The following is a 55,525-nucleotide window of genomic DNA, read 5'->3' as shown; positions in this document are numbered from 1 at the left end:
AACGGCTGCCATCATCGGGCCGGCGCGGAACGCGAATTGGCCGAAGGGCAGGGTTGGGTCGTTGTGCAGGCCGAAGACGGCATCGCAAGGGAAACGGTCAAAAAGGCCGTCGTCCATCATCAATCTGGCGCCACCGAAATTTTCTTCCGCTGGCTGGAAGATCAGGTGCACCGTTCCGTCGAACTGTTTGCGGTCCGCCAGGATTTTTGCAGCGCCAAGCAGCATGGCCGTATGGCCGTCGTGACCGCAGGCATGCATGACGCCCGGATGCGTGCTGGCATAGTCCGCCCCGGTTTCCTCCAGGATCGGCAGCGCATCGAAATCGGCACGGATACCGATACTTTTCGTGGAGGTGCCATTGCGCAGCGTTGCGACAATGCCTGTTTTGGCCAGGCCGCGAGTCACCTCGTAGCCCATCGCAGTCAGTTCGCCGGCGACATAGTCCGACGTCTTGAATTCCGACAGGCCGATCTCCGGGATCGTGTGCAGATGGCGCCGCGAAGCGACGATTTCGGGAAGAAAGTTGGACGACTGTATTGTCATTTACGCACCACGGCTGGGGATACGGTTTTCAAGGAAGCGGAACAGCAATACCAGAATCCCGGTAAGACACATATAGATCAGCGCGAGCAGCAGCAGAGGCTCGTAGGTGAGATACGTGTCCTGCCGCACTCTCGAAATGATGGCGTAGACATCGACCACCGTGATGGTTGCGACAAGCGGTGTCGATTTAAGCTGCAGCACCGTTTCTCCGCTCAAGGTGGGCAGCGCACGATAGAACGCCCGGGGCAGCCAGATGCGCCGGAACATCGTGAACCGGCCCATGCCAAAGGCGCGTGCGGCTTCCAGCTCGCCTCGCGGCACACCGGCGAAAGCGCCGCGCATGACCTCGCCCTCGTAGGCGGCGAAGGAAAGCATGAGGGCCGTAAATCCATACGGCCAGGCCTGGCGCAGATAGGGCCAGAACATCGACTGCCGGATTTCCGGATATTGCGCGAAGACAGAGCCGAGACCGTAGTACAGCAGCCAGAGCTGCAGCAGCAGCGGTGTGCCACGGATCAACGTGCAAAAGCCGCGTGCAAGCATGGCCAGAGGCCTTGGGCCGGTGACCTGGACGAGCCCCAGGAGGACGGCAAGGACGAAACCGGCGGCGGCCGTTGAAAACAGGAGAAACAGCGTTTCCCAGATGCCGTGGATCAGTTTCCATTGATATTTCTCCAGCCAGTCCCAGCGCAGGAACCAGACGGCGCAGAAGACGATGGCACCAAAAAGAGCAATCAGGAAGATCCTGTGAGGTTCCAGCAACCGGCGCGGCGGCGGCGGAACATAGGCGGGCATTGTGACTTTGGTATCGCTCATCTTACATCGGCCCCGCAATTCCGCGCCTTGCGCGTCGTTCGATATGGCCAATGACGCGGTTCGATACCAGCGTCAGGGTGAGATAGAGCACGCCGGCAGCGCAATAGAAAAGCATGTAGGCCTTGGTGGCTCCGGCAGCCTGGCGGGTCACCAGTGTCAGTTCCGAGAAACCGACGACCGCCAGAAGGGCGGTATCCTTGGTTGCGATCAGCCAGAGATTGGAAAGGCCGGGAATGGCGTAGGGCAGCATGGCGGGCAGGGTGATACGGCGCAACGTCTTGAAAGGCGACATGCCGTAGGCCCGGGCCGCTTCGATCTGACCGGGCGGGATGGCCTTGATCGCACCGCGCAAAACCTCGGTCGAGTAGGCACCCTGCACAACTCCGATGACAAAGATACCGGCAGCCAGGCCACTGATATCGACCCTTGGCAGGCCCGCAAGCATCAGGAGGGAATTTACTGCGTCAGTTCCGGCGTAATAGAGCAGCAGGATAAGGACGAGCTCGGGAACGGCGCGGATGACAGTGGTATAGACCTCAAGCAGGTCCCGCAGGATCGGCCCGCCGTAGAGTTTGCCGAAGGCGCCGCCGATGCCGATCAGCAGGCCCAGGCCAAAGCCGCCGACCGCGAGTTGCAGCGAGGCTGCAAACCCGGTGAGAAGAACACCGCCCCAGCCCGGCGGCGACAGGGCGAGCAGATCGAGATTGAGAAAAACGGGAGAAGCAGCCATCGGCAGCGGTCAACCTTGCTTTGAAAAAGTGTTCGCCCGCGCCAGAAGGCGCGGGACGCTTTTTTAAGGGTGATCCGGCCGCTTAGCTGCCGTAGATATCGAAGTCGAAATACTTCTCCGAGAAGGATTCATAGGTGCCATTGTCGCGGATCGCCTTGATCGCGGCATTGAGCTTGTCCTTCAGTTCCGTATCGTCCTTGCGCAGACCAACGCCGACGCCGGCACCCAGGATAGCCTGGTCGTCCTCGACATTGCCCTTCAGTTCGCAGCAGTCTCCACCTTCGGATTTCAGGAAGGCATCCAGAGCGATGGCATCAGCCTGAACGGCGTCGACACGACCGGCGGCGAGGTCCTGATTGGCTTCGTCCTGCGTCTGGTACTGTTTGATCTCGGCTGCGACGTCACCGAAATGCTTTTCGGCATAGTCGGCATGAATGGTTGACACCTGAACGCCGATGATCTTGCCGGACAGGCCTTCCGGAGTTGCCTCGAAGTCGTCGCCCTTGGCGCCGATGATGCCCGTCGGAGTGTTGTAGTACTTGTCGGAAAAGTCGATGGTTTTCAGGCGTTCTTCCGTGATGGACATGGAGCCGATGATCATGTCGATCTTGCCGGAGGTCAGCGCCGGGATGATGCCGTCCCAGGCAACCGGAGTGACGACACAATCAAGCTTGGCTTCCGCGCAGATCGCGTCCATGAACTCGATTTCCCAGCCAACCCACTTGCCGCTGGAATCGGGCGAGGTGAACGGCGGATATGGTTCGGCTGCGATGCCGACCTTCACTTCTTCGGCCAGAGCGCCGGTGAAGGCCGTGGTGGCCAGTGCAGCGGCTGCGAGCGTTGTTTTCAGAATATGCTTCATAGTGTTCCCCTGTTTTTTCGAGTTTTCATGCCGGAAATTCCGGCTGGACCTCCCCGCAAAAAGATCGCGGGACGGTCTAGTTGATCGAGCTGATGAATTTCTTCAGCCGCTCTGATTTCGGGTCATCGAACACCTGGTCCGGTGGGCCCTGTTCCTCAATAATTCCGTCGTGCAGAAAGATGACGTGACTGGCGACTTCCCGTGCGAATTTCATTTCATGGGTGACCAGGATCATGGTGCGCTGTTCGCGGGCCAGATCGCCGATGACACCGAGAACCTCTCCGACCAGTTCCGGGTCGAGAGCGGATGTCGGTTCGTCGAACAGCATGGCAAGCGGCTGAACGGCAAGCGCGCGGGCAATGGCGGCGCGCTGCTGTTGGCCACCGGACAGGAATGCCGGATAGGCGTCCCGCTTTTCGTGCAGTCCGACACGGCGCAGCAATGTTTCTGCAATGTCGACGGCTTCGGCACGTTTCATACCCAGAACATGGATCGGAACTTCAATCACGTTCTGGAGCACGGTCATGTGCTGCCACAGATTGAAGCTCTGGAAGACCATTGCAAGCTGGCTGCGAATGCGCTCGATCTGCTTGCGGTTGGCAGGGCGCAGGCCATGGTGGCCGTCGTTCTTGAGGTCGATAGTTTCACCATGGATGGTGACCGACCCGGCGCTTGGCATCTCGAGCATGTTGATGCAGCGCAGAAAAGTGGATTTACCGGAGCCCGATCCGCCAATGATCGCGATTACGTCGCCCTGCCGGGCCGTCAGCGATACACCCTTGAGCACCTCAAGAGCTCCGAAACGTTTGAAGAGGTCACGTACCTCGATGGCTGGCGCCGCTGATTCCATCCTACCGCCATTGCCCGGATCAAACCGGTGCAGTTGGTGTTTCTGTTTCCTGCTGACCTCGTCGGTTTTGCCGGTGCAGCGTCAGCTCTCTGCTGCGGCAACAGTTGTAAGCTTTGCACTTGTCTCGTAATTATTCAACCGTATAATAACGAAAAAATCGATACCGGCGCGTCATATGGCCGGAGACAAAGGTGAAGGACACAAGGATGATGCGGCAGGCAAATGAGGCGTTGGCAGCACGGTGCCAAACCATGCCTGCGCCCCTTGCCACGCAAGACTATCCGCTGCATTGGAGCCGGGGATGAGCCGTCGTCCGTTTCATCGCGCCAGCGAGGCCGTCCGGCGTCAGGATCTGATCCGGGCGACGCTGGACTGCATCTCCGAACTCGGATTGCGCGGTGCGACCGTGCGCGAAATCGCAGCCCGGGCCGGTGTCACACCAGGTCTCATTCGCCACTATTTTTCCAGCAAGGACCAGATGCTGCAGGACGCCTATCGGGAGGTCATGACCGGCATGACATCTGCCGTCTCTGCGGCCGCTGATGCCGATCAGTCCAACCCCAGGGCGAAGTTGCACGACTTCATCGTGGCCAACCTGACGCCGCCGGTCGCCGACGGGCGGACGCTGTCACTCTGGGCCGCGTTCATCAGTCATGTGCGCGTCGATCCGGCCTTTGCGGAAATTCACCTTGAGAGCTATCTGGCCTTCCGCTCTGTGTTGGAAGCGCTTGTTGCCGATGTCCTGATTGAAGCCGGAGAAAGCCCGGATGCGAAGCGATGCCGGGAACTGGCAATTGCGATCAACGGCGTGATCGACGGTCTTTGGATCGAAGGCACGCTTGTAGGCCACCTGTTTTCGGAAACGCCCCTGCCGGGCGTTGCCATCAAATCCGTCGAGGCTTTGCTCGGCGGAATAAGCCTTGCCGCCAAACCCCAAACGAATTGAGAGACCGACTATGCGTTATGCGTCGATCACCGACCGCCTTGCCCATCTGGGCTCGGGAAAATGGACCGTCCACATAAAGGCGCGCGAAATGGCTGCGGCGGGCATTCCCGTTATCGAACTGACCATCGGTGAGCCGGACATCCTGCCCGACGAAGCCCTGTTCGAAGAAGCGACCCGGGCGATGAGGTCGGGCCGCATCCGCTATTCCAACGGACGCGGCGAACCGGGCATCGTCGCAGCGTTGACGGAAAAATACCGCCAGCGCCGCCCTGATGTGAGCGAGCAGAACGTTCTGTGTTTCCCCGGCACCCAGACGGCCCTGTTTGCGGTCATGCTGGGTCTTGTGGAAACGGGCGATGCGGTTCTGGCAGGCGATCCGCTTTACGCCACCTATGAAGGCGTTATCGCCGCGACCGGTGCGCGTATGGTTCCGGTGCCGCTGCGCGCGGAAAAGGGATTTCACCTTCAAGCGGAAGATCTTGAAAGGGCGATCACGCCGGACAGCTGCGTGCTCCTGCTCAACACGCCGCACAATCCGACGGGGGCAACGCTGACAGCGGACGAAATCGCCGCCATCGGCGAGGTCTGCATCAAGCACGACCTCTGGATCGTCTGCGACGAGGTGTATGAAAAACTGATTTTCGACGGGACTTTCGCTTCACCCTTCGACCAGCCGGCGCTTGCGGATCGAACAATCGTCGTGTCCTCGATCTCCAAGTCTCATGCCGCTCCCGGGTTCCGGTCCGGATGGGCAATCGGTCCGGAAGAGTTCTGCACGCGGTTGCTGGCGGTTTCCGAAACCATGCTGTTCGGTGGTCAGCCGTTCATTGCGGACATGACGGCCATGGCGATTTCCGGGGATTTCGACACCGCGGAGCGTATGCGGGAGAACTATCTGAGACGGGCAAAGCTGATCCTCGACCACCTGTCCGGTCATGGCGTCCTGAAGCCCATGATGCCGGAAGCGGGCATGTTCCTTCTGGTGGATGTCAGTGCCACGGGGCTGGATGGTGCCAGTTTCGCGGAGCAACTGCTGGCGGAAAAGCATGTCGCGGTCATGCCGGGGGCGTCTTTCGGCGATCAGGCCACGAACTTCATCCGGTTGTCGCTGACGGTCGCCGATGAAACGCTTTGCGAAGCAACCGACCGGATCGCCGCGTTTGCGGACAGCCTCGGTAAGGGCGAGGGGAACCGCAAATGGGCGTAGTCACCAAAACGGTCGGTGAAGCACTGATAGATATTCTTGAAGCCAATGGCGTCGAGGCGGTTTTCGGAATTCCGGGCGTGCACACTGTCGAACTCTACCGGGGACTTGCCACATCCGACATCCGCCACATCACCCCGCGCCACGAACAGGGCGCCGGGTTCATGGCCGACGGATATGCCCGGGTTACGGGAAAACCCGGCGTGGCCCTGGTGATTACCGGGCCCGGCCTGACCAATACGATCACCGCCATGGCGCAGGCGTATCAGGATTCCGTGCCGATGCTGGTGATCTCCGGCGTCAATGCCCGGGCCAGCCTCGGCCATGGCCGGGGCAAGCTGCATGAACTGCCGGACCAGCGGGCCATGATGGCGCCACTTGCCCTGATGACGCACACGCTTCTGGAACCTGCAGACCTGCCGGCAGTCATGGAGCGGGCTTTTGCCATTCTCCAATCAAAGCGACCGGGCCCTGTCCATATCGAGATCCCGACCGATGTGATGGTTGAAAAGATTTCGATTGGGGACATTCATCCGTCAAAAGCCTGCGCTCCGCGGGCGGCGCACGCGCAGGTGGCCGAGCTGGCGGAAAAATGCCGCCAGGCTCGCCGACCGGTTATCCTGTGCGGAGGCGGATCCGTCGCCGCCGCCGACAAGATCCGGCTGCTGGCCGAGCAGATCGATGCGCCGCTGGTCACAACGGTCAATGCGCGGGGCATGTTTGCGGATCATCCGCTGTCCATTCCGGCCAGTCCGAGCCTTGCCGCCGTGCGGGACGTGATCGGGGCCTCCGATCTGGTGATTGCCCTTGGCACGCAGATGGGAGAGACCGACTACGACATGTATGCCGACGACGGCTTTCCGGAGCTTGCCAACCTGGTGCGCGTCGATATCGATGCGGACCAGCTTGCGCGCGGTCCCGAGGCTGCATTGCCGATGTTGTCGAGTATCAGTCAGTTGATGGACGATCTTCTGCCGCTGCTTGAAGGTCACAAGACGGATGCGGACGGCGCTGCGCGGGCGAAGGCTTGCCGCGAGGCGGTTACATCCTGGCTGAGCCCCAAGATGCAGGCGGAAGTCGGCGTTCTGGAGACGATCCGCGAGACGCTGCCCGGCTGCATCATCGTTGGCGATAGCACGCAGGCCATCTACTCCGGCAACCTGTATTATGAAGCGGGACGGCCACACGGCTGGTTCAACGCGGCAACCGGGTTCGGAGCACTTGGATATGGTCCCCCGGCGGCGATTGGCGCCAGCATTGGTGAACCTGGAACGCCGGTGATTTGCCTGGTGGGCGATGGCGGGCTTCAGTTCTCGCTTGCCGAAATAGGGTCGGCGGTGGATTGCGGGGCGCGCGTGATCTTCCTGGTCTGGAACAACGACGGCTACGGCGAGATACGTTCCTACATGGTGGACCGCGGCATTCAGCCGGAAGGCGTAACGCCGTCGGCACCCGATTTTGGCAAGATTGCTGAAGCCTATGGCCTGCCGTCCGTTCGTCTTGACGATGTGGCGGAGCTGTCAAACGCCTTGAAGCGGTTTGCGGACCTCTCCGGGCCGAGCCTGATCGAGATCCACGAGACGGGCACGCGCGGCGCAACTGCCTGACGTGAACATTTCCAGAGCTTCCGTCAGTTTGACGCAGGCAGTGTCAGCCTGAATTGCGTTCCCCTGCCTTTCACCGACTGGCAGGTGAACGCAAGGCCGTGTTCCCGGGCAAGGTCATGGCAAACAGACAGACCGAGGCCGTGCCCCCGGGACGAGCTGCCCTTCTCGTAGGCCTTGAGGAAACACTCCTGCTCAGCCCTGGTCAGGCCCGGACCTGTGTCGAGGACACAAAGGTCCACGGTCTGGCCGCGGTTGCGGACACCGATCAGCACCTTACCCGTCTCGGTGTATTTGACTGCGTTGGAAACCAGATTGCTGGCAATGCGCATCAGCACGATCGCCGGTACGGCGGTTTTGCGGGATGAGGCAACCCGGCGCAGCTTCAGGCCCTTTGAGATTGCCTCTTCACCAAACATCTGCTGGACCGTGTCGAGCACGAGCGAGAGCTCGTAGCTCTCGGTTTCCGCCGGGTCCGCACGGGCCATCCTGACACCGGTCCGGAGAGGTTCGTCTCCGGCTTTCTGATCCGGCAAGTTCTCGGTTTCTGCTTCAGCGCTCCGTGGTGTCGTTTCCTTCAGATAGGAATTCGACAGGGCTTCCATGTAGTCGAAGGCCTCTGCAAGGCGCTGGCGGACCGGTGGCTCAATATGGTCGGCAAGGTGGTCAAAGCTCAGCCGCAGCGACGTGATCGGCTGTTTCAGATCGTGGGAGGCAGTGGCCAACTGGCGCTGGCGCAGGCTGGCGAGGTCACGGGCGCGGGTATAATTGCGCTCGGCGACGAGCAGCTCCCGGCTGCGCTTGGTTTCCGCTTCAAGAGCCTTGATTTCGGCCTTAACGGCGTTTGCGTGCTTGTGGCGCAGGGCGACGATATGGGCGGTCAGTCCGGTCATGGTGGCAATCAGCAGGCAGGAGAAAATGCCTTTCACCGTGGTTGCCACGGGAAGAATTTCCGCCTCCAGACCAACCACCATCAAGGCAATCAGTCCGACGACCAAAAGCGTTCCGGCGGCCGATATCAGTTCGCCGCTGAGATGTGCTGCGCCTTCGGCGCGCCGCCAACGGCGGCCCGCCAGGAAAACCGAGACGAACATGAGCGCCAGAAGCACATAGCCGAAAAAGGCGACATAGGTGCCGGGCGAAAAGAAGGAAAGTGCGAAACCGGCGACCGAGAGGGAGGCCATGGATGTCAGAGCGATGGACAGCCGGGTTTCGCGCCGGTCCTGGACAAGCGAGCGCCCGGAAATGACGAAGCCGACGCCCGACAGGGCAAACAGCAGAAAGAACCCGATTGGCGACTGGAGTTCAGGATTGTCGGGAAAGAAGAACCGAAACCAGAGACCATCGATATAGCCGATGAAGGCCAGGCCGAGGCCGAACTGGAGGGCATACAGCATGCCGATCCAGTTTTTCATGGCGAGGTGAAAACCGAAGAAAAAGATCAGGCAGGAAATGGTGAAGGCGTAGAACGCCGTGTGCGTGATGCCGGACGCAAAGGCGGACGCTTCCAGTTCGACCGGCGTTTCCAGCGCCATCTTGAAGGACTGGAACGGCCCGAACTTGAAATTGACCAGCAGCGTGACCCGCTCCTGCGGCGCGATCTGGAACACGGGGGTGCGCAGGCGCGTCACGGAATGGTCTTCGGGGGCAAAGGGTTCGAAAATCGAATAGTTGATCAGGTTTTCCGTAAAGCCGCTTTCGCGGATGACATAGGCGTCCAGCTCGCTGACAAGCGGCAATTCCACGGTGAGGATGAAAGGGTCGGGGGCGCGGCCATCGTTCAGGGTGGCGTTGTAGATTTCGACCGCTGCCCAGGCTTCGGGAGCATAGTTGGTTCCCAGCAGGGAGGCCTTGAGGGTGGGCGAAAACGCGCCAGAGCGAAATCGATTGAGGATATCTGCGAGCGATGCTGACGGATCGCTTTCATAAACCAGGTGCGGCTTCAGATCGCCAATACCCTGGCCGGGTTCAAGGCGCACCGTTTCGGCGCGGGCAAGACCGGTCACGAGAAGACTGAAAAACAGGAAGACCCACAGGTGCAGAATTCTGGTCATTTCTCCAAAGGCATGTCAGATAGAAGGACTGCTGCTGCTGGATCGAGAGCCGTGAAAGATCAAAGATATAGTGCCATCATTGCAGACGATCACGCAATCGTTCGCTCCGGACTGCGCGATGCGCTGGAAAAACCGGGCCTGATCGAACCGGAGGGGATCAACGTGCTGGCGGAAGCCGGCGACGGCCTGAGCGCGATTGCCGAAGTGCGCAGGCACCGGCCCGATCTTCTGTTGCTGGACGTTTCCATGCCGCTGGCGGGCGGCGTGGAAGTGCTGATCGAGGCAAGGCGCTGGTCGAAGGAAACGAGGGTCGTCGTCCTGACCGGCATTTCCGCAGTCGGGCTAATTTCCGACCTTATTGAAACAGGGGTCGACGGGCTGTTTTCAAAAGCCTCGGACAATGCCGAGTTCTACCAGAAACTGCCGGGAATCCTGCGGGGTCAGCGGCATATTTCTGACGTGTTTCTGAAGATCCTGGAGGAAACGCCTGCACCGCCGGTGCTGACCGACCGGGAACGGCAGACGCTGAACCTGATCCTCGCCGGGCGCTCCAACAAGGAAATTGCCGAAGGCCTCGGCATCAGCATCAAGACCGTCGACAAGCACCGCACCAGCCTGATGCAGAAACTGAACGTGCATTCGGTGCCGCAGTTGATGGCCAAGGCCTTGAAGGAAGGCATGATCGATCCGTCGCGAGAACTTTGACCGGGAGGCTGCAGGCCCCGGCCGGAATGGGGGATTGGCCCCATGGCTGGCGGCGACCGGACGTGGGTTACTGCTTTGTGTGACCCACAAGAGGATTTTGCCATGCCCCGCTCTTTCAGATTTTCCGCCGTCTCGCTTGCCGCGGTACCCGTTGCCTGCCTGCTTTGGACGGGCTCGGTGCAGGCACAGGATGACGGTTTTCGCGAGATCCGCGTTGCCCCCGGCACGGCGGTCGCTGCCGATTTCATGGATGTGCTGATGCCGTTTCTGCAAGGCCATCCGGAGAGTGACGAAGGCAATGCCGCTCTGGACCTGAAGGTGCGCAAGGCGGGCAGCGGCTACAGTGTCGATATCGTCATGACGGGATATCTCGATGACAGCCTGTCCGGTGAGCACTATCGGGGCACGGTGATACGCACGGCCTCGGGCGAATGGGAGCTGCTGGAGATGAAGGTCAGTCCGCTTTGCGCGCGCGGCCAAAATGTCGGAGGGGTTTGTACCGCGTCGGTGGCGCCTCCGGCCATGTTCCTGACTTCCGGTGACGCGCCCGGCAATCGGCTCATGTGTGTTTCCATTGCGCGGGACGACGTGCTGAATGTGCGGAAGGGGCCCGGAACACGGCATGCGGTCACCGGCGCTCTTGCGGCAGGAACCTGTAATGTGGAACTTTCCGAGAGCTGTGAAGGAAGCTGGTGTGAAATCCGTTCGGATACAATTTCCGGATGGGTCAATACCCGTTACCTTGAGCCCGCAAATTGAAGGACATATCGACAAGCCACATGCCCGTCAGAAACCAGCACAAGCGCAGATCTGCCAAAAGCTTTCTCATCGGAGGCTTTCTGCTGTCTTGCGCCACTGTCGCGGTGCTGGCCAGCGGCTTGCCGGAGCCGACGTTCCTGGAAAGCGGCAGCAACGACCTGATCCGGTTTCAGAAAGGCGAGGTGCCCGCACTGGAGAGCGCTCCGGCGGTCGCCGCCGAACCGGCGCAACCTCTCGAATTGCGCGAGCCAGAGCGCCGGCTGATGGATGGTGAAGAGGCTGCCGCCGAGGCCTCCCCGCCGCCGGCCCCAGCACCTTCCAACAACGCCTTTGAGGAGTCAGCTGGCTTTGATGGTGTGTCCGAACCACCTATCGGACAGATAGTTCCCCATCGGCAACGCGTTGCGCCTGCCGCTGCGCCGAAACAAGAATCGCAAAAACAGGAAGCCACGGGCGCGGACACTCAAGGTTTGAGCTCGGCTGTCGAGAAGTCTGCAGCAGGGCGTGCGCCGGCCCCGGCACCGACTCCACTGGAAGAAACCGCCGATGCAGATGACGCGATTGCCGCGCGTCTGGTGACGGTCTGTCTGAACAATCCGGAAGATGCCAGTGGTGCCAAAGGCTTTGACATCCGGCGCGATGGCCCGCCGCGCTACGTTGCCGACGTCGGCGCGACGGCCTGTGCCCGCTTCGAGCCGACGCGTCATACGATCTATCTCTGGAAGACCAACGATCTGGGCGCTCTGTCGCTGATCCTCTCGAGCCGTCTCGATCTGGTTGAGGCGGATGGGACGCAAGTCTCTCTGGACTGGTTGCGGGACCGGTAACCGGCCCGGCAGCGCAAACGCACAGCCATCAGATTTATTCTCGAATTTGTCAGTCGTCTATAAAGCTCTGGGAATGAGTGGGGCCGGGGTCTCGCGTTGCTCGCCCGGGATGACCAAAGGAGGGATGAGCAACGGCGGGATGGCCGAAGGCGGGATGACCATTGGTGGGAGGCGAATGGAGCGACGGCCAACCTGGGGAGAGGCGCAAAAAGAAACCGGCAGGTGGGGCTGCCGGTTTCTGTGCGGGCGGTGGGGGTGTTTAGCGCTCGGCGACGTCGGCGAGGCGCACGAGGGTCAGGAATTCGGATCTGTAGCCGAACGGATCGGTGCCCTTGTTGTCACTGGCGAGCTTTTCGATTGCCTTGAAATCCCAGTCTCCCAGGTAATCGGTGCCTTTCAGCTTTTGACCGAAGGCGGCAACTGAAGCGGCGAAGAGGGTTTCCGACTTCGGAATGCCAACTGTGTCTTCCATGACCGGTGTCTCGACCAGGGTGCTTTCCTTGTCTCCGGGCAACTTGTAGCGCAGCTTCACAAAGGCGAGTTCGCCCGCATAGGACGTCCGAACGGCTTCGATTTTCTCCTTGGGGCCGTAGCGCAGGTCGGAGAACTTTTCCGCCGGTGAGCCGACAGGGGTGATTTCGTAAAGGGCCGTGACGTTGTGGCCCGCGCCGATGTCGCCTGCATCGACCTTGTCGTTCTTGAAATCCTCGGTTCTGAGGGCTCGGGTCTCATAACCGATCAGGCGGTATTCGGCGACGGTTTCCGGGTTGAACTCGACCTGGATCTTGACGTCCTGGGCGATCATCGAGATGGAGCTGACCACCTGATCCACCAGCACCTTGCGGGCTTCGGACAGCGTGTCGATGTAGGCGGCAACGCCTTGGCCGTTCTGAGCAAGGGTCTGCATCAGTTCATCGTTGTAGTTGCCGCGGCCGAAGCCGAGCACGGAGAGCGCCGTGCCGTTTTCCCGCTGTTCGGCGACATAACGCTTCAGGCTGTCCGGGTCGGACAGACCGACGTTGAAGTCGCCGTCGGTGGCCAGGATGATCCTGGTCTGCTCGCCGTCGCCGGTCATCGTTTCGGCCAGAGCGTAGGCTCCTTTCAGACCTTCATGGCCTGCCGTGGAGCCACCGGAGGTCAGCGCGTTGATCTTTTCCAGGATCCGGGTTTTGTCGGCGACCTTGGTCGGCTCCAGAAGCACACCGGAACTGCCCGCGTAGGTCACGATCGCGACTTCGTCCTCGTCGCGCAGTGAGGACAGCAGCAGGCGGAAGGATTGCTGCAACAGCGGCAGCTTGTTGGCATCGGCCATGGAGCCGGAGGTGTCGATCAGAAACACCAGGTTCTGCGAAGGAAGGTCATCGAGCGGGACCTTGTAGCCCTGAATGCCGACCTGCATCAGCTTGGTGTGTTCGTTCCACGGGGTGTCGACCACGGAAACATTGGTGGAGAAGGGATGGCCGCCCTTTTCGGGCACGGGGTAATTGTAATCGAAGTAGTTGACCATCTCCTCCACCCGCACCGCATCCGGATTCGGCAACCGGCCGCCGGACAGCGTGCTGCGGACATAGGAATAGGAAGCGGTATCGACATCGACGGAGAAGGTCGACACTGGGTCCGCGCTCGTGCGTCTCAGGGGATTGGCCTCGGCGGAGGCAAACCGTTCCCGATCTTCAAGCTGGACGGCAGGCATTGCCGGTGGTTCCAACTGAATACCGCTGTTCAGAACAGCTCCACCAGCGCCGGAGGAAAATGTCATCAGTCCACCGCCGGCTCCATCCGAACGACTTCTTTGTTTTTGAGGCAACGCCGGAGCCGGAGCAGGCTGAGGAGTTGCAACCGGACGCGCGATTTCGGCGACGACGGTGTGGGTCTCTTCCTGTTTCGGGAGCTCTGCTGTTGAAACCGACGCATCACCGTCGGGCTTGCCGGAGCTGGTCATTCTGCCGGCTGCTTCTGTCGTGTCTGTGAGTTTCTTCCCGAGATCCTGCCAATCGATGGTTTGCGAGGCGATGCCGGCAATGGCGATGGTCATCAGGGAGGCGGAGCTGATCAGCACGGCTCTGGGCATGTGTTTGCCAAACATGAGACAAATCCTTTTCATCACCCGGAAACGGTGTCTCCGGGCGTCAGGGGGGAGGGCTGGTTTGGGTTTCAGGCAAGAGCTGCGCCTGAGCGGCGCAGCTCGTTGGTCATCGGCAGCGTGTTACCGGAAGACGATGCGGTAGCTTCCACCCTTGCGGCAGACCGACGTGCTGGAGTCCGCGTACCAGGTCTTGAGCAGGTTCCAGCGACCGTTGGACTTCAGTTTGCGGAACTGGACCCGGACAAAGGTGCTGGCGTTGTTCACGCCTTCCAGGTTCCGGGTGACGCTATAGGTGCCGCCGTGGGCAATGACGCGGTTTGAAATGTTTTCCGAGCGCCAGCGGTTGGAGCCGAGGTCACGGTAGTCCAGATCGTAAAGCTGGATCGGCTGGCCGGTGTTGTTCTTCACCGTGATGTGGACCTTCTTGCAGATATCGAACATGGCGGCAGCCGGTGTGACGGCTCCGAGGGAAGCAACGCCTGCGATGGCAAGAACGGTTGCGGCGGCAGCGGTTTTGGCAAGGGCTTTCATTGGTCAATTCCTTTCTCTTGAATGATCTCCTTTCGGAGGGGGTATCGATCTTTCGATGAGAGAAAGGTGCCAGAGCGGGCGGCCCGCCAGTATGGGGTCGATACCCCAATCGCATGTCTGAGGGGTCTGCCCCAGGGCCGGGAGAACCCTGCGTCTGGTGGATTGAAGACTTGCTTTGAGATGTGGTCTATTGCTGCGTCGTCGCCTGTTTTGAACGGGCAATTTCGAGAGGACGATGTCATTCCCGGACCGGCCGTACCGGTCACCTGATCAGCCCTGCCACACTATTCAAATGGACCGCCTCGAAAAGGAGTGCCCATGATTTCGAGATGCCTGGTGTTTATATTCTCCTGTCTCGCCGCGTCGGTGGCGCGGGCTGCCGACGTCGTTCCGTCGAATGCGGAAGGGTGCGATTATCATTTGCGGGGGCAGATCGTTGCGGGCGATGCGGAAAAACTGAAAGTTCTGCCTATCACCTCGCAAGGCATCACGCTGTGCCTTGATAGCCCCGGTGGCAGCTTTGCCGAAGGAAAGCGCCTGTTCGATACGATCTGGGACCAGGATATCGCAACCATGGTGCGTTCGGGAGAGCGATGTGAATCCGCCTGTTCCCTGGCCTTTCTGGGCGGCAGCATGCGGATCGGGACAGCCGTGATCCGCTTTCAGATGCGCTCCCTGCGGCCCGGCGGCAAGCTTGGGTTCCATTCGCCCAGCCTCAATCTGCCCAACGAGAACAGTTATCCGGCCAGCGAAGTTCAGACGGCCTTTGCGATTGCGCTGAAGGCAGCCGAATCCTTTTTCGATATCAAGTTGAGCGAGGAGCACGGCGTAAAGGCGATGACCGATTTCCTTTACCAGCGGATCCTTGGAACGCGCCCTGAAAACATGTTCCACATCGAAACCGTTGGCGATGCGGTTCTGGCCAATATCACGGTTACAGGAATGACGCCGCCGGCCTCGATCACGGAGCGGGAGATCGCCAATGTCTGCGACAATGCCTATGCCGCCAATCTGATGGATGGCAGGCCGGGGTATACGACCAGCGCACAATACTACGAGGAAATCCTGGCCGGCGATCCGGACGGCGAGCGCAAGGTGGTGCTGACACGGCAAGGAGAGGACCTTGTCGGCAAGGTCTTCAACTATTTCTCGGCGAGCAAGTTTTCGGCGCTCGGGTGTTCGGTCCGGATATCCGACGACTGGAAACGCTTCTGGGATACCGATTACAGCCCGCTGAGTGTCTATTTCGAGCAGTATTCGGTTGGTGACGATTTCGGAGACGGGGTGGGAGAAGAATTTTCCGCGCCCTACTGGTATCTGTTGCCGGCCTCGCAGACGCTCGGCACAGCGGCAGGAAGAACTGCCTCCGCACAGGCCAGCAATGCGCCTCTATCGGCGTCTGTTTCGTCAGGCGAGGGCGGTTTTGTGCGCCTGAGCGGCTATGATCTGTATGGCGGAGACCTGCCGGACGGCTTGCTGCGCAACATGGGTGCGGAAGACTGCATCTCGTCGTGTACCGCCCGAAGCGGTTGCGACGCGGTGACCTACGACAGGTGGAACCGGATCTGCATTCAGAAATCGTCCGGCTACAGCAATGGCTTGCTGTATCTGCTTTCCAAGGCCGACACTTATGTGCAACGCGCCGCTGCCGGGTCTCTCAAACCCAACGTGACTGTACCGGTCCAGACATTCACCAAGCAGAACAAGGGCTTTCCCGGTCAGCCGGACGAGAGCCTGCAGGCCGGATCAGCCGGTCAGTGCGAGACGCTTTGCGCGGAGCGCACGTGTCTCGGGTTCAACTGGTCACCCGGAGCAGGGAGATGCGATCTGTTTGCGCGGCCCGATGTCTATTCCGATGCCGCTGGTGTCGTGGCCGGGTTCATGGTTCAGCCTTCCCAGTAAGCCTGTTCGGTAAAACGTCCCGTCCGCGGTCCGGGTGACCGCGGACGGGGCCTTGTCAGGCGGCCTTCTGCCCGACGAAGCGGCCGGCGCCGTCCGGCAAGGGCAGAGCCTTGTGGGCATCGGCGAAGACCTTGAGCTTTTTGGCGACTTCTTCCCCCGGCAGAGAGCTGGCGCGGGTGTCGAGATCGACATGAAGCAGCAGCGTCTCCATGGTCGCGGCAAGTTTGCCGTCGGCGTTTTTCAGGAAGTGAAAGAGCTGCATCTTCTTGCCTTCTCCCTGAAGCACCTGGGTCGTGACCGTCAGGCGTTCGCCCGCCAGGAGCTCGTCCAGGTAACGCAGGTGGTTTTCAACGGTGAAGTAGCTCTTGCCGGTCGCGATGTAGTCGGCATCCGCACCGATCAGTTCCATGAACCGGTCGGTTGCCGCCGCGCCCGCTTCCAGATAGTGCGCCTCGTTCATGTGGCCATTGTAGTCGGTCCAGCTTTGCGGGATCTGGCGATCGCCCGTGATCGGCAGGTCGGCTTCCGCCGGCGCCGCCAAGGCCCGTTCGTGATCGTTGAGAACGCCGCCCGCGCCGCTGCCGCTTTTCTTGAGGGCCCGCATCATGCCGACGAGATTGTCATCGCGCAGGCGTTCCAGTTCACGAATGGAGCGATGGCCCGACTGGGCATCTGACTGACCGGCGATCAGATCGACCAGTTCGTCGGTGAATTCCGGCACGTCCATCAGTTTGGTCCAGGGCCAGGAAAGGCAGGGGCCGAACTGAGCCATGAAGTGCTTCATGCCGGCTTCACCACCGGCGATGCGATAGGTTTCGAAAAGGCCCATCTGTGCCCAGCGCAGGCCGAAGCCCATGCGGATCGCCTCGTCGATCTCTTCCGTCGTGGCGATGCCATCCTTGACCAGCCAGAGCGCTTCGCGCCAGACAGCTTCCAGAAGGCGGTCGGCGATATGGGCGTCGATCTCCTTGCGCACCTGCAGCGGGAACATGCCGATCTCGCGCAGGATTTCAGCAGCGCGTGTCATCTCTGCCGGGTCTCCGACCAGTTCGACCAGAGGCAGCAGATAAACGGGATTGAACGGGTGGGCGACGACGGCCCTTGCGCCTTCGCTGGTCAGTTCGGACGGTTTGAAGCCGGATGTGGACGAGCCGATGACTGCCGTTTCGGGAGCAAGCTCCGTCAAGCTGCCGAGGATCTTGTGTTTGAGGTCCAGACGTTCCGGCACGCTCTCCTGGATCCAGTCGGCTCCAGAGACAGCTTCGGCAAGATCGGAGGTGAAGGTGAGCTTGCCTTCTTCCGGCAGCCGCTTGTCGTAGAGCGCGGGCAGGCTGCGCCGTGCATTGGCGATGACTTCGCCGATCTTGCGTTCGGCTTCCGGGTCGGTGTCGAAGACGGCAACGTCCCAACCGTTCAACAGGAAACGGGCGGCCCAGCCGCCGCCAATCACGCCGCCGCCAATGATGGATGCTTTTCTGGTCATGGTGCTAAGGTCTCCGTGTGGCCGTCGATGGCCAGGATCTGTCCTGAAATGCGGGCGCCTGCTTCTGACGCCAGAAAGTGAATGGAGTTTGCGACATCCTGCGCGGTGACCCAGGTCTTCAGCGAAACGCCCTTCACGTAGCTTTGGCGAATGGCCTCTTCGCTCTCGCCGCGCGCCTTGGCTTCCATCGCGACGACCCGGTCCATCCGCTCCCCTTCCACCGCACCGGGGCAGACTGCGTTGACGCGGATGCCGTGCGGCCCGAGTTCCATTGCAAGCGTCTTGGTGAGGCCGACGATCGCCCATTTGGCCGAAGCGTAGGGCGAGCGGAACGGGTAGCCGTAAAGACCGGCTGTCGAGGAGGTGAGGGTGATCAGGCCATGCCCCTGAGCTTTCAACACTCTGGCCGCCCAGCGGCAGGTCAGGAAGGCGCCGTGGAGGTTGGTGGCGACACAGCGTTGCCATTCCGCATAGTCCAGCGTCTCGATCGCGCCGGCTGGACCACCGGTGCCGGCATTGGCACAGACCACATCGACACCGCCCCAGCGCTGCTCCAGGTCGTTCAGGAACGCGGTCATCTCCGCTTCAGACGTGACATCGGCAACGGCAGCGATGGCGTTGCCATTCGCCTTCGAGAATGCGGTAACGGCGGCAGGGTCGGCATCGCAAATCGCGACGGCGTCCCCTTCTGCCAGGAACCGTTCCGCGATGGCGCGGCCGATACCCGAGGCACCGGCCGTAACAAGAACTCTGCGGCTCATGTCAGGCGCTCACCGGCGCGCGCTTGGTCAGGCCCAGCTTTTCACGCACGGCCTGCGGGCCGATGATGTTGGCCCCCATGCCTTCGATCAGTCCGGCCGCTTTTTCAACCAGTTGGGCATTGGTTGCAAGAACGCCCTTTTCCAGGAAGAGATTGTCTTCCAGACCGACGCGCACATTGCCACCGGCCAGAACGGAGGCAGCCACATAGGGCATCTGGTCCCGGCCGAGGCTGAAGGCCGACCACGCCCAGTCATCCGGAATGGCGTTGACCATGGCCATGAAGGTGTTGAGGTCGTTGGGCGCGCCCCAGGGCACGCCCATGCAAAGCTGGACAAGGGCTGGGGAGGCGAGCGTGCCTTCCTTGACGAGTTGCTTGGCAAACCAGAGGTGACCGGTGTCGAAGGCTTCGATTTCCGGCTTCACGCCGAGTTCGGTCATCATGGCCCCCATGGCGCGCAGCATGCCCGGGGTGTTGGTCATGACGTAATCGGCCTCGGCGAAATTCATGGTGCCGCAGTCGAGCGTGCAGATTTCAGGAAGGCATTCGCGGATATGCGCCATGCGCTCGGTTGCGCCGACCATGTCGGTGCCTTTTTCGACCAGCGGCAGGGGGCTTTCGGTGGACCCGAAAACGATGTCGCCGCCCATGCCCGCGGTGAGGTTCAGAACCACATCCACATCGGCAGCGCGAATGAGATCCGTGACTTCGCGGTAAAGCTCCACCCGCCGGGACGGAGCTCCCGTCTCCGGATCGCGCACATGACAATGGACGACGGCCGCGCCGGCCTTTGCCGCATCAATGGCGCTGTCGGCGATCTGCTTCGGGCTGCGGGGCACATGCGGAGACTTGTCCTGTGTCCCGCCGGAACCGGTTACCGCGCAGGTGATGAAGACGTCGCGGTTCATGGTCAATGGCATTGGGTCCTCCTGTATCAGTGGCGGTTGAACCGGTATCGATTGAACTGCCAGAAGCTGACTGGTTTGAAAGTGTTGGATTGTCTTTTGCGGATGTGGTCGAGCGCAGGATGATCTAGCGGCCCTTCCAGACCGGATCCCGTTTTTCGGCAAAGGCGCGAGCGCCTTCCTTCTGGTCTTCCGAGCGGTAGAGCGTTTCCACCGTCTGAAACTGGCTTCGGGTGATGCGGTTGAGCGCGTCCTGGAACTTCATGTCTTCCGCCTCGCGCACGATCTCCTTGATCGCGGCATAAACGAGCGGAGGACCGGACGCGAGCAACCCGGCCAGTTTCCAGGCCTCCGCCATGAGATCCTGTCCGGGGTAGATGTGGTTGATGAGGCCCCACCGGGCGGCTTCTTCGGCCTCGATCCAGCGGCCGGTGAACAGCATTTCCATGGCGATGTGATAGGGAATGCGCTTGGGAAGCTTGATGCTGGCAGCATCTGCCACAGTTCCTGACCGGATTTCCGGCAGGGCGAAGGTGGCATGGTCTGCTGCCAGGATGATGTCGGCAGAAAGCGCAAGCTCCAGCCCGCCGCCGCAGCAGATGCCGTTGACGGCGGCGATCACTGGCTTGTTGAGCCCGCGCAATTCCTGCAGGCCGCCGAAACCGCCCTTGCCGTAGTCGCCGTCGACCGCATCGCCACCGGCCGCGGCCTTCAGGTCCCAGCCGGGGCAGAAGAATTTATCGCCGGCACCGGTCACGATGGCCACCCGCAGGTCCGGATCGTCGCGGAAGTCGGTGAAGACATCGCCCATGATCCGGCTGGTCATCAGGTCGATGGCATTGGCCTTTGGCCGGTCGAGCGTGACAGCCAGAATGTGGTCGCGTTTTTCGGTCTTGATGGGGCTTTCCATCAGTTTTCTCCCATTCTCACCAGCGCATCGACTGCGATGGCGAAGTCCACGCCGCAGAGCAGCGGGTTGATTTCCACTTCTTCGACCGGGGCCGACAGAACGAACGCCTGCACTGCCTGCACAGCTTCAACAATGGCCTCCAGATCGCAAGGCGGCTTGCCGCGATATCCGGTCAGGACACGGCCGATCTTCAGATTTTCAAGGGCGCTCCTGATCTCCTCGTCACTTGCGGGAACGATCAGCGAGGTGCTGTCTTCCAGTAGCTCGGTCAGAATGCCGCCGGCGGCGAGTGTCAGGACGTAGCCGTGCGCGGGATCCCGGACGATGCCGACGAGCAGTTCGGCACGGCTGCCGGTGATCATCTCCTCCACAAGAAACGAAGAGGCTGGCATCCCGCTAGCTGCGGAGTGGACCTCGCAGGCTGATTGCAGATCAAGGGCAACAGCTCCGGCTTCGGTCTTGTGGGCGATGCCGGTGCCTTTCAGGGCCACGGGAAATCCGATCTCCTCGGCCGCATGGGCGGCGGCTTCCGGGCTGCCGGCAATGGCACTTGCCGGGGCCTTGAGGCCGTACCGTTGCAACAGGGCTTTTGCCTCCTGCTCCGACAGGAGACGGGGGTCGGCGACAGGTCGGGGTATCCGGATTGGCTTTGCTGACAAGGGGCACGCCAGAAAGGCGGCTGCCTCGATGGCTGTCAGCGCATCGTCCAGCCCGCAGAGAGGCACAAGGCCACGTTTCATGAGATCGGCGGCAAGGGCTTCGGGCATGGTCTCCGGCAGGGAGCTTACAATCGCCATCGGCTTGCCGGAGGCCTTCATGGCCGCTTCCACCGGTTCGATCACCTTCAGCCAGTCTTCCGGATCGCAGCGGTCCAGTCTCGGAATGTCGAGAATGACGATACCCAAGGCGACGTCCGCCTGCATCATGGCGATGTAGCACCGGGTCATGGCCGGGCCGTCTCCCCAGATGTAGGTGTGATAGTCGAGCGGATTGGCGAGGGCGACCTTGGGGCCGAGGGCCTCGGACAGAGCTGCTCTTTGCGCGGGACCGAGCGGCGGGAAAGTGATCTGCCGGCCGACGGCCGTGTCGGCGATCAGGCTGGCTTCTCCGCCCGAACAGGACATGGAGACGATGTTGGCGCTGGGCAGAGGGCCTGCAACGTGAACCAGTTTCAGAGTTTCCAGAAGCGCGGGCAGGCTGCCCACACTGGCAATGCCGAGCCGTTTGAACAGAGCGTCTGAGCCAGCCGTGCTGCCAGCGAGAGCCGCCGTGTGCGAAACCGTTGCCGCTTGTGCCGCCTCGGAGCGGCCGACCTTCAGGGCCACGACGGGTTTGCCAAGCGCGTGCGCCTTGCGAGCGAAAGCCTCGAAGGCTGCAAGATCATCGAGCCCTTCGATGTGAAGGCCGATGGCAGTTACGCGGTCGTCGTCCAGCAGTGCGCTGCCGATGACGGAGAGGCCCGTCTGAGCCTGGTTGCCGGCGGTCATCAGATAGGCAATCGGCAGACCGCGTGCCTGCATCGTCAGGTTCAGTGCGATGTTGGAGGACTGCGCGATGATAGCAACACCGCGTTCCACCGGGATCAGCCCATGCTGATCTGGCCAGAGGGCCGCTCCGTCGAGCGCGTTGAGAAAGCCATAGCAGTTGGGGCCGAGGATCGGCATGTCGCCGGCCGCCTCGATCAACGCAGCCTGGAGATCCGCGCCATCGGCTAGCTCCCGGATTGCTTCGCTGAAGCCGGAGGCAAAGCAGATGGCACCGCCAGCGCCAAGGCTTGCCAGCGAGCGGACAACCTCGACGGTCACTTGCCGGTTGACGCCGATAAAGACCGCGTCGGGGGCGGAGGGCAGATCTTCGACAGAGGCGTAAGCCCGGCAGCCGTCGATCTCCTCCCGGCTGGGATGCACCGGCCAGAGGTTCCCCGCGAAACCGGCCTTGCGGCATTCCCGAAGCACGTTCCGGCACCAGGAGCCACCACCGATGATCGCCACGGAGCGCGGCCGGAGCAGGCGTTCAAGTGAGCGCATGGATCAGGCTCCGAGCGGACGGAAGAGTTCGCGGCTGATGATATGGCGCTGGATCTCGCTGGTGCCGTCCCAGATCCGTTCCACGCGGGCATCGCGCCAGAAGCGTTCGATGGGGAAGTCGTCCATCAGGCCCATGCCGCCGAAGATCTGCAAGGTAGTGTCCGTCACCCGTGCCAGCATTTCGGAGGCATAGACCTTGGCGCTGGCGATTTCGCGGTTGGCGGGCAGGCCCTGGTCAAGACGCCAGGCGCCGGCAAGGGTCAGCCAGTCGGCAGCATCGATCTCGGTGATCATGTCGGCGACCTGAAAGCTGACACCCTGGAACCTGGCGATTGCCTGGCCGAACTGTTTGCGTTCCGCGGCATAGTTGACGGCGTAATCGAAACAGCGGCGGGCCCGGCCGACGCTCATGGCGGCAACCGTGAGCCGGGTGGCGTAAAGCCACTCGTTCATCACCTCGAAGCCGCCGTCGACCTCGCCAAGGACCTGGCTGTCCGGCAGGCGGCAGCCGTCGAAATAAAGAATGCAGTTCTTGTAACCCCGGTGGCTGACAGAGCGATAACCTTCGCGCACTTCGAAGCCGGGCGTGCCCCGGTCGACGAGAAAACAGGTGATGCGTTTTTTGGGCCCTTTCGGGGTTTCGTCGACGCCGGTTGCGACAAAGACGATGAAGAAATCCGCATGTTCCGCGCCGGATATGAAATGCTTGGAGCCGGAGATGACCCAGTCGCCGCCGTCGCGTACCGCCTGGCATTTCATGCCGCGCACATCCGAGCCGGCGTCGGGTTCGGTCATGGCAAGCGCGTCCATCTTCTCGCCGCGGACAGCCGGCAGAAGGTAACGCTCGATCTGGTCGCCCTTGCAGGCCATGAGGATGTTCTGCGGTCGGCCGAAGAAGTGGTTCAGCGCCATCGACCCGCGTCCGAGTTCGCGTTCCACCAGTGTAAAATCCAGATGGCTGAGACCCGCTCCGCCGACTTCCTCGGGGAAGTTGCAGGCATAGAAGCCGAGATCGATGCACTTGCGCTTGATCTCCTCGCCGAGTTCGGCAGGAACCTGCCCGGTTTTCTCGACAAGATCCTCATGCGGGTAGATCTCGTTTTCCACGAAAGACCGCACGGTGGAGACGATCATTTCCTGCTCTTCGCTCAACCCAAAATGCATTGGATGCTCCTCTTGCCTCAGACCTGCGAGAGTGAGACAAACGGGCTCAGGCTATTGTGCGGTTTTGGTTGGAAATCATGCCGATTTCACAGAAATCGAATTCAGTGAGAAAAATCTGCGTCCTGTTGTTCGAGAGCTTTTCCAACCATTGTCTGGCGAACGCGATCGAGCCTTTCCGGGCGGCAAATACGATTGCGCGCAAGCAGCTCTATTCCTGGGAGCATGTCAGCCTTGGTGGCGGTACCGTCAGGTCGTCCAGCGGTCTGCCGGTTGAGACGTCTGGCTGGATGGAGGCCAAGCCCGGTGGGGACTATCTGTTCATCATGCCGAGCTACGGGTTCGAGACCTTTGCAGGTCAGGGCATGCTGCGTGCCCTGAAAGCTGCAAGGCAACGGTTCGGCACCCTGGTTGGCATGGATACCGGAGCCTGGCTTCTGGCCGCGGCCGGACTGCTGGAGGGGCGCAGGGCAACGATCCACTGGGATGAGTTGACCCGATTTGCCGAGCGCTTCCCCGAGGTCGACGTCGTCGAGGATCGGTTTGTGCTGGATGAAAACGTCTGCACCTGTGGCGGGGCGTCGACCACCTTTGAACTGGCGCTGGAACTGATCAAGCGGCACCACAGCCCCATGTTTGCGCTCGAGGTTGCGGCCATGTTCATGTATGGCGACAAGCTGGACATGCACGATCCGCACAAGCGCCTGTCGTCTGATGCTCTTGTGCGGGGTGCAACAGCACTGATGCGGCGAACCATCGAAACACCGATGCAGATTGAAGATCTCGCCCGGCAGCTGAAGGTCGATCAGCGCACGCTGGAACTCCGGTTTCAGCAGGAAATGTCGATGACGCCGCTTGGGGTCTACAAGGCGATCCGTCTGCGCGAGGCGCGGCGGATGGTGGAGCTGACGCGGCTGGGCATTGCCGAGATTGCGGAACGCTGCGGTTATCGAAACGCAAGCGCCATGACACGCGCCTACCGGCAGGAATTCGGCCAATCTCCCCGCGAGCACCGGCGCTTGAGATAGTCGACGCTTCTGAAACGAGAAAGGCCGCGCAGAATGCGCGGCCCTTTCTTGGAAGGTTGAAGACCTTACTGGTGCGGGAAACCGGCTTTTGCAGTGCCGTTCCAATCGCCCTGGAAAGGCAGGATGTGCAGCGGCCTTTTTGCATTTGCGCCTTGTGCTCTTGCACCGGCAACCTGCTGCTGGGCAACCGTCAGCCGTTCTTCACCGTTGTAGCTGCCTACGATCGGCAAGATCAGCAGGTTGCCGCTGCGTGCTTCGGCCAGGGCCTTTGCGTTGACGGTCTGCTGGATGCGGACAGACACAGGCTTGTCGCCGTTCAGGTCGCCGCGGGTGTCGTCCGGATCGATGGCAAAGGCATTGCCGGCCAGCGCGCCGGAGACAAAGGCTGCTGTCAGCAGGGTGGAGAGAAGTTTTCTGGATGTACGCATGATCATGCTCCGTTTGGTTGTTAAGCTCATGAATGGCTGCAGGAGTTTGTTGGTCCCTGATGCTGTTCATGCCGGGAACAACGACACGGAAGCGGACCGGTTGCGGCTGGTCTGGTAATAAGATCAACACAAAAACATGAGGCGGTGTGAGAGAGAGCCGGCCTTGCGCACCACGCGGTTTCACCCCAAGCGCGCGTTCATTACCGTCCTCTGAGAAAATGCCGTTTGCTTCACCGGGCCGTGATCGTGCGGAGAGATACCGGGCCGGATTTTGCCCTGTTATTCAAACTGAAATGACAAGGTCTTGAGCGCGCTTTCGCCGGGCACGCGGCGTCTTACATCTCGTCCAGAAACAGCAGAACAGGAACGTAACGATGGCCTGTACCAAGGACGATTTCACAAAAGACCTTCAAAGCGAAATACCGCATTTGCGCAGATACACCCGCTCGCTGACCCGAAACCCGGAAGCCGGTGACGACCTTATGCAAACCTCTCTGGAAAAGGCCTTGCGGCACCACGCCAGCTTTCACTGCGGCACGGAGCTGCGCCGCTGGCTGTTCACGATTGCCCGCAACGCCTATCGCGACGAACGCAAGTGGCTTGCGCGGAGGGGGGATCATTTGCCTATCGAGGACTGGCTGGAGGAAACCCAGGCACTGCCCGCTCAGGAAAAGCACCTGGAGCTGGAAGATGTCGCCAGGGGCATTGCAGGGCTGAGGCCCGAAGACCGGAACGCCCTGGAGTTGCGGGTGTTTTCGGGCCTGTCCACCGGGCAGATTGCCAAGCAAACCGGCGTCGCGGTTGGCACCGTGAAAAGCCGGCTTTCCCGTGCCCGGCACCTGCTTGCCGCCGTCTGACAGCCGGCAGGCGCCTGTTCAGCCTCCCGTTATCAGGCCGCGACCCTGACCGGGACACCGGCCATTCGGGCGGTCAGACGCTCCGTTTGATAATCCGACCAGTCTTCCGCCGCTTCTTCCTCGTTTTCCCTAGTCTCGGGGAAGGCGGCGGAGAGCACTTCGCCGGTGATATTGTTGCACCAGCCTTCCGCGGGATTGAATTCCAGAACCGCCTGGACCTTTTCGAGTTGTCCGGTCTGGAGGTCCTCGATGATCCTGGAAAGTCTCATGTCGGAGACATCTGTTTCCGGTGTGTAGAAGCAGTTTCCAAGTTCGCAAATCACTGAATAGAACGACATGTCGAGGTTCAACGTCATATAAGCCTCCGTCTAAAATAGACCGAGAGAATATACGCAAAAAACGTACATGTCAATTTTATGAATTTTTTGAAATATGGCAAAAGCGTACGCTTCAATCGCTGCGTGAGTCGACGGCGTACGGTCGTGTTTGGCCACAAAAGGCACTTGCGCGGAAGGTGGCAGGGCTGTCCGCAAACGGTGTGGTTATCTTTGGGTGGGGGCGATGCGGCGGGCTGTCAGACCACCTGGCGGATCACGCTCAAGACCTTGGCGATGATCCGCACTTCCGTTGCTTCTTCGTCGTGCTCGTTGAAGATCACCGGCTCCTGAAAGCGCGGGTCGTTCGATTCCGGCTGCAGTTCGATCTGGCCATTCCGGCGGATGATCCGCTTGGCGGTGCGCTCGATGGTGTGTCCGCCATCTCTGGTGCGTTCGACGACGGCCAGATCTCCGGACTTGATCTCCAGGCCAGCCCCAAGATAGTCGACACACAGGATGAAGTCGCCGTTCCAGGCGATGCGGTTGAGGCTTTCCCCATTGATTTGCAAAAGGTATTGGTTTTCGCTCGGGAAGCGAAGATCGCCTGCGAAACTCGTTTTTTTGGCGGCATCCGTTTCGAACAGTGCGGATTCCATCCAGAGGCCAGCGGCCACCTGGCCTTTGATTTCCAGGGGTGTTGCAGCCCTGGAAGGCGCGCTGGAGGCGTCGAGGTCGGTAATGGAATCGGGCGCGAGCGCCAATATATCTTCACGCGTGATCGGCTGTTCCCCCTTGCCCAGAAGGACCGGAAGAAGCTTTGCCACGAAGTCCGACGGCAGCGCCGGTTTCATGTAGTCCGCGCTGAAATACCGCTGGATGGAAGACGCGTTCTGATAGCCCATCGCCCGCGCAATGGCGCGGATAGACAGACCGCTTCGGTCTTTCAGATCCGCGAGCTGGCGGGAGACTGCCGATTGTTCGTCCATATCCATAAGATGCTCACCGGGTCACGTTCGATGCATACGTATTAGCAGTAAAAACGTACGGAGTCCATGTTGACATACGTACGCAATAAGCGTACGAATTTTGTGTCATCAAGTGAATGCGTGGGAGTGACGATGAAAACTCAGACAACCCTTCGAAACAGGACAGAGGAGACTGGCCGGTGAGGGACCTGACGGACGAAATTGAGGAAGCGCAGGCAAAGGTTGCGCACCTGAGGATCCGGGCCGAGCGGCCGAGCGCCAGGCTGGAGGACGAATTCGCCTTGGAAAAGGCGCGAAACAGGCTGCTGACGCTTGAGCTGCGCAACCTGAAGCAGGGCAGCGACGCGCGCGGCGGTTCCTGCCATAAGCCCAGAATGCGGGGTGCCGGCAGCGCTGGAAGGGAAGGGCAAGTCCTTTTTAATTCCAGAACAAAAAGTGAACAAATGCCACGTACAGCGCGGGAGAGGGCAGAAGCCGCATTTGCTGCCGTGCAAGGCACTGCGGTGGTGAAGAAAGGTCGGGTCTGATGGCTTCGGGAGGACTGGTTGACAGGATTGCTGCCGAATATGGCGTTCATTTTATCAGCCACACAAGACGGGTGCAGGGGCGGCACCAGTCGAAGGCCCGCCGCACTTTCCAGACCCTGTTGCAAAAACACGGGGCGGACCATCTGCGCCTCGTGTTCGGGCTGATCAACACGGCCGAGAACAGGGGGAACTGGTCTGCCCCCTGTTTCACCGCCGTGTCCTGGCTAGTTCTGAACAAGCCTGACTGGGTAGAACGCCGGGGATTTCTGGATCAATTCGACCGGATCAATCTGGAGGAACTGCTTGGCAGCGCCAGGCATATCAACCCCGCAGCACCAACTGTCACGCTTGCCGTTCTGCTTTCCTACGAACTCGATAAGCTTCTGGAAACACCACGCGAGGGGCTTGCCGCATGAATTGTATTGTCAGTTGTGACAGGTTGATTACACTGCCGCCGTCAATCTTCGGCTGCATTGAGTCTTTTCGAGGTTGCACGCCTGGCTTGCTGCGCTCCGGCCCTGGTCCGGCGGCGGACGGATCTTTCACCGGCATTTTGAAAGGGGTTTTGATCATGAACGGCTATTTGACAAAAGCTCAGATTTTCGCCTTCGAACGCGGAGCCACTGCGTGCAGGGAAGGCAAGTCCCGCGAGGACAATCCTTACCCGCGACAGGCCGATTATTTCGGCCTGTGGGAAGAGGGTTATCAGAAAGAACGTGAAAGCCAAGGCAAGTAACGAGGCCCTCGGGCGCGCCTGTGATGCCGCACGGAAGGGACTTACGCCGTGCGGTTCTGTTTCACCTACAGTTTGAAGAGCGATGGTATGGAAACGAGTGCACCTGACCAGATCCTGGCCCGGCTGATGGAGGCTGTCGAAGTTGTTGCGGCGACCGGCAAGGGCGATGGACCGCGCGCTGTTCTGGCCAGTTGGCCTGAATGCCAAGGCAAGGTTGCCAAACGCCGACGTATCTATTCACCCCGCATGATCAGCCAGGCCGAAGAAGCAATTACCTGGTTCTCCCTGATCGAGGACCCGGACGCGCGCCGGGCACTGCAGTTTGAAGTGATGTGCAAGGCGGGCGGTGGCAAGTTTTCGCGGATCTGCGAGAAATACGGCTGGAAACGCTCGACGGTTACCAGCCGCAACAAGGTGGTGCTGCGCCGGCTGGCCGAAAAGCTGGAAGCGCTCAACTAGAGCAAATCGCGATGCAGGATTTTTCCATTTAAACGCGGCACCCTAGCCAATAACCAGATTGCCGGACCATTCAGACAACCGGCAATCTGCCATTGTTCGGCAAAGATCGAAGGTGATCGTTGAGCCGATCTCGCGAAAAACAGTGCCGCAATCGGTTCTGCGCAAGCGCTGTGGGTCCAGATTTCCGCCGCCCTTTTTCCAAACCCCCGAGACATTGGAAAAGCATGCCCAGGAGAGTGGCAGGGCGCGCATTTTTCCGGCAAGAGCTGAAAAAAACTGACCAGATGCGCACAACGTGGGCCAGTCGATAATCCCGCGTTGGAGCACGGCTTTTCGAAAAGCTGTGCCTAAACAGTGGCTTCAGACATTCGGGCGACGTGGACAGCTTCGACAAAACCGGGCAAAAAGGGGCTTCCTTATTTTACCGTGGATCAGTGTGCCCAAGAGGCCTGGTACCGGTTTTACGCTTCTTCCCAAAGCCAAAGACGATTTCAGCGAGGCGCAGGCTTTTTGCATCTGGTGCTTCGAACGCCGGGGCCAAGGACCGGCGATGGGGAAGCCGCGGACCGTGTCTTGAACTGACCTCCAGACGACTTGCAGGAAAGTGCGACCCATGACTTTGCCAGAAGGGGGCGGCAGCGCGCTGAGGTGGCCGACGGCCAGAGCGCGCCGGAAAGTGTGCGCGGAGTTTTGCGCGCATATTGCCGCCGGATATTCGATCGACAGTTTCCCGGACGCCGACGGCCGGACGATCCGCTATTACGCCGAACAATTTCCCGAGGACTTTCCGCCCGCAAAGCTGGAAGAGGCCGCGCGGCGCGGCCTTCTGGAATGGGAGCGGATCGGCAAGGACGGCGCCAGGGGAGAACTGGCGAAATTCAACGCCAGTGCCTGGACCTTTGCCATGAAGAACCGCGCCGGCTGGCGGGACCGGACGGAGCCGGAAGCCTGGCCGGTCTGGAGCGGGCCGGAAGACAGCCAGACACTCGAGACATTGAAACCGCGCAGCTCGGAGGAAATTGCTCTGGGCGTGATGGCATTGCTGACCGGAAAGGATATGCCAAAGGATGGCGACGGCCCTCGAAACGCTGATTGACCACATCGACCAGATGCCCGCGGACGAGCGGGTTGCCTTGCAGAAACAACTGGATGAGGCGGGCGTGCTGGACCAGTTTTCCGTCTGGCGGCCTCAGGCCGGACCGCAGACGGAAGGTTATTTCTCCGAAGCCGATCTGACGCTTTACGGCGGCGCGGCGGGCGGCGGCAAGACGGACCTGATTGCCGGACTGGCGCTGTTTGCCCACCACAAGGTGGCGATTTTCCGCCAGTCGCTCAAGTCCCTGAAGGGCTTGACCGAACGCATGAACGCGCTGATGCGCCAGGCGGGCATGGGCAAGATTTCAGGCAACCCGCCAAGGTGGACCGGGCCCGACGAACGGCTGATCGAATTTGGCCACCTGGGTCTGCCGGGCGCGGAAGAGGACTGGCAGGGCCGTGACCATGACCTGAAGGCCTTCGATGAAGGGGCGCAGATGGACCCGCGCAAGATCATCTTCGTGCTCGGCTGGCTGCGCACGACACGGAAGGGACAGCGCTGCCGCGGGTTGATCGCCACCAATCCGCCACTGGGCGGGCAGGGGGATTACCTGAGCGACTGGTTCGCGCCCTGGCTCGATCCGCTGCATCCGCTCTACGGCAAGGTGCAGCCGGGAGAGATGCTGTGGGCGGTGTTCATCGACGAGGGCGATGCCATTCGCACGGTGTGGGTGGACGGGCCGGAGCCGGTTGAGATTGAAGGCGAGATCCGCACGCCGAAGAGCCGGACCTTCATTCCGGCACGTCGGCAGGACAACCGCTTTCTGGGAACGGACTACGACGCCCAGCTTGACCAGATGCCCGAGCCGATGCGCACGGCGCTGAAGACCGGAGACTTTCTGGCGGCCCGACAGGACCACGAGTGGCAGGTGATCCCGTCCGACTGGGTGGACCTTGCCTTCGAGCGATACGACCAGGGCATCGATCGGGACGAACCGATGACGGTGCTTGCCGTGGATGTTGCCCAGGGCGGCAAGGACCGGACGGTGCTGCAGCCGCTGCATGGCCGGCGCTTTGAGACCAACATCGTGCGCAAGGGGACCGACACGAAGGACGGTGCCGATGTCGGTTCGCTGATCATCCGCGAGCGGCGCGACAATGCGATGATCGTGGTGGACTGCACCGGCGGCTGGGGCGGGGACACGGTTGGATTCCTGAAGCGGGAAAACAACATTCCGGCGGAAAAATGCGTCTTCTCCGCCCAGTCGGGCGAGCGCGCAAAGGACAGCAGGATCCCGTTCTACAACTTGCGCGCCGAACTTTACTGGCGCTTGCGCGAAGCCTTGCACCCCAAGAGCGGGCTGGGGCTGGCAATCCGGCGTTCGGCGACGGTGAAGGCGCAGTTGACGGCGCATCGCTGGAAGATGCGAAACGGGAAAATTCTGATTGAGAGCAAGGAAGAGATCAAGGACCGGCTGGGCTCTTCCCCGGACGAGGCGGATGCAATTGTCGAGGCATTGGGATGGAAGCAGAAAGCGGAGCTGAAGAAGGTTCTGAAAACCGGAGCCGAAAGCCGGATGGCGCCACTGGGCGACCCGCTGGACGGTTTCTGATCCGCGACCTTTGCCTGCGGGATGCCAGCTTCATCGCGGCCAACATGCGGGATCAGGACCTGCGCGAAATCGCCTGTCTGTGGAAGGAGTGGGACACAAGGGCGCTGGCGGCCTGCGCGCTGCAGACGGCCGTGCCGTGCATGGTGTGGTCGCTCTGGTACGACGGCCAGCCAGCGGCAGCCTATGGCTTCAGCCAGGCGTCCGCCTTCGATCCGGATCATTGGCAGGCCTGGGCCTTCGGCACGGATCGATTCCGCCGATGTGTGCCGGCGATCACACGACACTTGCTGGAAATCCGGGAGACTGTGGAGCGGGATTGCCGGCGGCTGCAGGTGATCACCCTGGACGATCACGACATTGCCCATGGCTGGATCGAGGCGCTGGGCGCAACACGCGAAGGGCGGCTGAGGGCCTATGGCCGAGGCGGGGAGGACTTTTATGTCTATGCCTGGGTAAGGGGGGACAAGCGGCCATGAGCGTTGTTCGAAACCGGGAAGGCTGGTAGCGTCCGGCCATTGCAATTTTGACGTTTTTATCTGGAGGCTCAGCCTTGTCTTCACCCAAGGATGATCTGCCCGTCGGGCAGATGACGAAACATTTCGCAGGCAATATCTCTCAACTGAATGCGATCGTTCTGTCCGACTATCGCAGGACCGAGGAAAACATCGGTTATCACAGGGGCCGCCTGGACCAGGGGTTCAAGCTGCTGGTCCTCAAGCACTTGCCGCTGCCGGAAGTGTTCGAGTTTCAAGGCACGACCTTGCGATCAGGCGGGCGGTATGGCCTGCCGGAGGAAACGCAGGAGGCGGACCGGCGGCGCGCGGCCGTGCATGACGGCATCCTGGCGGACCGCGGCGCTGCGGGATACCGCGATCTGCAGACCCGCGCTCTGAGCCTTGCAACCGTGACCGGGCCGAAGCGGCTGGTAAAGGTCATGCCCACGATCCGGCATGACGAGCATCTGGCCCCTCGCGATCAATATCCCATGGGCGGCGGTTTTCTGCAGTGGGACCTGAAGAAGCCCGGCTTACCGTTTTTCTGCGCGGCGCATTTCAAACCGGGCGGCACGGTGGTGACAGCGGACGGCACGTTTCAGGTGAACTCGGACAACTTTCTGGCCGACTATCCGCAGCGCGAGAAGCTGCAGAAGTATCTGCAGACAGTCTAGGTTTCATGCCACGGCTAGACGGGGGAGCGGGCGGCGAAGCGGATGCGGTAGTCGGTCGGGCGCAGGCCGAGTTTCTTGCGGAAATGGTGGCGGAGCGCGTGGGCGCTGCCGAAACCGACGCGGGCCGCGATCGTTTCCATGTCGTCGTCACCCCGGCTGAGGATCTCCTTGGCGGCCTCCAGACGCTCCTGAACCAGCCACTCGCCCGGCGTCAGTCCCGTTGCTTCGGTGAAGCGGCGCTGGAAGGTGCGCGGGCTGAGGCGGCAGAGGGCTGCCATGGATTCAATGGTCCAGGCCGTCTGCAGCGCCTGCCTGACCCGCTCCAGAACCGGTGCGATTTCGCTGCCCCCGCGATGAGCGACGGGGCGTTCCAGGAACTGAGCCTGGTCGCCGGTGCGGTGGGCGGGAACGACGAGGCGGCGCGCAACGGAGTTGGCCTTGTCGGTTCCGTAATCCTGGCGGATGATCTCGATCATCAGATCGATGCCGGCGGCGCTGCCCGCAGACGTGTAGATCCGGTTTTCCTGACGGTAGAGCGAGGCCTCGTCGACGGTGACGGCGGGGTGCCGCTCGCGCAGCTTTTCCGCGTAGCGCCAATGGGTGGTGGCGGAGCGACCGTCGAGCAGACCGGTGGCTGCCAGTACGAACGCACCGGAGCAGATGGACACGAGCCGCGCGCCCCGGCTGTGTGCCTCGCAAAGCCGGTCGGCAAGCGATTGGGGAACCGGGCAATCCGCCCCTTTCCAGCCGGGCACGACGATGATGTCCGCCTCGGCTATGCGTTCCGGGCCATGGTCTGGCACGAGTGTGAGGCCGCCATGGGCGCGTAAGGGGCCTTCCTCGACCGGGCAACTGGCGAAGCGGTACCAGTCGGCGCCGAATTCGGGGCGGGCCAGACCGAATATCTCCGCGACGATACCGAACTCGAACGTGCAAAGCCCGTCGTAGAGAAGGGCGACGACAAGCGGGCCTTCCGGCGCGGAGGGGGCAGTGGTTTGAGGGGACGTATTTTTTGTCATGATGTTTACGTATATAGTCAATCATGCCAATTGCCAATCGGCGTTCAGACGGCGACAAACAGCGGGAAAGGAGACCTTCATGACCAACAATGTCACCGCTGTTCCAGCCGCACCGAGCGATCTCGCCAAGGAACATTTTGCCGCTGAATTTACCTTCGAGGCCGATTGCTGGGATGTGCACGACGCCCTTCAGGGCGAGCCTGGCTTTGTGTTGCTGGATGTGCGCAGTCCGGCGCTGTTCGAAAAAGGCCATGTGCCCGGCGCGATCAACCTTCCCCACGGCAAGATCATCCGTTCCAAGATGGCCAGGTGGCCGGAAGAGACGCTGTTCGTGACCTATTGCGCCGGCCCGCATTGCAACGGTGCCGCACGGGGGGCGTTGCGGCTTGCGGAACTGGGCCGCCCGGTGAAGATCATGGCAGGTGGCGTTACCGGCTGGATCGACGAAGGTTTTGAGCTGGCAACCGGTAATTCATGAGCTGAGCTGCAGCAAGAGCCCCTGCCTGCCTGACCCTGCCTGCTTTGGCCGGTCAGGCGGGGGCATTACCAGCAGCATCGGTCGAAGAGAAACGATAGCCAGGGCCGCGGCAAGGGAAGCCTTCAGGAAAGCTCCAGCGGCAGGTTGCAAAAATTCACTGGATCAACCACAATTCTGATGGGAACAAAGAATGAACATTTTTTAGGGGATTTGGACGCAGGACCCATGGCGGATTTTGAAGATATTACCGGCTGGCGGGAAGAGCTGGCGGCATTTGAGAAAACGGAAGAAGGCAGGGCCTTTTTCGACAAATACAGTTCGTGGAGCCCAACAAGACCCCGGGCACCCAAATTGCCATATGAAACACTCCTTCATTTTGGTGGATTGCACCTCACGCACCCGGAAATTCTTGAGGTGATGAAGCGGTCGGAAGCTTGGCTCGATTATCTGACTGCCAATCCGGATTTCGGCCGGGATGATGAGGGGTTCGATGAGCTTTGCCCGTGGGCGGACAACGAAACCATCTACGACTTCGAACGCTGGTATGCGATGAAAACGCAGATCCCCTATGACGGTAACCTCGATCCCGGCCGGCGCTTAGCCTACAGGGTTGCGATCGGAGAGCTTCCATCCCTGGCGGCTCCGGAGACCCGGGCTTACGCTGAAAAAGAGCATTCGACGGATATCGCCTTTTCAGACAAGGGGGCGAAATGAAAGAGAAGGTTATTCTCCTTGATGCCTCCGAAATTCTGACATTTATCGGAAGAGTGGGATCTGGAGAGTACCCGGTTCAGGGTTTGAATGCGATCGCGAACCGGGGTGACAAGTTTTTCTTCAGCGGGGATTTTCAAGCCGAGCTGATAAAGGCCAAAGAGTGGGAAAGCCGCAGGGGAAAGATCCTTCAACGATGGCTGGACGAGAATGCTCACCGCATCGTGGAAATCGATCCGGTGGAGGGAATTGACCAGGAAACAGGCAAGCCAGAGGAAGAACTGTTCGATCCCGAAGGAAAGCGGTACGAGAGCGGCGGCGAAGTGGCCGATATGTCGATTCGCAAATTCATGTGACGGAACAGGGACACATACGATTTTGAAGTGATCGGGAGAGACATAGACCTGCTGGACAATGATTTTGGTGAAGACCACCCGCTGCACCAATTGAAATTCGACCGTTTGAGCACACGCTCGGCTCTGACTTGGCTGAGTGCCCATCCGGATGTGCCTTTTACAAAAGAAAAGTTCACCGCCCTTCGCAATCGGATATCTTCCGGTCGTTACGACCTTTCCGCAAAGCCGGGGAGGAGGGTAACGACGCATCCGCTTGAAAAACATACGTATGTTTTGCCGGACAACTTTGAACACGCCCAGGCGCTTAAGATAGGCAAACATGCGACGAATTTGTTCCGTCGAGGCGCGCCGGTTTTCGTTCTTGGTCTTGCAGCCGTTCCGGTTTTTTCAATGGTTCAGGCACGTGCGGACGAGCGGAACATACCGTTTGCGCAGGCGGCAAGAGAGCTGGGGCTGGAGTTTACAGAGGACGATCTGAAGTCCATGGCGGCGGAGGCGGGCCTCGACCTGGCCGTTTCGTTGACGCCTGTCGGGCCGTTGAAAAAGGCCTGGGACGTTCTGGGCAATCTGGACGACATTATCGCCTTGACCCAGCTTTATGGCGAAGCCTATCCGGACAACCTGGTGATCCGGAAAATGGCCGAAATTGCTACAACCGTCGAAGGATCGGAGGCATTTGGGGCCTACGTTTATGGCCGGGACGCGCTGACAGGCGCGGTGGGCAGCGCAATCGACTGGGCGTTTGCCGGCAGCGAGGATGAGGAAGAGGCCTTGCAGTCGCTGCAGGGGATACAGAACGCGATTGAGGCCGGCGGAGCCGTGGAGCAGGCCGCAAACCGCGGCGCAACACGCGAAGAATTGACTGACACCCTGACGAGAGACGCAGAGCTGCGCCGGGAACAAGTCAGGCAACTGTTGTCGGCGGCCCCGATGGCGGCGACAGATGCGCCGCTTACGGCGCCGCGGCTGGATGACGGCAGTCTTTCTTCTGAAACCATCCTGATGGATGGCGGGCAAGTGCCATTGGGCGAGAAGCCGGTTCTGCCAGGCTCTTCCGCCATTCTGGCCCCTGGTTTTGAGGCGGCGCGCCAAAACGGCGTGTCTGAGGGCAGCGTGTCTGGAGCCGGCGCAGTTGGGGCCGAAGTGGGCACCGGCAAGCTGGACGGCGTGAGTGCCACAACGGCGGCCGATGTTGCTGACGCCTCAGCCGGTTTGGCTGCATCTGCTGATCTGGCCCGGAAAAGTTCCTATGACCGATATCGGCAGATCGGCAGAACTGCCGCCGAAGAGGCGGAAGCGCTTGCGGATTACGAAAGGCTGTTCAGGCAAAGCTATGTCGAACTGGGTGGCCACAAGGAGGCTGCCCGGGACTATGCGATTTACCGGTTCAAGCAGATGTGGGGTCTTTCGGCCTTCGCGCCGGAGGCGGAAGGGACCGTATTGAAATATCCGGTCGAGACAGCCTATCCGGATCTTGAAAAAGACGGCCATGGTTACGTGCGCAAGGACGTTGAGGACCTGCTGAAAGCACAGGGGGTGCGCGCTGCGAAATGGCATCTGATGCCAAATGACAAGACCGGCCGGGACAGGCAGCAGGCCCCGGCGGACGAGGACGGCTACGGCCCGCGCATGACATTGACCTATGACGACGAGACCGGAAAGCGCCATTTGCTGACGGAAGACTTTCAGGCAAATGTCGGCCGGGCTCGGGACAGGGCGTGGCAGGCGCACATCCCAAACAACAGCAGGCGGGCCGCGCGGCAGGCCTCTGCCGCACCGGCTGGAAACGTTCCGGCGGCGCTGGCTGCCGCATCGCCCGGTAAAGCTGCGCCGCTGGATGGAGCTTCCACCGGGGCGCGGTGAAAAAACACCGCCTCGGGCGCACAACCGGGAAGCTTCAAAAAGCCTTTGAGTGGCAAGAGCTTTCCGGAAATGCGTGTCTGAACAACAGGTTCAGACATCTGGCCTTGCTGGACGCTTCGTCAAAACAAGGCTAAAACAGACCTCATACCGGTACTTTGGAAAATTGCGGCCTGGCCGGCAAGAGCGCCTTGGCGCTGCCGGATACGTCTGCTCGATTTTTTACGGCCGCCTGCGCGGACAGGCCTTGAGGCGCTGCCGCCGTGCCGGCAGGCGGCGCCGATTACACGTTTTCAAGACATTGAGAGAAAGGGACCACCCATGTGCATGTTTGGTGGGGGAGGCTCCAAGCAGCCGGACCCGGAACCGACACCGCCGCCGCCGCGCGAACCCGACCCGCAGCGGCAGGCGCGCAACCTGCAGGAAAACGGGCGCCGGCGCCGGGCCGCCGCCTATAATACCCGGGCCACCAACCTGACCGGCCCGCTGGGCGTTGCCGATTACGGCAGTGCCTCGCGCCCCGGTGTCACACTTTTGGGGCGTGCGTGATGGGAGTTGTCGACGATCTGAAAACCGAGCTGCAATCGGCCCGGGCGGAACGCCAATGGGTGGAGGCGGACTGGCAGGACTATGTCACCTATACGGCGCCGGACATGGAGCGGGCCTTCAACCGGCCCGGCGGCGTGAGCGCCCGGGATGGCATGAGCGCCCTGCGCGGGTCTGCCGCCCGGGACCGGTCGCGCAAGCTGTACGACCCGACCGCTGTCTGGCTGCTGGACAGGCTTGCCTCCGGCATAGGCTCGCTGACCATGCCCGAAGGCTTTCCCTGGCATGGGGTCGGTTTCGGCGATCCGTTTGCGCCGGCGCCCAGCCAGGCGGACGAGGAGTTTTTCGAACTGGTGCGCGATCACCTGTTCCGTGTGCGGTATTCGGGGCGATCCGGCTTTGCGCTGGCCAACCGCTCGCGCCTGCTGTCCACCGTGAAACTGGGGACGGGTGTGCTGTTTCCGGTCGAAAACGAGGACAGCCTGGCCGATATCCGCACGCCGGTTCATTACCGCTATGTGCCGCTTTACGAGATTTACCTGGTCATCGATGCCCAGGGCAACGATTGCGGGTTCTTTCGGGTGCGCACGTTGAAGGCGTGGCAGGCGGTGAAGGAATATGCCGGCAAGGTGTCGCCCAAGGTGAAGGAAGACGCGGCCGACGCGAAGCGCAAGAACACGGACTACACTTTCGTACATGCCTGCTTTCTGCGCGAAGGCGGCCACGCCCAGGCGACCGACACCAGGAAATCCCGGTTCGAGAGCATCCACTTCGAGGAAGACAGCGGGCATATCTGCCGGCGGGGCGGCTTCTTCGAATATCCGCTGGTGATCAGCCGGTGGGACCGGGACGGGCTGTCGCCCTATGGCTCGCCGCCGCAGGCAAAGCTGATGAGCGACATCAAGAGCCTGCAGAGCCTGGCGCGCGACGGGCTGATTGCCAGTTCGCAGGCGGTGCGCCCGCCGATTGCCACCCATGCGCAGGAGCGCCAGCTTGACCTCAACCCCGGCCGGATCAACCCCGGGCTGATCGACGAGCAGGGCCGGCCGCTGTTCCGGCCGATGATCGACACGGTGAACCCGGGCGCGGCGGATGCGCAGATCGAGACCATCCGCGAGAAGCTGCGGGTGGGGCTTTATGGCGACCTGTGGCAGACGCTGCTGGAAGGCAATGGCCGCACGGCAACGGAAGCCAATATCCGCCGCAAGGAAATGGCCGACATGATCGGGCCGTTCTCCACCAACATCATGGCGGGAAACGAAGCCTTGTTCGAACGGGAGATCGGCATTCTGGGCCGGAGGGGCGCTTTTGCCCCCGGTTCGCCCCTTGCCCCGCCGCAAAGCGTGCTGGAGGGCGATGTGACCCTGACGCCGACGGCACCCATCGACCAGATGCGCGAGGCCGGACATTTCGAGGCGATCATGGGCTTCCAGGAGTATCTCGGCATCGCGGCTGGGGCCGATCCCTCCATTCTGGATCTGCACGACCGGGAAGCCGAATACGACCTGACCCGCCGCGCGCTGGGGCTGCCCGCCAAGCTGAGGCGGCGGCCGGAAGAGGTGGAGGCGCTTCGGCAGGAACGGGCGGCCGAGCAGCAGCAACAGCAGCAGCTTGCGACAGGCGAAAGCATGGCGCGGATCGCCCGCGACGGGGCGCCGCTTCTGCAGGCCCTGGGCGGCGAGGGAGGGCTGGATGGTCTGGCGTAGCCTCAAACGAGCCGCCCGGCGGCGCCGGGAGCGGGCTGGAGTGCTGGAACGGGCCTATCGGTCCGTTTTTTTGTGTCCGGACGGCGAAATCGTGCTGGCGGACCTGGCTGCCGAATGCGGCATCTACCAGGCGCCGCCGGTGAACCTGGAGCCAAGGGCGGGCGGTTATCTGGACGGGCGCAAGGCACTTTATGCCCGCATCCTGTCGATGATCCGCATTCCGCCGGAAGAGCATGCCGCGCTGCAGGAAGCCGCCCGGCTGGAAATGCTGCCCGAGTTCGAAACTGACGAGGAATATTGACGATGTACGACGCGATCGACCCGGTGGCAGGACCGGAGGCTGGCGGGCAAGACGGTTCCGGACAAGATGGTATGGGACCTCGCCCTTCGGAGGGGGGAGGTTTCATCGACGGCTTGAGCGATGCCGACCGGGACATGGCCGCCAGCTATGGCTGGCGCGATGCCGCCGGCATTCTGGAAAGCTATCGCTCGCTGGAAGACAGACTGTCCGGGGCGCTTCAGGTTCCGGGCGAAGATGCCGGCAGCGAGGAACAGGCGGCCTTTTATGCCGATGTTTCCAGCCGCTGGACGCCGAAGGACGGCTATCGCTTCAAGATGCCCGAGACGCTGCCGGAAAACTTTCCCTATGACCAGGCCTTTGCGCAGGAAGCCGGAGACTGGTTCAAGGAGGCGGGGCTTCACCCCGAGGCAGCGCAGAAGCTGCACGACCGGTGGGTGGGCAAGATGGCAGAGCAGTTTTCCGCCCATGAGGAAGCGGCTTTTGACGCCGCGCAGAAACAGGGTCAGGCGGCCGAGGCCGCGCACCTGTCCCTGGTCAGGGAATATGGCGAACCGGACAGCGACGGCTACCAGAACGCCATTGCCAAGGCCGACCGGGCGCTGAGCACCCTGAAGACGGCCGGGGTGGACCTGACGGGATGGTTCGCGGAAAAAGGCGCCCTGACCACGGCTGGAAGCGACGGTTTGCAGCAGGTGACGGACCCCGTGGCGGTGAAGCTGCTCGCCTTCATCCACGACAGCGCCTTTGCGGAAGACGGCCTGAACGGTTTCGGCGCGGGTGGGGAGGGCGGCAATCCCTTCGAGACCGGCAATCCGGACCTCAGGCAGCAGTCGGACCTTCTGGAAAACAGCCCCTTGCGGGCACGGCAGATGATCGTCGCAGCGGGGCGGGATCCACGGTTGTTTGGGCTGTAACAAGCAGTCTTTTCAAGTTGCCGCGGCGAGGATGAGCGCAAATCGCGTTTGGTGCCGGTTTTCGATTGTTGGTCTGCCAGATCTTGTGCTCAACCCGCATGGTGCCACACGCGAAGAAAGCCAGTGGTGAGCGAAACCCTGTTACCCGGTGAGTTCCTCGCACCTGGGAATGATCCACGGTTCGCTGGATGGATCAACATCTGTAGACCAGAAGGCCAGGTCGCCGGTTTCCAATACTTCTGCGTGTACCTGATAAACACTGACATCGTTAGAGCCAGGCCACTTCTCACGGCACAGAAAGATTTTTCCCTCTAATTTTTGGCATCTTGCGCTGTGATAAGCGCGATTTATCAAGAGTAGGTCGTCGATCATCGTGAAATCGTAAGGTATCCACTCTTCTGTGCAGAAATTTTCCTGTGCTTTTAATTCGTTCGCAGGAAGAAATACAAGAATATTTAAGGCGATAAACTTAATGAAAAATCTCGTCAACGAATTCACTCGCAATGTCTATATCGCAGCTAAAAACCTTGGGTTGCCTGATCCCCAGGCGCGCCTTGCGGCAACACAAGCATCACTTGAGACTGCGTATGGCAAATCTGTCAAGGGAAACAACTATTTCGGGATCAAGGCTGGAGCCTCTTGGAAGGGAAAAAAACAGGATTTTCGAACTTGGGAGGATGAGGGGGGAAAGAAAATCGTTCTGACAGACAGCTTTCGCAGATACGGCAGTCTACAGGAAAGCTTGCAGGACTGGGTTGAAACGGTATCGTCGCGATGGCCTGATGCTATGTCCGCTCGCACATTTGAAGACGCGGTAAAGGGACTTCATGCAGGAGTGCCCGGCAAGGGCTATGCAACCGACAAGCTCTATGGCCAAAAACTCAGCTATATTGAGCGAAAAATCGGAGAAACTTACGCTCCGCCGAGCGAAGGTCTTCAGAGATTTTTCCGAGAAACGGAAAAGGACATTGATCTTCACAACATACTTATGGGGCATCGGAACGCACCAAGGTCACCGAACATTTTCGATACTCATGAAATGGCTGGTTTAAATGCTGCCGCGATACCAGTGCCGGGTAGAAAACCCACTTCAGAAATGGAGGTACACCGAGAGTCCGCTTTAAATGTGCCTTTGGACAGGACTGCAGGTCCGTCTCCTGCTGTTCCTCGGCGAAAACCTGGTGCCGATCTCGCGGCTACAGGGGCTGGCAACGAAGAGGATTTCAATCCGTTCGATCTAAAAAATCCAAATCTCAAGTTGCAAGCTTTGCTTCTAGAAAAATCACCGGCGTTGGCAGAGCGGTTGATCGTTTCCGCCGGCCGAGACCCCAGATTGTTCGGTCTCTGAAAATGCCGCTGGTTTCGGAAGAGGTTTTTGTGCCAATTTCAATTAAGGGTTGATCAGGAGCAAATAATGAACATGTTCTGATTTTTCAGCGTCTCGATGCTTTTTTAGAGTGCGATGATATATAGAGGGATCCGGAATGAAATTGAACACCTTTCGTTTTATCAATGGCTTTGGGGCAATTCTGAAAGTGTCGGGGGTTATTGCTCTGCCGTCGGTTTGCCTGGCCGCGGACGGTGCAGTCATCCCGTGGGAACAGCAACCTGAAGTTCTTCGGTCTGAAATAGAGGGCTATGTCAATTCAAGCCTTGATCCCGCCATGTTCAAGGTGCAGGTCGCGGAGGATGTCCGTGTGGTCTATCTGGGCTTTTCGCCCGAGGAAATCGAACAGAATGCTGAGCAGTTTCCGGATATTCCAGGCCATAGCATCTCGCATCTGCCCTATGGACGGAACGAGTATTACAGCACTCCGGTGGATGCGTTGGATTACCAGCTTTCCAATACGATTACCGTGCTCAATCTCGATCTGGACAAGAAGCCGGGATCGGAAGGTAGCAGTGGCGAGAAGAGTACGGAATTGACTGAAATTCTTGCGCCAAAAGGAGAATTCTTTCAATCGCTCGGGTTATCCATTTTTGATTTGATGAGGGTCAAGGATGGTCGGGGCACTCTCGTTGAGTTCGGTCCGCCAATGTCAGTGTTCGACGATTTCGAATTTTCCTATCGGGACAAGATTCTAGAGACGCCTTGCACATCGGTTTTCGAGTTCGCAGGATTCGACGACGGTACACAGGAAAACACCATGGTTGTTTATTCCGGCGCCGAACCCGGTTCGGCCGAGCAGCTTCAGTGCCTGGAGATGCAGGCTCTGGTTTTCATGCGGCCTGCGGGACTTGCATTCGAGAGTGTATCTTCGAACGACTGATCTTCTGCGGTTATTCACCTGATAAACCGAATTGCAGAACACTCATCCGAGAGCCGTGTGGCCGGTTCCCGGACTGTGAAACGGCTTTGAAGTTCACGGTATGGGCCCGGTCTGACTTCCGGCTGTTCTGATGAGCAAGGCGGACCCGGCTTACTGCCGTGCCTCTGCCTTCGCGGTTGGCTTCCGAGCGAAGCGCATCGCCAAATTCCACCCCTTTTTCAGTTTCGATTTCAGTGTGCAGGCCTTTTGGCCTGCACAGATGTATTTCGACGTGTCGATTTTGCTGAAGAGGGTAGACAGCGGGCGCGGGAAATTCTGGGACTGAGCAAACCCGGAACGAAAACGAACGTGAAACCCTGGACTGATGGATGGTCCGGAGTGAGGCTTCAAAATGGAGCAAATCCGTTCGACGTGAAGCGGTCTGATCTCAAGAAACAAGCTGAAATGCTGGACCGTAATCCGCCTGTCGCGCGTAAACTTATCCTCGCTGCGGGCCGGGACCCCGAATTGTTCCTGGTCTGAGGGGCCCGAGGCTAAGTGCGTTCTATGTCAACGCTACTCGAAGACGAATTTGCTGCTCCGATACCCCGGCCTTGCGCCGGTTTTTTTGTTTCTCACCCCAATAGGCAAACGCAGCGTGAAAGAAACGATTTTGAAGGCGTGACCGAATGGTTCGCGATGGCTCGCTTCGTTTGCCTCTTGCTCAAACGTAATCTCTTACACAAACCCAAGGAAATTCAATGACATCTCAAATTTCAGACATCGTCGTCCCGCGTGTGTTTACCCCCTACATGGCGGAGAACAAGCCGGCCAAGCTGATCATGCTGGAAAAATCCGGCATTCTGGCCGGTCCGGCACCGGAAATCGGCAAGCGCTTCAAGGCCGGTGGCAACCAGATTGAAGTGCCCTATTGGGAAGACCTCGACGATGCCGAGCCGACGGTGATTGACGACAGCGACAACAAGATCGGTGTCAGCAAGATCACCGCCAGTGACATGAAGGCCTACAAGCACCGCCTGGCCAAGAAATACGGTGCCAAGACGGTGGCAAGCTATGCCGCAACGGGGCGAGGCGACAGCGCCATGAACCGGGTGGCGGAGCGGATCAGCGCCTATTGGGGACGCCGCAAGGAAGAGCGCATCATTGCGACGGCTGAAGGCGTGATCGCCGACAATGTCGCCAATGACAGCGGCGACATGATCTATTCCATCTATTCCGATGTCGGTTCGCCGACGGCTGCCAACCGCATCAGCTATCAGGCGATCAACCGGGCCCGGCTGACCATGGGTGAAAACCTGGACGACCTGCGCGTGATCGCCATGCACAGCTTCGTCTATGGCACGCTTCTGGACGACGAAAAGATCGAGTTCAAGAAACCGTCCGAAGCGCCGTTCGAGGTGCCTTATTACGCCGGAATGATGGTGGTGCATTCGGAAATGATGCCGGTGACGGCCGGTGCCAATTCGGACGAATACTCCTGCTTCCTGTTTGCACCGGGCGCTTTCATGCATATCGACGAAGTGCCCAGCCGCTCGACGATTTACGGCAACGAAGGCACCGAAATCACCCGTGATCCGGATATTGGCGACGGCGGCGGTGCCGACTATCTGACCACCCGACGTTTCGAGTTGATCCATCCGGCCGGGATGGATTTCACGGCGTCTTCTCTTGCCAAATCCCAGGGCGCGAGCCTGGCCGAACTGCGCAACGCGGCCAACTGGGACCGGAAATACAACCGCAAGAACGTGAAGCTGGCCTGCCTGAAGGTGAATATCTGACGGCGTACCCTCGGGGCAGTCTGGGGACAAGCGACCGCATACATTCACTCCAACGGTTTTGGACCGATCTACGTTTTTGCCCGTAGCCTTTCCTGCGGGCTTTTTGTTTGACCGGTTCGACCTCTCACGGGCCTGACCAAGTCAGGGCCTGTCAAACTTCTTCGGGCGGCGTTTGCCGCCCTTTTTTTTTTCTCGAAAAGAGGCCAGACATGGACGAGATCATCATGCGCCGCCTGCGGCACCTCCAGCGCCTGGAAGAACAACACGAAGCCGATTTCCTGGCTCGTTGCGCCCCGCCGAAAACGGAGGCCGAAAAGCGGCAGGAACACCTGGCCGATGCGCTGGCCGCGGACTGGAACCGCAAGCAAAGGGCGGCAAGGCAGCCACGGGCCGAAAAGCCGCTGCCCAAAGGTTGGCGCAAGGAGCATTGGAAGACCCAGCAGGCCATGGCCGCGGATTATGCCGGTGTGAAGGCCGCCAACAAATACGAGGCCGTTCAGGCGCTTGCTGCCTATGAGGCCAAAGCCGGCGATCTTGCCGCCGCCTGACCCTTTCAAGGAAACTATTTCATGTCGGGAACCGTCAACACAGCCGTTGAGATGGCGAACCTTGCGCTTGCGCATCTGAAGGAAGCGCCCATCCGCGACTTCGATTTTTCCTCCGTCGCGTCGCGCTGGTTCAAGAACCACTACGCGGCGCACCGGGATGCCTATTTGGCCATGCACGACTGGGACTTTGCCATCGAGTTGGTGAACCTGCCCGCAGAGACTGAAAAGCCGCCGTTTCGCTGGGCCTATCAATACAAGCTGCCAGCCGGCACGCTTCGCATTCCACAGCAGAGTGTTGGCGGATCGCCGGGAGGGACGATCATTCCCTTCGAAGTGGTGGGGCAGCGCATCATGTCGGATCATCCGCCGCCGTTTCCGCTCCGCCATGTGCGCCGGGTGGTGCGGGAGGCCGAATTCGCGCCGCTGTTCGTGAACGGGTTCGCCCTGTTTCTGGCGGCAGGCTGCGCCCATTCGATCACCGGAAAGAACAGCCGTGCGGAAGCCTTGCGCCAGGCGGCGCGGGAAGCCTTCGACCAGGCCGGAACATCCGACGCCCTGCAGGGCACGCCGCTTCCCATGATTGATCTGGATATCATTGCAAACAGATGAGCTATCACCTTCAAGCCACGTTCAGCCGGGGCGAACTCGACCCGGAGCTGATCTACCGTTCGGACCTGGAACTGTTCCGGTCCTCCCTGGCCGAATGCCGGAATTTCCTGACCCTGAAACGCGGCGGTCTGCGCCGGCGCGGCGGCACCAAATTCATTGCAGAACTCAAGGACAGCAGTCGGCAAGGCTGGTTGATCCCGTTCGAGTTCGGAAACGGGCAATATTACATGCTTGAGTTCGGCCACCACATTTTCCGGGTGTTCACCAGCGAGGGGCGGGTCGGCACTGTTGAGGTGGCGACACCCTATTCCTCCGGGGTTTTGCCACGGCTGAAATTCGTACAGTCGACCGACACGCTGTTCATCGCCGGTGGCGGCGTTGCCCCGCAGGCCCTCAAGCGATTGTCGGAGCTTTCCTGGGCGATCGAGCCGATGTCGTTCAGGGATGGGCCCTATCTGGACGTCAATATCTCGCCGACGAACCTGAAACCGGCCGCGACGGGCAATGCTGTTCCCAAAATGACATCGAACACAGCCCCAAGCGGGACTGTGTCGGCCTCCAACGGCAGCGCTTCGGCCTGGCAGCTGTTCAATCGCTCGGAAGGCAAGACAGTGCTTTCCTCCGGGGCAACGGGTTGGGTGCAATATCAGTTTCCCGGCAGTGTCGTGATCGACGCCTACATGCTGCAGGCGCCGAACGATAACAGCCAGAACGACGACATGCCCTGGCAGTGGAACATCGAGGCGTCGAACAATGGCTCCGACTGGACAATCCTGGATACGCAGGACGGTCAGGATACCTGGTCCTCCAACGAATGGCGAGAATATGATTTTCACAACGAGACCGCCTTTACCCATTACCGGCTGAGCTTCACGCAAGGCGGCGGATCAGCTTCGGACAATTCCGCGATCGGGCAACTGGTGTTTCACCGGGCCGGCAACGACCAGAGCCCGTTCACGCTGACGGCTTCAGGGACAGGTGGCATCAATGGCGGTGCTGGCTTTCAGCCGTCTGACGTGGGGCGGCATATCCGGTTTCGCGGGTCGGACGGGTTCTGGCGCTGGTTCCGGATCCACAGCCGCCAGTCGGCAACCTCGGTCAAGGTGCAGCTTTTTGGCCAGGCACTGCAGGACACCAAGGCACAAAGCATCTGGCGGCTGGGGGCATGGTCCGGCACCACGGGGTGGCCGGAAACAATCGGCTGGCACAAGAACAGGCTCGCCTTCGCGGGCACCAGCGAGGAACCACAGAAGATCTGGGAAAGCCAGACGGAGGACTTCACCAACTTTTCCGTTTCCCATGTTCTGAAGGCATCCGACGCGGTGACCGCGGGCATTCTTTCCGGACAGGTGAACCGGATCCAGTGGCTGGTCGACGATAACGACCTGATTGTCGGCACGACCCGCGCGGTGCGTGCCGTCGGCAAGGCGACCGATCAGGACCCCTACGGGCCGGAGAATGTCGACCAGAAGCCTGAGACGAATTTCGGTGCCAATGACGTCAGCCCGATCAAGGTGGGATCGGTGCTGATCTACTACGGCCCTTATGGAACCGACATGCGCGAAATGGCCTATGACTTCGGCTCCGATGGCCGGGTGTCTCAGGCGGTGAGCGAGGTGCAGTCGCATCTGTTTCAAAGCGGTATTGCCGGGGCCTGCTACCAGCAATACCCCGATAGCGTCATCTGGCAGTGGGACCAGAAAGGCAGTGGGATCGGTTTCACCTATGAACGCCAGCAGCAGGTCTACGGCATGCAGCGCCACGATTTCGGTGGTGTGGTGGAATGTATGGCGGACCTTTCGGGCGCTGGAGCGGACACCGTCTGGATGATCGTGAAACGGACCATCGACGGACAGACACGGCGGTACATCGAAATCATGCAGCGGCCGTTTCCGGGCGGGGCGATCGAGGATGCATGGCATCTCGATTGCGGCGCGCACTACGAAGGCCTGCCGGCAAACACGGTCTCGGGACTTCAACACCTGGAAGGCGAAGAGGTGATCCTTTATGCCGATGGGACCGACTATCCGGCAATTGTGACCGCCGGAGAAGCGAGCCTGCCGAATGGCCAGACGGCGGAAAAGATCCTGGTAGGGCTGAACGTGGAGGCGAGGGCGAAGACCTTGCCGTTTCCCGTTAATGCGCAGGACGGTTCGGCCATGGGCCGCAAGATGCGAGTGGACAGTTGCAGTATCGCGGTTCTGGACACCGGGACCCTCAAGGCCGGGTCAGACGAAACCTTTCTGGACGAGCTGATCTACTACCGTGCGGGTGACCCCGCCGGAGAGCCGGCGCCCTTGCGCACAGGCGTGCTCGACCAGCCAATCGAAACGCGATGGGAAGACGGGGGGCAGCTTACGCTGGCAGCCAGCGGCGGCAAACCCTGCACCATCCTGGCCGTCAATTTCGGCCGAGACGCGGAGCCTTAATTCATGTGTCATCCAGCAATATTGGCTGCGGTCTCCGTTGCGGGATCGCTGGCCGGCGGCGCCGTGCAAGCGCAAGGCGCGCGCCAGCAGGCAGATGCCCAGGCAAAGGCGGAAGAACGCCGTGCAGAACTGGCCGACCACCAGAAGGCAGTCAATCAGACCCAGGCTTCTTTTGAGCGAAAACGAACCCTGGACAAATACGAAAGGGCGCTCGGCTTCAACCGGGCTGCCGGAGCCGAACGGGGTCTGTCGCAAACCGGTTCGCTGAACGACGTCGCGGACGACAATGCCTTCGAAGTGGCTCAAAACATCGAAGCCATCCGGTATGGCGCGGAAGGCAAGCGGGACAATCTGACCTTCGAGGCGAAGACTGCCCGGGAGCGGGCACATTCGAGCCGCCGCGCGGGGCGTATCAGCGCCACCGGCGCGATGCTTGGCGGTGTTACCGGGGGCAACTTCGGTACCGGTACAGTGCTGTTTGATGCTGCCGCCTTGCAGCCTGGCGAAGTGCTGACGGTTTTGCTGGTGAGCAAATACGATCAGCCTTACAGCCTGGCGGGCGGTGAGATTGACCCGGCGGTCATGGAACGCGCCATGGACCGGACGGCGATCAACATGCAGTCGGTCGCCACCCGGGCGCTGATCGAGGTCAACGGCGGCTTTGACCTGAAAGGCCGCCGAATGATCAACGCGCTTGATGCGGCCGAAAATCAGGACTTGCCGACGCTTCAGCAGGTTCTTGAAATAGCCTCTCTCCCAGGTGCTCAAGGACCGAAAGGCCCGGTTGGCAACCAAGGCCCCACGGGTCCGGCCGGTCCGCAAGGCCCTGCAGGTCCGCAGGGGCCTCAAGGGGAACGCGGCCCGCTCGGCTATGAAGGTCCGCGAGGTCCTGAAGGGCCATCCGGTCCGACTGGCTCGCAAGGACCGACTGGACCGCAAGGCCCGCAGGGTCCAGAGGGGCCGATTGGCAAGTCATTTGATCCGGATTACACCGGCCTGACGGCCGACCGTGCAGCCTATGACGCTGAACCCAAAGACACGTCCTTTCTCGATACCGAGGCCGGGATTGTTTATTGGAAGCTCTCCAACGCGGTCGGCGCCTGGTCGACTGGTGTCAACTTCGGGCGCGGGCCGCAGGGCTTGCAGGGGCCGCAGGGCATTCGAGGCCCGGCCGGTCCTGTCGGGTTGAACCACCGTGGAACGTGGAACGTGGCAACCGCTTACGTTGAGCGAGATACGGTCAGCCATGACGGGTCTTACTTCATCTGCGTGGCAGCCCATACCGGTGTCACCCCGGAAGACGCCGCCGCTGAATGGGACATTGTTGCCGCGAAAGGGGAACGCGGCCTGCAGGGATTGCAGGGCATTCAGGGGCCGGAAGGGCCGCAGGGTGTGCAAGGCCCGGAAGGCATCCAAGGACCGAAAGGCGATCCCGGCCCGCAAGGTCCGACAGGTGCGCAGGGTCCGCAAGGCCCGCAGGGCGATCCCGGGTTGATCTATCGGGGCTTCTGGTCTTCTGGCGAAACGTACAATTCTGACGAAACGGTCACCTATAACGGGTCGTCCTATATCTCGTTGCGGGTGAACATCGGTCAGAACCCCAGCATCTCGCCGGATGATTGGGGCTTGCTGGCTGCAAAGGGCGATGTGGGGCCGGTCGGGGCAACGGGGCCGGAAGGGCCACAAGGTTCAACCAGCTACGACGCCGGCACGGTCGGCGGCCTTGGGCCAAACCAGCTTTTGCGGTCCGATGTAAGCGGGACAATCTCGGGGAACGTGACTGCAACAGGTCAGCTTCTTTCGAACAACCATATATATCTTGGTCGTGCCGGGTCCGGCGACAACTGGATTATTTTCAGGGACAAGAACAGCAATACGGACAGATACTTAGGCTGGGACGACAGCGCCAACGCTCTCGTTGCAGAAGAGAACGACGGCGGATTTCATAAGCTAGGGCTTGTCTATGACGGGTCCAACGCGAACGAAACAAACTATCCGATTGGACACATCATCTGGGCATCGGCGCCCGCCTCGATCAACAGAAATGCTTCACGAGCCTGCTACTTGCACAGCGCATCCACTGGCTATGCCGACTCATCTGACCCCAACAAGTCCACGGGCCTGTCTGGTACGTGGCGTAGTCGCGGTGCGGCCGGTCAAATCGCCATATATCAGCGTGTAGCATAGAGGAAACGGCATGACTGAAATCAATGTTAAAACAACTGTCATCACCAAGTTTCATGGCTTCTTCCCAGGCTATGAAACCGACCCCACTCTAACCGATATGTCCAAGATCGTCGGGGCGTGCTCCTACGATGTTCAACACGCAAACGGTTACACGGAAACGCTCGAAACAGGGCTTAGGCCGGGCGAAAATTTTGGGTGGAGCATCAAGGTCATTGAAGCCGCGCAGGCTTGGCGAAATGCTGGAGGTGTCATTTCGGAATGGGCGCCACCCGCGGCTGACTAAATTCGACCGAACCGACCGAAACACACCGCCCTTGAGGCGGTTTTTTTATGCCTGAAAGGCACTCCAATGAAACTGGTTTCAGACTGGCGCGCGGTCCTGCAAAGGGCTTGGAGCGTGCGCCTTATGCTGCTTGCTGCGCTGCTCTCTGGCGCGGAGGTGGCGTTGCCCTTTCTGGGTGACTTCTTTGCGGCGGGCTTACGCGATGCAGCCGATGGTACGACGAAATTAAAAATGGCTACGCAAGGGACGGGCAATGAACGAAGATCAGTTTCGGGAATTTGCCAGAGAAGGCGGAAAAGAAGGCGGTCGGGAGGCTGCCCAGGAAGTGCTTCGTGCGCTCGGCGTCGATATTGAACATCCGTTTGAGGCTCAAAAGGATATGCATTTTCTGCGCGATTTGCGCAAAGGGACGTCCAGCGTCAAGGGCAAACTGGTTAGCACCATTGTGGGGGCGCTGGCGCTGGCTGGACTTTACAAACTCCTGTCAGGAATTAGATGGGGGGCTTGAAATGCCCATAAGGCATCGTTTGATGGCTTGACGCACTGTTCACCAATTCAAGGCTAGTTATTAAAAAAATCGAAGACTATCTCCAGATCACGAACAGAAACCGTTTCTCTTTCTGAAACATTGGAGATCAAAATGTCCGCGCCGTTGAAAACAATCCTGCACATTAATGCCTCTGCTCGTGCCACCGGTTCGGTGACGCGGGACCTTGGGCAGACCTTTGTGACACGTTTAATGGCAAAATCACCAGATGTTGAAGTCATTGCTCGTGATGTTTCCCAGGGACTGCCTTTCCTCAGTGAAGAGTGGATCGGAGCGACTGTTACAGATCCTGCTGCACGGAGCGCAGAACAGAAAGAGGCGCTTGCTTTGTCTGACACGCTTGTTGGGGAATTAAAGGCAGCAGATACCATCGTGATTGGCACCCCTGTTTACAACTTCTCCGTTCCGGCGGCGCTAAAAGCGTGGATCGACATGATCGCGCGGGCAAGAGAGACGTTCCAGTATACGGAGAATGGAGCGGTTGGTCTGCTTCAGGGAAAAAAGGCCTATATCATCATTGCCTCCGGTGGCACCAAGGTAGGATCAGAGATCGACTTCGCCGGGACTTACCTGAAGCATATTCTGGGCTTCATCGGAATTTCCGATGTGACGATTATTGCCGCCGATCAGTTGATGATTGACCCTGATAACCGGGACGCCGCACTGGCTCAGACATTGGAACTAGCCGCCTGAGTGAAGCGGTGGACCAGGTGGAAGGTACCGTCATATAAAATTGCGAAATGCAACGGGCTTCCGTCAGAGTAAAATTTTTAGTTGTAGTTTCCTGGCGGGAAAAGTTGGCTTGTTTTAAGGAAAGAAATTGTACTTTCGTTCCCTCAAAGCCAGGCAAGCTAGCAACAGCTGAATCAACCAAGCGACTTTGACGGCTGCACCTTCTGGTGCAGCCGGCTACGCCGGGAAACTATTTTTGTTGTTTAATTGAATCGACGTCTGCTCGGCGCAGCTCGTTTTCTTAGGTTTCTTGCCGTTTGGCTCAGATGACACCAACTACGATTGCAGCCAAAAACGCAAAGGCTGCGAGGAAGGCAATCATGTTCAGGTTCCGTACAAGGGTCATATGTCCGCTCCCGATTACCTCTTTCTGACTGGGCGATACTAAGTCAGCATAATGCCGAAGCGAAGCAAAAAAGATGCTGCAGCGCAGCGGAAGGCTGCATTCTAGGGTTGTGGTTGTTGAGGAAGCATTAAGTAAAGCCTTGAATGGAAACGGTCCCTGCCATCCGCGCAAAAAACAGAACTAAATTGCCCAGGTGTCGCGATCGCGGACTGTGAAGAATGGTTTGGCGGAGCGAATTGATTGTGGGGCGGATTTCGGCAGCACGCAGTCCATCCAGTTTCGCCGATGTCAACGGTAGCTTAATGTTAAGAGCCGGCTGATAGGGTTCACGCTTACGCGACTGGTGCGTCGGGGTGTTGATGTTCAATCTTGCAAAACTTGCTGAATTGGCAAGGGACTCAAGTGCTGCGGGGCGCAGAAGCTTGGTCAGTACACTGACTGACCTTTTCGTGAGTTCCGGCGATGATCGCGATGAGCAGATCAGCCTGCTTTTCGGTGACATCGTTCTGAAGGTGCTTGGGCAGCTGGAAGAAGAAACCCGGATCATTCTGTCCAAACGCGTTTGCAAGGAAAAAGACGCTCCCCGTGATCTGATGGTGAAGCTGGCGCAGGATGCGTTTCCCGTTGCAGGGCCTGTCCTGGAAAACTCGCCAGCACTGACTTCAGACGATCTCGTGGCGATTGCATCTTCTGCCTCCATGGAGCATCTGGGTGCAATTGCGGGGCGTGAAACCGTCGACAAGGCAGTTACCAGTGTACTGGTCGACCGCGGAGATACGTCGGTTTTGAGCAAGGTAGCAGAAAACCAGGGTGCAGAGTTCGCCGATGCGTCATTCCTGAAACTGGTAGACAAAGCCAGGTCAAGCGAAGCCATTCAGGCGGCATTGATTAACCGCACGGATTTGCCGGAAGAGGCCGCGCATGCCTTGCTGCCTTTCTTGACAGAAGAACTGAAAGAGAGAGTGAGTGCGCTCGGGGCCGACAGCACGCTTGTCCAGCTTCTGGCCGAGCGCGCTGCAACCGAAGTGGCAGCTCGTGCTCACAAGCTCGAAGAGGCTCGCGAACAGTCTAATGCGTTGATCCGCGATGTAGTCAACAAGAAGACCAAAATAGATGAAGCGGTGACCTTGTTTGCGCGGTCTGACAGAACAGCGGAACTTGGTATATTGCTTGCCAAAGTCAGCAATTTGCCACCCGCCGCCGTGTCTCAGCTTTTGTTCAGTTCAAGTGACAAACCATTGATCATTCTTTGCAAGGCAAACGGCGTTACTGCCGAAGCCTACAAGGATATTCTGACGATGCGAGCCCGTCGGTTGCGCATTGGCGGACTGGAGTTGAATGCCGCAATCCAGCGCTATGCTGCGCTCAGTGAAGATGGTGCGCGAAGGTCTCTTGAAACCTTGAAACAATCGGGTGCGAATTTCGGGCTGAAAACCGAAGAGGAAAGAATCGAAGCCGAAACCGTACGGTCCAAGAAAAACATTCCCTTCGCGTCCAGTCGCTAAGTTTGCTTTCCTTAGTTGGCTGATCTCTGCAAGGTCGCAGTCATGGCTGCGGCAAAGATCAAGAACCCACCGCCAATCCTGGTTATCAGCTTCAGCAGAGATGGGTTTCTCAGTTTTTGGCCAAGAGCCGCTGCTGCGTAGGCGTAAACGGCTGCATTCAAGATCCCCAAAACAACGAACGTCGTTCCCAGAAGTGCGAGTTGTGGAACAACCGGGGCATGAGGTGCGATAAAGTGTGGCAGGAACGCCATGAAAAAAACGATACCCTTCGGGTTGAGCGCTGTAACCACATACGCATGCCAGAATATCTTTCGGGCAGGGACATCGGCGACCTGATGCGGGCCAAGTGCAGTTGGCCGGCTTCTCCACATCTTAAGACCAAGCCAGACCAGGTAGATTGCGCCCACCCACTTTAGTATGCTGAAAGCCGTCGCCGAAGCCGCCAGAATGGCGCCAAGACCCATGAGTGAGGCGGTTGCTGCTGTTGCATCCCCCAATCCCACACCGAGAACACTGGCAACCGCAGACTTACGCCCCTGAGTCAGGGCATAGCTGACGACAAGCATGATAGTTGGTCCCGGGATCGCGAGGACGATCACGGTCGCAACCACGTAAGCGGAGAAGAGCTCTAGTGTCATTGGGATCCCTCATTTTCCCCCAGGTGCAACCATAGACGCGGGGCACGCGTTGTTCAATCATGACGGTTGTTGATCATGGAAGTATGCGGAGCAGGGAATGCAGATAAGCGTCGTGTTTGTTTCCGCCGTTTTGCTGGTGCATTGTCTTCTGCCTCGTTACGCTTACGCAAGCCCTCCGTTGCCACAAGAAAAGCCCATTCAGGAGCTTGGTCAAACGCGCTTCATTGAGGGGATTGATGTGCCGGCAACCAAGCCTGCAGGGGACACAAAGTTGTTTTCTACTGAGCCGGTTGAAGGTGGCGGAAAATCGTTGCCAACAGAAACATCTGAGCTTGCGTCCTGCGACATCCAAGGGGCAGTGTTTGATCGACTTGCTCCGTTGCAAGGTGAGGTGGGGGACGAGGGCTGCGGGATCGCCGTGCCTGTAAATCTCACAGGATTACGTAGCGAAAGTTTCGAGGTGGCCTTCCCGACCAATGCCACTTTGTCTTGTGGGTTTGTTAAGACGCTCACAGAGTGGGTCATTCAAGATGTCGTGCCATTGGCACAGGCAGAGTTTGGACAACCTGTGTCGGAGTTTTTTACGGGGCCAGGTTATCAGTGCCGCCGCAGAAACAATCAGCCAGACGGGAAGCTTTCGGAACATGCACTTGGCAAAGCCATTGATATCACGGCTTTTCGGTTGAGTGACGGGACCGAGATCTCTGTTGAAACGGATTGGGCAAGCAAGACCGAGAAGGGCCAATTTTTGTCGTCGATCCACCAGGCTGCCTGCAAACGCTTTATGACCGTACTTGGCCCCGATGCAGACCCCAACCACAAGTCCCACTTTCATCTCGATATCGGGTGCCATGGCAAAAGCTGTACCTACGTTATTTGCCAATAATCCGATCCCGGCTTGCAAATCAGCCGCAAGCTTGGTCCTTTCTACCCGATGACTTCT

At 59.8% G+C, this 55,525-nt stretch carries 58 protein-coding genes (1 of these 58 cut by a window edge); 39 read left to right on the top strand and 19 right to left on the bottom strand.

Going from position 1 to position 55,525, the window contains the following annotated elements; all coding sequences use genetic code 11:
* From SIAM614_RS16280 to SIAM614_RS16260, 5 genes are all read right to left on the bottom strand, one after another.
* Positions 1-543: the 5' end (the start) of a M20 aminoacylase family protein gene (locus SIAM614_RS16280; RefSeq protein WP_006936114.1), read on the bottom strand. 630 nt of this gene lie to the left of the window's left edge; the window shows 543 of its 1,173 coding nt (coding positions 1-543); the start codon lies at positions 541-543; its stop codon lies off the left edge, out of view.
* Positions 544-1,359 (bottom strand): ABC transporter permease, encoded by an 816-nt coding sequence (locus tag SIAM614_RS16275; RefSeq protein ID WP_006936112.1) that lies wholly within the window; start codon positions 1,357-1,359, stop codon positions 544-546. It lies immediately after the preceding gene.
* A 1-nt stretch (position 1,360) separates the two neighbouring features.
* Positions 1,361-2,089, bottom strand: a complete 729-nt coding sequence (locus SIAM614_RS16270; protein ID WP_006936111.1) for an ABC transporter permease — start codon at positions 2,087-2,089, stop codon at positions 1,361-1,363.
* A gap of 82 nt (positions 2,090-2,171) precedes the next feature.
* The gene (locus tag SIAM614_RS16265) at positions 2,172-2,951 is read right to left on the bottom strand and encodes a transporter substrate-binding domain-containing protein (protein WP_006936109.1); all 780 of its coding nucleotides are present in this window, start codon (positions 2,949-2,951) and stop codon (positions 2,172-2,174) included.
* A gap of 76 nt (positions 2,952-3,027) precedes the next feature.
* Complete coding sequence (locus SIAM614_RS16260) at positions 3,028-3,801, bottom strand: ABC transporter ATP-binding protein (RefSeq protein ID WP_006936108.1); 774 nt, start codon at positions 3,799-3,801, stop codon at positions 3,028-3,030.
* Positions 3,802-4,102: 301 nt separating this feature from the next.
* Between SIAM614_RS16260 and SIAM614_RS16255 the strand changes: the two genes are divergently transcribed.
* The 3 genes from SIAM614_RS16255 to SIAM614_RS16245 are packed head-to-tail and all read left to right on the top strand — an operon-like array spanning position 4,103 to position 7,558.
* The gene (locus SIAM614_RS16255; RefSeq protein WP_006936106.1) at positions 4,103-4,747 is read left to right on the top strand and encodes a TetR family transcriptional regulator C-terminal domain-containing protein; all 645 of its coding nucleotides are present in this window, start codon (positions 4,103-4,105) and stop codon (positions 4,745-4,747) included.
* 10 nt (positions 4,748-4,757) lie between these two features.
* Positions 4,758-5,954 carry a pyridoxal phosphate-dependent aminotransferase gene (locus SIAM614_RS16250; RefSeq protein WP_006936105.1) on the top strand — a complete coding sequence of 399 codons (1,197 nt, stop codon included), beginning with the start codon at positions 4,758-4,760 and terminating at the stop codon, positions 5,952-5,954.
* On the top strand, positions 5,945-7,558 hold the full coding sequence (locus tag SIAM614_RS16245) for a 5-guanidino-2-oxopentanoate decarboxylase (protein WP_006936104.1): 1,614 nt from the start codon (positions 5,945-5,947) through the stop codon (positions 7,556-7,558). The genes SIAM614_RS16250 and SIAM614_RS16245 overlap by 10 nt, the downstream gene beginning before the upstream one ends.
* 23 nt (positions 7,559-7,581) lie before the next feature.
* Here SIAM614_RS16245 and SIAM614_RS16240 read toward each other — a convergent pair whose 3' ends face one another.
* Entirely contained in the window at positions 7,582-9,609 is a 2,028-nt protein-coding gene (locus tag SIAM614_RS16240) for a sensor histidine kinase (protein ID WP_006936103.1), read from the bottom strand.
* A gap of 51 nt (positions 9,610-9,660) precedes the next feature.
* Between SIAM614_RS16240 and SIAM614_RS16235 the strand changes: the two genes are divergently transcribed.
* The 3 genes from SIAM614_RS16235 (at position 9,661) to SIAM614_RS16225 (ending at position 11,900) form a co-directional block, all read left to right on the top strand.
* Positions 9,661-10,314: a LuxR C-terminal-related transcriptional regulator gene (locus tag SIAM614_RS16235; protein WP_006936102.1), complete on the top strand. Its 654-nt coding sequence runs from the start codon at positions 9,661-9,663 to the stop codon at positions 10,312-10,314.
* Between the two features lie 102 nt (positions 10,315-10,416).
* The gene (locus SIAM614_RS16230; RefSeq protein ID WP_006936101.1) at positions 10,417-11,073 is read left to right on the top strand and encodes an SH3 domain-containing protein; all 657 of its coding nucleotides are present in this window, start codon (positions 10,417-10,419) and stop codon (positions 11,071-11,073) included.
* A gap of 20 nt (positions 11,074-11,093) precedes the next feature.
* Entirely contained in the window at positions 11,094-11,900 is an 807-nt protein-coding gene (locus SIAM614_RS16225) for a hypothetical protein (protein ID WP_040440426.1), read from the top strand.
* Between the two features lie 259 nt (positions 11,901-12,159).
* Here the strand turns inward: SIAM614_RS16225 and SIAM614_RS16220 are convergent, their stop codons facing one another.
* Positions 12,160-13,986: a vWA domain-containing protein gene (locus SIAM614_RS16220; RefSeq protein ID WP_006936099.1), complete on the bottom strand. Its 1,827-nt coding sequence runs from the start codon at positions 13,984-13,986 to the stop codon at positions 12,160-12,162.
* Positions 13,987-14,106: 120 nt separating this feature from the next.
* A complete protein-coding gene (locus tag SIAM614_RS16215; protein ID WP_006936098.1) occupies positions 14,107-14,517 on the bottom strand; it encodes a hypothetical protein in 411 nt (136 codons plus the stop codon).
* A gap of 318 nt (positions 14,518-14,835) precedes the next feature.
* On the opposite strand from SIAM614_RS16215, the gene SIAM614_RS30640 reads away from it, so the two are divergent.
* Positions 14,836-16,419 (top strand): PAN domain-containing protein, encoded by a 1,584-nt coding sequence (locus SIAM614_RS30640; RefSeq protein WP_050789409.1) that lies wholly within the window; start codon positions 14,836-14,838, stop codon positions 16,417-16,419.
* Positions 16,420-16,474: 55 nt separating this feature from the next.
* Here the strand turns inward: SIAM614_RS30640 and SIAM614_RS16205 are convergent, their stop codons facing one another.
* The 6 genes from SIAM614_RS16205 to SIAM614_RS16180 all read right to left on the bottom strand — a co-directional run bounded on the left by SIAM614_RS16205 (position 16,475) and on the right by SIAM614_RS16180 (position 23,668).
* Complete coding sequence (locus SIAM614_RS16205) at positions 16,475-17,902, bottom strand: carnitine 3-dehydrogenase (RefSeq protein WP_006936090.1); 1,428 nt, start codon at positions 17,900-17,902, stop codon at positions 16,475-16,477.
* The gene (locus tag SIAM614_RS16200; RefSeq protein WP_006936088.1) at positions 17,899-18,663 is read right to left on the bottom strand and encodes an SDR family oxidoreductase; all 765 of its coding nucleotides are present in this window, start codon (positions 18,661-18,663) and stop codon (positions 17,899-17,901) included. The genes SIAM614_RS16205 and SIAM614_RS16200 overlap by 4 nt, the downstream gene beginning before the upstream one ends.
* Position 18,664: 1 nt before the next feature.
* On the bottom strand, positions 18,665-19,582 hold the full coding sequence (locus SIAM614_RS16195) for a BKACE family enzyme (protein ID WP_006936083.1): 918 nt from the start codon (positions 19,580-19,582) through the stop codon (positions 18,665-18,667).
* Positions 19,583-19,694: 112 nt separating this feature from the next.
* Complete coding sequence (locus tag SIAM614_RS16190) at positions 19,695-20,477, bottom strand: carnitinyl-CoA dehydratase (RefSeq protein WP_006936081.1); 783 nt, start codon at positions 20,475-20,477, stop codon at positions 19,695-19,697.
* A complete protein-coding gene (locus SIAM614_RS16185) occupies positions 20,477-22,504 on the bottom strand; it encodes an acetate--CoA ligase family protein (RefSeq protein WP_006936079.1) in 2,028 nt (675 codons plus the stop codon). Before SIAM614_RS16185 ends, SIAM614_RS16190 begins: the two co-directional genes overlap by 1 nt.
* Before the next feature lie 3 nt (positions 22,505-22,507).
* Positions 22,508-23,668 (bottom strand): acyl-CoA dehydrogenase family protein, encoded by a 1,161-nt coding sequence (locus SIAM614_RS16180; RefSeq protein ID WP_006936077.1) that lies wholly within the window; start codon positions 23,666-23,668, stop codon positions 22,508-22,510.
* Positions 23,669-23,772: 104 nt separating this feature from the next.
* Here SIAM614_RS16180 and SIAM614_RS16175 point away from each other — a divergent pair, with 104 nt between their 5' ends.
* Positions 23,773-24,693: a GlxA family transcriptional regulator gene (locus tag SIAM614_RS16175; RefSeq protein WP_208984009.1), complete on the top strand. Its 921-nt coding sequence runs from the start codon at positions 23,773-23,775 to the stop codon at positions 24,691-24,693.
* A 65-nt stretch (positions 24,694-24,758) separates the two neighbouring features.
* On the opposite strand, the gene SIAM614_RS16170 is transcribed toward SIAM614_RS16175, so the two are convergent.
* Positions 24,759-25,121: a hypothetical protein gene (locus SIAM614_RS16170; RefSeq protein WP_157139903.1), complete on the bottom strand. Its 363-nt coding sequence runs from the start codon at positions 25,119-25,121 to the stop codon at positions 24,759-24,761.
* A 374-nt stretch (positions 25,122-25,495) separates the two neighbouring features.
* Here SIAM614_RS16170 and SIAM614_RS16165 point away from each other — a divergent pair, with 374 nt between their 5' ends.
* Positions 25,496-25,978, top strand: a complete 483-nt coding sequence (locus SIAM614_RS16165; protein WP_006936066.1) for an RNA polymerase sigma factor — start codon at positions 25,496-25,498, stop codon at positions 25,976-25,978.
* Positions 25,979-26,010: 32 nt separating this feature from the next.
* On the opposite strand, the gene SIAM614_RS16160 is transcribed toward SIAM614_RS16165, so the two are convergent.
* Positions 26,011-26,334, bottom strand: a complete 324-nt coding sequence (locus SIAM614_RS16160; RefSeq protein WP_006936063.1) for a hypothetical protein — start codon at positions 26,332-26,334, stop codon at positions 26,011-26,013.
* Between the two features lie 218 nt (positions 26,335-26,552).
* A complete protein-coding gene (locus SIAM614_RS30635) occupies positions 26,553-27,287 on the bottom strand; it encodes a LexA family protein (protein ID WP_006936061.1) in 735 nt (244 codons plus the stop codon).
* A gap of 173 nt (positions 27,288-27,460) precedes the next feature.
* Here SIAM614_RS30635 and SIAM614_RS16145 point away from each other — a divergent pair, with 173 nt between their 5' ends.
* The 8 genes from SIAM614_RS16145 to SIAM614_RS16105 all read left to right on the top strand — a co-directional run bounded on the left by SIAM614_RS16145 (position 27,461) and on the right by SIAM614_RS16105 (position 32,819).
* The gene (locus tag SIAM614_RS16145; protein ID WP_157139902.1) at positions 27,461-27,808 is read left to right on the top strand and encodes a hypothetical protein; all 348 of its coding nucleotides are present in this window, start codon (positions 27,461-27,463) and stop codon (positions 27,806-27,808) included.
* Positions 27,808-28,224: a hypothetical protein gene (locus SIAM614_RS16140; protein ID WP_006936058.1), complete on the top strand. Its 417-nt coding sequence runs from the start codon at positions 27,808-27,810 to the stop codon at positions 28,222-28,224. The genes SIAM614_RS16145 and SIAM614_RS16140 overlap by 1 nt, the downstream gene beginning before the upstream one ends.
* Positions 28,221-28,544, top strand: coding sequence for a ribosome modulation factor (locus tag SIAM614_RS16135; RefSeq protein ID WP_157139901.1), 324 nt, complete (start codon positions 28,221-28,223; stop codon positions 28,542-28,544). The genes SIAM614_RS16140 and SIAM614_RS16135 overlap by 4 nt, the downstream gene beginning before the upstream one ends.
* 87 nt (positions 28,545-28,631) lie before the next feature.
* The gene (locus SIAM614_RS16130; RefSeq protein WP_006936054.1) at positions 28,632-29,003 is read left to right on the top strand and encodes a DUF6362 family protein; all 372 of its coding nucleotides are present in this window, start codon (positions 28,632-28,634) and stop codon (positions 29,001-29,003) included.
* A gap of 613 nt (positions 29,004-29,616) precedes the next feature.
* A complete protein-coding gene (locus SIAM614_RS16120; protein ID WP_006936051.1) occupies positions 29,617-30,099 on the top strand; it encodes a hypothetical protein in 483 nt (160 codons plus the stop codon).
* A complete protein-coding gene (locus SIAM614_RS16115; protein ID WP_006936050.1) occupies positions 30,071-31,651 on the top strand; it encodes a hypothetical protein in 1,581 nt (526 codons plus the stop codon). The genes SIAM614_RS16120 and SIAM614_RS16115 overlap by 29 nt, the downstream gene beginning before the upstream one ends.
* 44 nt (positions 31,652-31,695) lie before the next feature.
* On the top strand, positions 31,696-32,127 hold the full coding sequence (locus tag SIAM614_RS16110) for a hypothetical protein (RefSeq protein ID WP_006936048.1): 432 nt from the start codon (positions 31,696-31,698) through the stop codon (positions 32,125-32,127).
* 74 nt (positions 32,128-32,201) lie between these two features.
* Positions 32,202-32,819 carry a hypothetical protein gene (locus SIAM614_RS16105; protein ID WP_006936047.1) on the top strand — a complete coding sequence of 206 codons (618 nt, stop codon included), beginning with the start codon at positions 32,202-32,204 and terminating at the stop codon, positions 32,817-32,819.
* Positions 32,820-32,833: 14 nt separating this feature from the next.
* On the opposite strand, the gene ftrA is transcribed toward SIAM614_RS16105, so the two are convergent.
* A complete protein-coding gene (ftrA, locus tag SIAM614_RS16100) occupies positions 32,834-33,838 on the bottom strand; it encodes a transcriptional regulator FtrA (protein WP_006936046.1) in 1,005 nt (334 codons plus the stop codon).
* A gap of 79 nt (positions 33,839-33,917) precedes the next feature.
* Between ftrA and SIAM614_RS16095 the strand changes: the two genes are divergently transcribed.
* The 21 genes from SIAM614_RS16095 (at position 33,918) to SIAM614_RS16000 (ending at position 53,944) form a co-directional block, all read left to right on the top strand.
* On the top strand, positions 33,918-34,316 hold the full coding sequence (locus SIAM614_RS16095) for a rhodanese-like domain-containing protein (protein ID WP_006936045.1): 399 nt from the start codon (positions 33,918-33,920) through the stop codon (positions 34,314-34,316).
* Positions 34,317-34,460: 144 nt separating this feature from the next.
* The gene (locus tag SIAM614_RS16090; RefSeq protein ID WP_157139899.1) at positions 34,461-35,030 is read left to right on the top strand and encodes a hypothetical protein; all 570 of its coding nucleotides are present in this window, start codon (positions 34,461-34,463) and stop codon (positions 35,028-35,030) included.
* Positions 35,027-35,383 (top strand): hypothetical protein, encoded by a 357-nt coding sequence (locus SIAM614_RS16085; RefSeq protein WP_006936043.1) that lies wholly within the window; start codon positions 35,027-35,029, stop codon positions 35,381-35,383. The genes SIAM614_RS16090 and SIAM614_RS16085 overlap by 4 nt, the downstream gene beginning before the upstream one ends.
* A gap of 390 nt (positions 35,384-35,773) precedes the next feature.
* Positions 35,774-37,246: a hypothetical protein gene (locus tag SIAM614_RS16080; protein ID WP_157139898.1), complete on the top strand. Its 1,473-nt coding sequence runs from the start codon at positions 35,774-35,776 to the stop codon at positions 37,244-37,246.
* Between the two features lie 324 nt (positions 37,247-37,570).
* Complete coding sequence (locus tag SIAM614_RS16075) at positions 37,571-37,792, top strand: hypothetical protein (RefSeq protein ID WP_006936041.1); 222 nt, start codon at positions 37,571-37,573, stop codon at positions 37,790-37,792.
* Positions 37,792-39,495, top strand: coding sequence for a portal protein (locus tag SIAM614_RS16070; RefSeq protein ID WP_006936040.1), 1,704 nt, complete (start codon positions 37,792-37,794; stop codon positions 39,493-39,495). Before SIAM614_RS16075 ends, SIAM614_RS16070 begins: the two co-directional genes overlap by 1 nt.
* Positions 39,482-39,796 (top strand): Bbp19 family protein, encoded by a 315-nt coding sequence (locus tag SIAM614_RS16065; protein ID WP_006936039.1) that lies wholly within the window; start codon positions 39,482-39,484, stop codon positions 39,794-39,796. Before SIAM614_RS16070 ends, SIAM614_RS16065 begins: the two co-directional genes overlap by 14 nt.
* Positions 39,797-39,798: 2 nt before the next feature.
* Complete coding sequence (locus SIAM614_RS16060; protein ID WP_006936038.1) at positions 39,799-40,710, top strand: hypothetical protein; 912 nt, start codon at positions 39,799-39,801, stop codon at positions 40,708-40,710.
* A gap of 472 nt (positions 40,711-41,182) precedes the next feature.
* Complete coding sequence (locus SIAM614_RS16055) at positions 41,183-42,058, top strand: glycoside hydrolase family 73 protein (protein ID WP_006936036.1); 876 nt, start codon at positions 41,183-41,185, stop codon at positions 42,056-42,058.
* Between the two features lie 136 nt (positions 42,059-42,194).
* Positions 42,195-42,980, top strand: coding sequence for a hypothetical protein (locus tag SIAM614_RS16050; protein WP_006936035.1), 786 nt, complete (start codon positions 42,195-42,197; stop codon positions 42,978-42,980).
* A 130-nt stretch (positions 42,981-43,110) separates the two neighbouring features.
* On the top strand, positions 43,111-43,305 hold the full coding sequence (locus SIAM614_RS16045) for a hypothetical protein (RefSeq protein WP_006936034.1): 195 nt from the start codon (positions 43,111-43,113) through the stop codon (positions 43,303-43,305).
* Positions 43,306-43,720: 415 nt separating this feature from the next.
* Positions 43,721-44,758 (top strand): hypothetical protein, encoded by a 1,038-nt coding sequence (locus SIAM614_RS16040; RefSeq protein ID WP_157139897.1) that lies wholly within the window; start codon positions 43,721-43,723, stop codon positions 44,756-44,758.
* Between the two features lie 209 nt (positions 44,759-44,967).
* A complete protein-coding gene (locus SIAM614_RS16035; protein WP_006936032.1) occupies positions 44,968-45,306 on the top strand; it encodes a hypothetical protein in 339 nt (112 codons plus the stop codon).
* Between the two features lie 21 nt (positions 45,307-45,327).
* Positions 45,328-45,915, top strand: coding sequence for a hypothetical protein (locus tag SIAM614_RS16030; RefSeq protein ID WP_006936031.1), 588 nt, complete (start codon positions 45,328-45,330; stop codon positions 45,913-45,915).
* On the top strand, positions 45,912-48,344 hold the full coding sequence (locus SIAM614_RS16025) for a hypothetical protein (protein WP_006936030.1): 2,433 nt from the start codon (positions 45,912-45,914) through the stop codon (positions 48,342-48,344). The genes SIAM614_RS16030 and SIAM614_RS16025 overlap by 4 nt, the downstream gene beginning before the upstream one ends.
* 3 nt (positions 48,345-48,347) lie before the next feature.
* Complete coding sequence (locus SIAM614_RS32970) at positions 48,348-50,531, top strand: virion core protein, T7 gp14 family (protein ID WP_157139896.1); 2,184 nt, start codon at positions 48,348-48,350, stop codon at positions 50,529-50,531.
* Positions 50,532-50,541: 10 nt separating this feature from the next.
* Complete coding sequence (locus tag SIAM614_RS16015; protein ID WP_006936028.1) at positions 50,542-50,814, top strand: hypothetical protein; 273 nt, start codon at positions 50,542-50,544, stop codon at positions 50,812-50,814.
* A 66-nt stretch (positions 50,815-50,880) separates the two neighbouring features.
* Positions 50,881-51,168 (top strand): DUF7940 domain-containing protein, encoded by a 288-nt coding sequence (locus SIAM614_RS33660; RefSeq protein WP_081455273.1) that lies wholly within the window; start codon positions 50,881-50,883, stop codon positions 51,166-51,168.
* A complete protein-coding gene (locus SIAM614_RS32035; protein ID WP_040440422.1) occupies positions 51,068-51,322 on the top strand; it encodes a hypothetical protein in 255 nt (84 codons plus the stop codon). Before SIAM614_RS33660 ends, SIAM614_RS32035 begins: the two co-directional genes overlap by 101 nt.
* 132 nt (positions 51,323-51,454) lie before the next feature.
* Positions 51,455-52,054, top strand: coding sequence for an FMN-dependent NADH-azoreductase (locus SIAM614_RS16005; protein WP_006936026.1), 600 nt, complete (start codon positions 51,455-51,457; stop codon positions 52,052-52,054).
* A 744-nt stretch (positions 52,055-52,798) separates the two neighbouring features.
* Entirely contained in the window at positions 52,799-53,944 is a 1,146-nt protein-coding gene (locus SIAM614_RS16000; RefSeq protein WP_006936025.1) for a DUF2336 domain-containing protein, read from the top strand.
* 11 nt (positions 53,945-53,955) lie between these two features.
* On the opposite strand, the gene SIAM614_RS15995 is transcribed toward SIAM614_RS16000, so the two are convergent.
* Positions 53,956-54,582, bottom strand: a complete 627-nt coding sequence (locus tag SIAM614_RS15995) for a LysE family translocator (protein WP_006936024.1) — start codon at positions 54,580-54,582, stop codon at positions 53,956-53,958.
* A gap of 97 nt (positions 54,583-54,679) precedes the next feature.
* Here SIAM614_RS15995 and SIAM614_RS15990 point away from each other — a divergent pair, with 97 nt between their 5' ends.
* On the top strand, positions 54,680-55,468 hold the full coding sequence (locus SIAM614_RS15990; RefSeq protein ID WP_006936023.1) for an extensin-like domain-containing protein: 789 nt from the start codon (positions 54,680-54,682) through the stop codon (positions 55,466-55,468).
* The last annotated feature ends 57 nt before the right edge of the window (positions 55,469-55,525 follow it).

The sequence above is a fragment of the Roseibium aggregatum IAM 12614 genome (assembly GCF_000168975.1).
Lineage (GTDB): Bacteria > Pseudomonadota > Alphaproteobacteria > Rhizobiales > Stappiaceae > Roseibium > Roseibium aggregatum.
Note: the sequence above shows the minus strand (reverse complement) of the source record. Positions and strands in the feature narration are given on the sequence as shown.

Excerpts from the sequence above, each read along its gene's own strand:
- SIAM614_RS16160 (WP_006936063.1), bottom strand. The coding sequence starts at position 26,334 with ATGACGTTGAACCTCGACATGTCGTTCTATTCAGTGATTTGCGAACTT.
- SIAM614_RS16190 (WP_006936081.1), bottom strand. The coding sequence starts at position 20,477 with ATGGAAAGCCCCATCAAGACCGAAAAACGCGACCACATTCTGGCTGTC.
- SIAM614_RS16025 (WP_006936030.1), top strand. The coding sequence starts at position 45,912 with ATGAGCTATCACCTTCAAGCCACGTTCAGCCGGGGCGAACTCGACCCG.
- SIAM614_RS16040 (WP_157139897.1), top strand. The coding sequence starts at position 43,721 with ATGACATCTCAAATTTCAGACATCGTCGTCCCGCGTGTGTTTACCCCC.
- SIAM614_RS16200 (WP_006936088.1), bottom strand. The coding sequence starts at position 18,663 with ATGAGCCGCAGAGTTCTTGTTACGGCCGGTGCCTCGGGTATCGGCCGC.
- SIAM614_RS16180 (WP_006936077.1), bottom strand. The coding sequence starts at position 23,668 with ATGCATTTTGGGTTGAGCGAAGAGCAGGAAATGATCGTCTCCACCGTG.
- SIAM614_RS16015 (WP_006936028.1), top strand. The coding sequence starts at position 50,542 with ATGACTGAAATCAATGTTAAAACAACTGTCATCACCAAGTTTCATGGC.
- SIAM614_RS16070 (WP_006936040.1), top strand. The coding sequence starts at position 37,792 with ATGGGAGTTGTCGACGATCTGAAAACCGAGCTGCAATCGGCCCGGGCG.
- SIAM614_RS16005 (WP_006936026.1), top strand. The coding sequence starts at position 51,455 with ATGTCCGCGCCGTTGAAAACAATCCTGCACATTAATGCCTCTGCTCGT.
- SIAM614_RS15990 (WP_006936023.1), top strand. The coding sequence starts at position 54,680 with ATGCAGATAAGCGTCGTGTTTGTTTCCGCCGTTTTGCTGGTGCATTGT.
- SIAM614_RS16165 (WP_006936066.1), top strand. The coding sequence starts at position 25,496 with ATGGCCTGTACCAAGGACGATTTCACAAAAGACCTTCAAAGCGAAATA.
- SIAM614_RS16055 (WP_006936036.1), top strand. The coding sequence starts at position 41,183 with ATGAAAAATCTCGTCAACGAATTCACTCGCAATGTCTATATCGCAGCT.
- SIAM614_RS16065 (WP_006936039.1), top strand. The coding sequence starts at position 39,482 with ATGGTCTGGCGTAGCCTCAAACGAGCCGCCCGGCGGCGCCGGGAGCGG.
- SIAM614_RS16260 (WP_006936108.1), bottom strand. The coding sequence starts at position 3,801 with ATGGAATCAGCGGCGCCAGCCATCGAGGTACGTGACCTCTTCAAACGT.
- SIAM614_RS16230 (WP_006936101.1), top strand. The coding sequence starts at position 10,417 with ATGCCCCGCTCTTTCAGATTTTCCGCCGTCTCGCTTGCCGCGGTACCC.
- SIAM614_RS16085 (WP_006936043.1), top strand. The coding sequence starts at position 35,027 with ATGAAAGAGAAGGTTATTCTCCTTGATGCCTCCGAAATTCTGACATTT.
- SIAM614_RS16195 (WP_006936083.1), bottom strand. The coding sequence starts at position 19,582 with ATGCCATTGACCATGAACCGCGACGTCTTCATCACCTGCGCGGTAACC.
- SIAM614_RS30640 (WP_050789409.1), top strand. The coding sequence starts at position 14,836 with ATGATTTCGAGATGCCTGGTGTTTATATTCTCCTGTCTCGCCGCGTCG.
- SIAM614_RS16250 (WP_006936105.1), top strand. The coding sequence starts at position 4,758 with ATGCGTTATGCGTCGATCACCGACCGCCTTGCCCATCTGGGCTCGGGA.
- SIAM614_RS16110 (WP_006936048.1), top strand. The coding sequence starts at position 31,696 with ATGCGGGATCAGGACCTGCGCGAAATCGCCTGTCTGTGGAAGGAGTGG.
- SIAM614_RS16135 (WP_157139901.1), top strand. The coding sequence starts at position 28,221 with ATGAATTGTATTGTCAGTTGTGACAGGTTGATTACACTGCCGCCGTCA.
- SIAM614_RS16225 (WP_040440426.1), top strand. The coding sequence starts at position 11,094 with ATGCCCGTCAGAAACCAGCACAAGCGCAGATCTGCCAAAAGCTTTCTC.
- SIAM614_RS16255 (WP_006936106.1), top strand. The coding sequence starts at position 4,103 with ATGAGCCGTCGTCCGTTTCATCGCGCCAGCGAGGCCGTCCGGCGTCAG.
- SIAM614_RS16080 (WP_157139898.1), top strand. The coding sequence starts at position 35,774 with ATGGTTCAGGCACGTGCGGACGAGCGGAACATACCGTTTGCGCAGGCG.
- SIAM614_RS16240 (WP_006936103.1), bottom strand. The coding sequence starts at position 9,609 with ATGACCAGAATTCTGCACCTGTGGGTCTTCCTGTTTTTCAGTCTTCTC.
- SIAM614_RS16120 (WP_006936051.1), top strand. The coding sequence starts at position 29,617 with ATGACTTTGCCAGAAGGGGGCGGCAGCGCGCTGAGGTGGCCGACGGCC.
- SIAM614_RS16030 (WP_006936031.1), top strand. The coding sequence starts at position 45,328 with ATGTCGGGAACCGTCAACACAGCCGTTGAGATGGCGAACCTTGCGCTT.
- SIAM614_RS16270 (WP_006936111.1), bottom strand. The coding sequence starts at position 2,089 with ATGGCTGCTTCTCCCGTTTTTCTCAATCTCGATCTGCTCGCCCTGTCG.
- SIAM614_RS15995 (WP_006936024.1), bottom strand. The coding sequence starts at position 54,582 with ATGACACTAGAGCTCTTCTCCGCTTACGTGGTTGCGACCGTGATCGTC.
- SIAM614_RS16050 (WP_006936035.1), top strand. The coding sequence starts at position 42,195 with ATGAAATTGAACACCTTTCGTTTTATCAATGGCTTTGGGGCAATTCTG.
- SIAM614_RS16185 (WP_006936079.1), bottom strand. The coding sequence starts at position 22,504 with ATGCGCTCACTTGAACGCCTGCTCCGGCCGCGCTCCGTGGCGATCATC.
- SIAM614_RS16115 (WP_006936050.1), top strand. The coding sequence starts at position 30,071 with ATGGCGACGGCCCTCGAAACGCTGATTGACCACATCGACCAGATGCCC.
- SIAM614_RS16215 (WP_006936098.1), bottom strand. The coding sequence starts at position 14,517 with ATGAAAGCCCTTGCCAAAACCGCTGCCGCCGCAACCGTTCTTGCCATC.
- SIAM614_RS16075 (WP_006936041.1), top strand. The coding sequence starts at position 37,571 with ATGTTTGGTGGGGGAGGCTCCAAGCAGCCGGACCCGGAACCGACACCG.
- SIAM614_RS16035 (WP_006936032.1), top strand. The coding sequence starts at position 44,968 with ATGGACGAGATCATCATGCGCCGCCTGCGGCACCTCCAGCGCCTGGAA.
- SIAM614_RS16245 (WP_006936104.1), top strand. The coding sequence starts at position 5,945 with ATGGGCGTAGTCACCAAAACGGTCGGTGAAGCACTGATAGATATTCTT.
- SIAM614_RS16275 (WP_006936112.1), bottom strand. The coding sequence starts at position 1,359 with ATGAGCGATACCAAAGTCACAATGCCCGCCTATGTTCCGCCGCCGCCG.
- SIAM614_RS16060 (WP_006936038.1), top strand. The coding sequence starts at position 39,799 with ATGTACGACGCGATCGACCCGGTGGCAGGACCGGAGGCTGGCGGGCAA.
- SIAM614_RS16130 (WP_006936054.1), top strand. The coding sequence starts at position 28,632 with ATGGAAACGAGTGCACCTGACCAGATCCTGGCCCGGCTGATGGAGGCT.
- SIAM614_RS16205 (WP_006936090.1), bottom strand. The coding sequence starts at position 17,902 with ATGACCAGAAAAGCATCCATCATTGGCGGCGGCGTGATTGGCGGCGGC.
- SIAM614_RS32035 (WP_040440422.1), top strand. The coding sequence starts at position 51,068 with ATGAACGAAGATCAGTTTCGGGAATTTGCCAGAGAAGGCGGAAAAGAA.
- SIAM614_RS32970 (WP_157139896.1), top strand. The coding sequence starts at position 48,348 with ATGTGTCATCCAGCAATATTGGCTGCGGTCTCCGTTGCGGGATCGCTG.
- SIAM614_RS16265 (WP_006936109.1), bottom strand. The coding sequence starts at position 2,951 with ATGAAGCATATTCTGAAAACAACGCTCGCAGCCGCTGCACTGGCCACC.
- SIAM614_RS16095 (WP_006936045.1), top strand. The coding sequence starts at position 33,918 with ATGACCAACAATGTCACCGCTGTTCCAGCCGCACCGAGCGATCTCGCC.
- SIAM614_RS16220 (WP_006936099.1), bottom strand. The coding sequence starts at position 13,986 with ATGTTTGGCAAACACATGCCCAGAGCCGTGCTGATCAGCTCCGCCTCC.
- SIAM614_RS16140 (WP_006936058.1), top strand. The coding sequence starts at position 27,808 with ATGGCTTCGGGAGGACTGGTTGACAGGATTGCTGCCGAATATGGCGTT.
- SIAM614_RS16000 (WP_006936025.1), top strand. The coding sequence starts at position 52,799 with ATGTTCAATCTTGCAAAACTTGCTGAATTGGCAAGGGACTCAAGTGCT.
- SIAM614_RS30635 (WP_006936061.1), bottom strand. The coding sequence starts at position 27,287 with ATGGATATGGACGAACAATCGGCAGTCTCCCGCCAGCTCGCGGATCTG.
- SIAM614_RS33660 (WP_081455273.1), top strand. The coding sequence starts at position 50,881 with ATGAAACTGGTTTCAGACTGGCGCGCGGTCCTGCAAAGGGCTTGGAGC.
- ftrA (WP_006936046.1), bottom strand. The coding sequence starts at position 33,838 with ATGACAAAAAATACGTCCCCTCAAACCACTGCCCCCTCCGCGCCGGAA.
- SIAM614_RS16045 (WP_006936034.1), top strand. The coding sequence starts at position 43,111 with ATGAGCAAGGCGGACCCGGCTTACTGCCGTGCCTCTGCCTTCGCGGTT.
- SIAM614_RS16170 (WP_157139903.1), bottom strand. The coding sequence starts at position 25,121 with ATGCGTACATCCAGAAAACTTCTCTCCACCCTGCTGACAGCAGCCTTT.